Consider the following 55,442-nt stretch of genomic DNA (forward strand, 5'->3'; position numbering starts at 1 on the left):
GAGAAAATCTGCCCAGTACGGTTTCTATGCAACGGCTCGAGGCATGGCTATCATGCGGGCCTCATTGTGAGGCGGGACTTCCATGCTGACGTTGTTAAAGCTTCTTAAGGATGGCCGATTTCATTCAGGTCAAGCGCTAGGCGCCGCTTTAGGTGTCAGTCGGAGTGCTGTGTGGAAGCAGCTTCAGCTTCTCGAAGCTGAGCTTGGCTTGTCCATCCACAAGGTGCGAGGGCGCGGCTATCAATTGGCCTCGCCGCTGACACTGCTCGATTCTGTCGCGATAGCAGAGCAGGCGCCTTCTTGTAATTGGCCCATTCTGATTTCCGATTCAATTGACTCCACTAACGCCGAAGCGTTGCGTGCAATAGAGCGCGGTCAGGTAGCGCCATTTCTTGTACTCGCCGAACGGCAGACGTCTGGCCGTGGGCGTCGTGGGCGTAAGTGGGCGAGTCCTTTTGCGGAAAATATTTATTACAGTCTGGTGCTACGTATTGATGGTGGCATGCGCCAGCTGGAAGGCTTGAGTCTTGTTGTTGGACTTGCAGTCATGCAAACCTTGCGAGCGCTGGGTGTATCAGATGCAGGCTTGAAATGGCCTAACGATATTCTGGTTGGTCAGAAAAAGCTCGCAGGGATACTGCTGGAGTTGGTGGGAGATCCTGCTGATGTGTGTCATGTAGTTCTGGGTATCGGGATCAATGTGAACATGCACATGACCGATGAGATTGATCAGCAGTGGACGTCCTTGCGGCTTGAATCAGGGCGGACATTCGATCGCAATCAATTGGTCGCGCAGTTGGGGCAGATGCTCCAGGTTTATTTGAGTCGACATCAGGTCGACGGATTTTCCGCTATCCAGGAAGAGTGGGAGCGGAATCATCTGTGGCAGGGGCGGGCAGTGTCGTTGATCGCCGGAGTTAACCATATAGATGGCGAGGTGCTGGGTGTTGATAGTCAGGGTGCTCTGCGCTTGAAGGTAGGTGGTGTGGAAAAAGTCTTTAGTGGTGGTGAGCTCAGCTTGAGGTTGCGTGATGATTCTTGAGCTCGACTGCGGAAACAGTTTCATCAAGTGGCGAGTACTTGAAGCTGATGCTCGCCGGGTGGTTGGTGAGGGCGTTGTCGACTCCAATCTTGCATTGCTGGAGAGTTTGAGCGCGCTCAAGGGGCTCGCCCTCAAGTTTTGCCGATTGGTCAGTGTCCGAACGGCGGAGGAGACCAGTGCATTGACTGTTCTGCTGGCCGATACTTTTGGGGTGTCAGTCGTTTGCGCAGCGCCCGCTCGCGAAATGTCGGGAGTTCGCAATGGCTATGAAGAGTTCGAGCGGCTGGGTCTCGATCGCTGGCTGGCGATGCTTGGGGGGTTCAAGTTAGCGTCGGGTGCATGCCTGGTGCTTGATTTTGGTACTGCCGTTACTGCGGATTTCGTCGCCAGCGATGGAGAGCATCTCGGGGGCTTTATTTGTCCGGGAATGCCATTGATGCGAAATCAATTGCGCACCCATACCCGCAAAATTCGCTATGGGGATCTGGCTGCTGAGCGCGCCATGGAAAGTCTCGTTCCGGGTCGCACAACCGTAGAAGCGGTTGAGCGGGGCTGCTCGCTGATGCTTAGAGGCTTTGTTCTGACCCAGTTGGAGCTTGCGCGTAGCTACTGGGGGGCAGATTTTTCCGTATTTCTGACCGGTGGGGATGCAGGATTGGTTTCTGAGCTTGTGCCAGACGCTAGAGTGGTCCCGGACCTGGTATTTGTGGGGTTGGCTATGGCATGTCCTTTGTCCTGAGGTTCTTATGCGTTGGTTGTTTCTGCTGCTGCTTGTTCTGAATGTGTTCTATTACATCTGGCACCAACAAGAGGCTCCTCTGCGCGCGAAGGATGTCACTCCTTTGAGTTTGTATAGGGGAGGGCAGCAGGATATTCGCTTGTTGAGCGAAACGACTGATCAGACCCTTGATAAGGCAAAGGCTTCTCTGTCGGACGGTAGCTGTTTGTACTTGGGTGGTTTTGTTCGTCAAGAAGCAGTTCAGGCCGTTGAGCGGCGCTTGAATGGCATGGAAATCAAGTATCAGCTCCTGCCAAAGGATCTTCCTGAGTTCGCGGGTTATTGGGTTCGGATCGCCCCTGAAAGCCGGCGTTGGCTGGGTGAGGTTCAGCTGCAAAACCTTTCTAGAGAATTCAATGAGTTAAAACATAAAATAATGCTGTGCGAGGGGGTTGCACCCGCTGAATAGTTTGAATAGAATGGCGCCCGCTTCGCAGTGAACGCCTTTAACAGTAAGCGCTACGAAGTGATGTCAACGCAGCTAACCTCAGGTTTTTAATGAGAAAATGCTTGACAGAAGGCTGGCATGATATAGAATGCCGGCTCGCTTAGGAGGGGTTCCCGAGCGGCCAAAGGGATCAGACTGTAAATCTGACGTCTACGACTTCGAAGGTTCGAATCCTTCCCCCTCCACCATTTTTAGCGAGAGCTGCAAGCTCGCGGGTATAGTTTAGTGGTAGAACCTCAGCCTTCCAAGCTGATGATGCGGGTTCGATTCCCGCTACCCGCTCCAAGTTTGCAGATCCTGCAAAGTGTTACGCTCTTGTAGCTCAGTTGGTAGAGCACACCCTTGGTAAGGGTGAGGTCAGCGGTTCAAATCCGCTCAAGAGCTCCATATAACAAGGCAGATATGAAAATATCTGCCTTTGTTTTAATGGTCGCGGTCACTGCTTGTTTTTTTTTGCTGGGTGGTCGTGCCGGTGGCTCTGGTTTGAAGTCGGGGTTGTCGAGTAAATTGTTGTAATGTCTTTTTTGGGTCGGCATAATGGTCGGCCTGATTTTGTTTTAGGTCAGTAGCTCAATTGGCAGAGCGACGGTCTCCAAAACCGTAGGTTGGGGGTTCGATTCCCTCCTGACCTGCCAGATTCACTTGGTGTGTCTGGCTTTCTTTTCACAGGATCTTCATAGATGACTCCTAAAGCTGAAGCTCAAGGCTCTCGCTTCGATCTGCTCAAGTGGCTAGTAGTAGTCGCTTTGGTGGTTGTTGGCGTTGTTGGTAATCAGTATTATTCTGCTTCGCCGATCCTGTACCGCGTGCTTGCATTGCTTGTAATTGCTGCTGTAGCTGCCTTTGTAGGTCTACAGACAGTCAAGGGCAAGTCTTTCTTTGTACTGGTTAAGGAAGCTCGCACCGAGATTCGTAAAGTCGTATGGCCAACTCGCCAAGAAACCACGCAGACCACGCTGATTGTTGTGGCTGTCGTTCTGGTTATGGCGTTGCTGTTGTGGGGGCTTGATTCCCTGCTCGGCTGGCTTGTTTCCTTGATTGTCGGCTAAGGGTGTCCCGTGGCTAAGCGTTGGTACGTTGTGCATGCTTACTCCGGTTACGAGAAGCATGTGATGCGCTCGTTGGTAGAGCGCGTAAAGCTGGCTGGCATGGAAGATGGCTTCGGCGAAATTCTGGTTCCCACTGAAGAAGTGGTTGAAATGCGTAATGGCCAGAAACGCAAAAGCGAGCGCAAGTTCTTCCCAGGTTACGTGCTGGTTCAGATGGACATGAATGAGGGTACTTGGCACTTGGTCAAGGACACTCCTCGGGTGATGGGTTTCATTGGCGGTACCGCTGATAAGCCTGCGCCGATCACAGATAAAGAAGCAGAAGCAATTCTGCGTCGCGTTGCTGATGGTAGTGACAAGCCAAAGCCGAAGACATTGTTCGAGCCGGGCGAGTCTGTACGTGTCAATGACGGACCGTTTGCCGATTTTACCGGGACGGTTGAAGAAGTTAACTACGAAAAGAGCCGGATCCAAGTGGCAGTGCTCATTTTCGGTCGCTCTACTCCGGTAGAGCTCGAGTTCAGCCAGGTCGAAAAGGTCTAGCTGGGCAAGCATCCCAACCCCGCAGCCCTAGGCTGTGGGGTTTTGTCGTCACTGGGATAAACGCGCAAGTAACCGGGGAGCCTTTCGAGGCGTTCGAACCCGTAATTGGAGTGCCTCATGGCCAAGAAGATTACCGCTTACATCAAGCTGCAAGTGAAGGCCGCTCAGGCTAACCCAAGCCCACCTGTTGGTCCTGCTCTGGGTCAGCACGGCGTGAACATCATGGAATTCTGCAAGGCCTTCAACGCCCGTACTCAGGGTATTGAGCCAGGTCTGCCGACTCCAGTGATCATCACTGTCTACAGCGACCGTAGCTTCACTTTCGAAACCAAATCCACCCCTGCTTCGGTTCTGCTGAAGAAGGCGGCCGGTCTGACTAGCGGTTCCGCTCGTCCGAACACCGTTAAGGTTGGCACCGTGACTCGTGCTCAGCTGGAAGATATCGCGAAAGTTAAAAACGCGGATCTGACTGCAGCTGATATGGAAGCAGCCGTGCGTACCATCGCCGGTTCTGCTCGTAGCATGGGCCTTAACGTGGAGGGTGTGTAATGGCTAAGTTGACCAAGCGTCAAAAGGCTATCGCCGGCAAAATCGAAGCAGGCAAGTCCTACAACTTTGTAGACGCTGCCGCTCTGCTGGCCGAACTGTCGACTGTCAAGTTCAGCGAGTCGTTCGACGTTGCTGTGAACCTGGGTGTTGACCCGCGTAAATCTGACCAGGTCGTTCGTAGCGCTACTGTGCTGCCTCACGGTACTGGCAAGACTGTTCGCGTTGCTGTGTTCACTCAGGGTCCAGCTGCTGAGGCCGCTTTGGCTGCCGGCGCTGACCGTGTAGGTATGGACGACCTGGCTGCCGAAATGAAAGGCGGCGACCTGAACTATGACGTAGTTATCGCATCCCCGGATGCAATGCGCGTTGTAGGTCAGTTGGGTCAGATCCTCGGTCCACGTGGCCTGATGCCTAACCCTAAAGTCGGCACCGTAACCCCAGACGTAGCCACCGCGGTTAAGAACGCCAAGGCTGGTCAGGTTCGTTATCGCACCGACAAAAACGGCATCATCCACACCTCCGTTGGCAAAGTCGGTTTCGACGCCGTCAAGCTGAAGGAAAACGTTGAAGCCCTGATCGCTGATCTGAAGCGTATCAAGCCAGCTTCCTCGAAAGGTATTTACGTCAAGCGCGTTACCCTGAGCACCACCATGGGTCCAGGTCTGGTCATCGACCAAGGCTCGCTCGACGCGTAAGACACAGGTTGGTGCAAGCGATTGCGCCAATTGAAAGATTGGGGTCCCTGCCTGGCGGGGGCTATCCAAGACCGTAGGCGACGCAAGTCTTAAACCTCAAGCCTACGCAGATGGTGCTCCCGGTTCCTTACCGAATCAGACACCAAAACGACATCCGGCCTCGGTTGGATGAAACGGTAACAAGCAGGAGTTAAACCCGTGGCAATTAAACTCGAAGACAAGAAGGCCATCGTCGCTGAAGTCAACGAGGCTGCCCAAGTTGCCCTGTCTGCTGTTGTGGCTGATGCCCGCGGCGTGACAGTTGGCGCTATGACCGGACTCCGTAAAGAGGCTCGTGAAGCTGGCGTTTACGTACGTGTTGTACGTAACACCCTGCTCAAGCGCGCCGTTGCTGGCACTCAATATGACGTGCTCAACGACGTGTTCACTGGCCCGACCTTGATTGCATTCTCCAAAGATCATCCGGGCGCTGCTGCTCGTATCTTCAAGGAATTCGCAAAAGGTCAGGATAAGTTCGAGATCAAGGCAGCTGCGTTCGAGGGCAAGTTCCTCGCAGCTAATCAGATCGACGTACTGGCAAGCCTGCCGACCCGTGACGAAGCAATTTCTCAGCTGATGAGCGTGATTCAAGGCGCAACCAGCAAATTGGCTCGTACTCTGGCGGCCCTTCGCGACCAGAAAGAAGCTGCCGCAGCCTAAGGCTGAGCGACTCCTTTCAGCGTTTATTGTTTATTTCGATGGCCGCGTAGGCTGTCACCCCAATACAGGAATTTATAGTCATGTCTCTGACTAACGACCAAATCATCGAAGCAATCGGCGAAAAATCCGTTCTGGAAATCGTTGAGCTGATCAAAGCCATGGAAGAGAAGTTCGGCGTTTCTGCTGCCGCTGCTTCCGCTGGTCCAGCTGCTGTTGCTGCCGTTGTTGAAGAACAAACTGAATTCAACGTCATGCTGCTGGAAGCTGGCGAGAAGAAAGTTAACGTGATCAAGGCAGTACGTGAACTGACCGGTCTGGGCCTGAAAGAAGCCAAGGCAGTAGTTGACGGCGCTCCTGGCGTTGTTCTGGAAGCCGTATCGAAAGACGCAGCTGACAAAGCAAAAGCCACTCTGGAAGAAGCAGGCGCTAAAGTCGAGCTGAAGTAAGCATCGACCTTGCGTCTCCAGCCCGAGCGTTAAGCGAAAGGCTGATGGCTGGTGGCTCTTGCCACCGGCCTTTTTCCGTTATTGGCAACCGACTGGGTCGGTGCTGGTAGCGAGCTGTAACCACCCGATGCGGTGGCGCAAACCATGGGGTTTGCACGATTTTCTGGCTGCTCCCGTCGGGAGGGGCCAAACAAGCAGGTGACCAAGCTGGGGAACGCTGATGGCTTACTCATATACTGAGAAAAAACGTATCCGCAAGGACTTTAGCAAGTTGCCGGACGTCATGGATGTGCCGTATCTCCTGGCAATCCAGCTGGATTCGTATCGTGAATTCTTGCAGGCGGGAGCGACTAAAGATCAGTTCCGCGACGTGGGCCTGCATGCGGCCTTCAAATCCGTTTTCCCGATCATCAGCTACTCCGGCAATGCTGCGCTGGAGTACGTCGGTTATCGCCTGGGCGAACCGGCATTTGATGTCAAAGAATGCGTATTGCGCGGTGTAACTTACGCCGTACCTTTGCGGGTAAAAGTGCGCCTGATCATTTTCGACAAAGAATCGTCGAACAAAGCGATCAAGGACATCAAAGAGCAAGAAGTCTACATGGGTGAAATCCCCCTGATGACTGAGAACGGTACCTTCGTAATCAACGGTACCGAGCGTGTAATCGTTTCCCAGCTGCACCGTTCCCCGGGCGTGTTCTTCGACCACGACCGCGGCAAGACGCATAGCTCCGGCAAACTGCTGTACTCCGCGCGTATCATTCCTTACCGCGGTTCGTGGCTGGACTTCGAGTTCGACCCGAAAGACTGCGTATTCGTGCGTATCGACCGTCGTCGCAAGCTGCCTGCATCGGTACTGCTGCGCGCGCTCGGTTATACCACTGAAGAAGTGCTCGACGCGTTCTACACCACCAACGTTTTCCACCTGAGCGGCGAAACCCTCAGTCTGGAACTGATTGCTTCGCGTCTGCGTGGTGAAATCGCTGTTCTTGATATTCAGGACGAGAAGGGCAAGGTCATCGTTGAGGCTGGTCGCCGTATTACTGCGCGCCACATCAACCAGATCGAAAAAGCCGGTCTCAAGACCCTGGAAGTGCCTCTGGACTACGTCCTGGGTCGCACTACCGCCAAGGCCATCGTGCATCCGGCAACCGGCGAAATCCTGGCAGAGTGCAACACCGAGCTGAACACCGAGATCCTGGCAAAAATTGCCAAGGCCCAGGTTGTTCGTATCGAAACTCTGTACACCAACGATATCGACTGCGGTCCGTTCGTCTCCGACACCTTGAAGATCGACTCCACCAGCAACCAATTGGAAGCGCTGGTCGAGATCTATCGCATGATGCGTCCTGGCGAGCCGCCAACCAAAGACGCTGCCGAGACCCTGTTCAACAACCTGTTCTTCAGCCCTGAGCGCTATGACCTTTCTGCGGTCGGCCGGATGAAGTTCAACCGTCGTATCGGTCGTACCGAGATCGAAGGTTCGGGCGTGTTGTGCAAAGAAGACATCGTCGCGGTTCTGAAGACTCTGGTCGACATCCGTAACGGCAAAGGCATCGTCGATGACATCGACCACCTGGGTAACCGTCGTGTTCGCTGCGTAGGCGAAATGGCCGAGAACCAGTTCCGCGTTGGCCTGGTACGTGTTGAGCGTGCGGTCAAAGAGCGTCTGTCGATGGCCGAAAGCGAAGGCCTGATGCCGCAAGACCTGATCAACGCCAAGCCAGTGGCTGCGGCGGTGAAAGAGTTCTTCGGTTCCAGCCAGCTGTCCCAGTTCATGGACCAGAACAACCCGCTGTCCGAGATCACCCACAAGCGTCGTGTGTCTGCACTCGGCCCTGGCGGTTTGACTCGTGAGCGTGCTGGCTTTGAAGTGCGTGACGTACACCCGACTCACTACGGTCGTGTATGCCCGATTGAAACGCCGGAAGGTCCGAACATCGGTCTGATCAACTCCCTGGCTGCCTATGCGCGCACCAACCAGTATGGCTTCCTTGAGAGCCCGTACCGTGTGGTGAAAGACGCACTGGTCACCGACGAGATCGTGTTCCTGTCCGCCATCGAAGAAGCTGATCACGTGATCGCTCAGGCTTCGGCCACGATGAACGACAAGAAAATGCTGATCGACGAACTGGTAGCTGTTCGTCACTTGAACGAGTTCACCGTCAAGGCGCCAGAAGACGTCACCTTGATGGACGTATCGCCGAAGCAGGTAGTTTCGGTTGCAGCGTCGCTGATCCCGTTCCTCGAGCACGATGACGCCAACCGTGCGTTGATGGGTTCGAACATGCAGCGTCAAGCTGTACCAACCCTGCGCGCTGATAAGCCGCTGGTCGGTACCGGCATGGAGCGTAACGTAGCTCGTGACTCCGGCGTTTGCGTCGTGGCTCGTCGTGGCGGCGTGATCGATTCCGTTGATGCCAGCCGTATCGTGGTTCGTGTTGCCGATGACGAAGTTGAAACTGGCGAAGCCGGTGTCGACATCTACAACCTGACCAAATACACCCGTTCGAACCAGAACACCTGCATCAACCAGCGTCCGCTGGTGCGTAAAGGTGATCGTGTTCAGCGCAGCGACATCATGGCTGACGGCCCGTCCACCGATATGGGTGAGCTGGCACTGGGTCAGAACATGCGCATCGCGTTCATGGCCTGGAACGGTTACAACTTCGAAGACTCCATCTGCCTGTCGGAACGAGTTGTACAAGAAGATCGCTTCACCACGATCCACATTCAGGAACTGACCTGTGTGGCGCGTGACACCAAGCTTGGGCCAGAGGAAATCACTGCAGACATCCCGAACGTGGGTGAAGCTGCACTGAACAAGCTGGACGAAGCCGGTATCGTTTACGTAGGTGCCGAAGTTGGCGCAGGAGACATCCTGGTTGGTAAGGTCACTCCGAAAGGCGAGACCCAACTGACTCCGGAAGAAAAGCTGTTGCGTGCCATCTTCGGTGAAAAAGCCAGCGACGTTAAAGACACCTCCCTGCGCGTGCCGACCGGCACCAAGGGTACCGTCATCGACGTACAAGTCTTCACCCGCGACGGCGTTGAGCGTGATGCTCGTGCACTGTCGATCGAGAAGACTCAACTCGACGAGATCCGTAAGGATCTGAACGAAGAGTTCCGTATCGTTGAAGGCGCGACTTTCGAACGTCTGCGTTCCGCTCTCGTCGGCCACAAAGCCGAAGGCGGCGCTGGCCTGAAGAAAGGTCAGGACATCACCGACGAAGTTCTCGACGGTCTTGAGCATGGTCAGTGGTTCAAACTGCGCATGGCGGAAGATGCTCTGAACGAGCAGCTCGAGAAGGCTCAGGCCTACATCGTTGATCGCCGCCGTCTGTTGGACGACAAGTTCGAAGACAAGAAGCGCAAACTGCAGCAGGGCGATGACCTGGCTCCAGGCGTGCTGAAAATCGTCAAGGTTTACCTGGCAATCCGTCGCCGCATCCAGCCGGGCGACAAGATGGCCGGTCGTCACGGTAACAAAGGTGTGGTCTCCGTGATCATGCCGGTTGAAGACATGCCGCACGATGCCAATGGCACCCCGGTCGACGTTGTCCTCAACCCGCTGGGCGTACCTTCGCGTATGAACGTTGGTCAGATCCTTGAAACCCACCTTGGCCTCGCGGCTAAAGGTCTGGGCGAGAAGATCAACCGGATGATCGAAGAACAGCGCAAAGTTGCTGAGCTTCGTAAATTCCTCGACGAGATCTACAACCAGATCGGCGGTCGTAACGAAGATCTGGATAGCTTCTCCGACCAGGAAATCCTGGATCTGGCGAAGAACCTGCGTGGCGGCGTTCCAATGGCCACTCCAGTGTTCGACGGCGCGAAGGAAAGCGAAATCAAGGCCATGCTGAAACTGGCAGACCTGCCAGAAAGCGGCCAGATGCAGCTGACCGACGGCCGTACCGGCAACAAGTTCGAGCGCCCGGTTACTGTTGGCTACATGTACATGCTGAAGCTGAACCACTTGGTAGACGACAAGATGCACGCTCGTTCTACCGGTTCGTACAGCCTGGTTACCCAGCAGCCGCTGGGTGGTAAGGCACAGTTCGGTGGTCAGCGTTTCGGGGAGATGGAGGTCTGGGCACTGGAAGCATACGGTGCTGCTTACACTCTGCAAGAAATGCTCACAGTGAAGTCGGACGATGTGAACGGCCGTACCAAGATGTACAAAAACATCGTGGATGGCGATCACCGTATGGAGCCGGGTATGCCCGAGTCCTTCAACGTGTTGATCAAGGAAATTCGTTCCCTCGGCATCGATATCGATCTGGAAACCGAATAACACGTGACGCGAATCGAGAGCGGGGCAGGATTGCCCGCTCTCTGCTCCGCCAGGAGGAAAGGCCTTGAAAGACCTACTGAATTTGCTGAAAAACCAGGGTCAAGTCGAAGAGTTCGACGCCATCCGTATTGGATTGGCATCGCCTGAGATGATCCGTTCGTGGTCGTTCGGTGAAGTTAAAAAGCCGGAAACCATCAACTACCGTACGTTCAAACCTGAGCGTGACGGCCTGTTCTGCGCCAAGATCTTTGGCCCGGTAAAGGATTACGAGTGCCTGTGCGGTAAGTACAAGCGCTTGAAGCACCGTGGTGTGATCTGCGAGAAGTGCGGCGTTGAAGTCGCGCTGGCTAAAGTTCGTCGTGAGCGCATGGCGCACATCGAACTGGCCTCGCCAGTTGCCCACATCTGGTTCCTGAAATCGCTGCCGTCGCGTATCGGTTTGCTGATGGACATGACCCTGCGTGATATCGAACGCGTTCTCTACTTCGAGAGCTATGTCGTTATCGATCCAGGCATGACCACCCTTGAAAAGGGTCAGCTGCTGAACGACGAGCAGTACTTCGAAGCGCTGGAAGAGTTCGGCGACGATTTCGATGCCCGCATGGGTGCTGAAGCTGTCCGTGAACTTCTGCATGCTATCGATCTGGAGCACGAGATTGGCCGCCTGCGTGAAGAAATTCCGCAAACCAACTCCGAAACCAAAATCAAGAAGCTGTCCAAGCGTCTGAAGTTGATGGAAGCCTTCCAGGGTTCCGGCAATCTTCCAGAGTGGATGGTGCTGACCGTTCTGCCGGTTCTGCCGCCAGATCTGCGTCCACTGGTCCCGCTGGATGGCGGTCGCTTCGCGACTTCCGACCTCAACGATCTGTATCGTCGAGTGATCAACCGTAACAACCGCTTGAAGCGCCTGCTTGATCTGTCCGCTCCGGACATCATCGTGCGCAACGAAAAGCGTATGTTGCAGGAAGCTGTCGATGCACTGCTCGACAACGGTCGTCGTGGCCGCGCTATCACCGGTTCCAACAAGCGTCCTCTGAAATCCCTGGCTGACATGATCAAGGGTAAGCAAGGTCGTTTCCGTCAGAACTTGCTCGGTAAGCGTGTTGACTACTCCGGTCGTTCGGTAATTACCGTAGGTCCGACCCTGCGTCTGCACCAGTGCGGTCTGCCGAAGAAAATGGCTCTCGAGCTGTTCAAGCCGTTCATTTTCGGCAAGCTGGAAATGCGTGGTCTCGCCACCACCATTAAAGCTGCCAAGAAAATGGTCGAGCGCGAACTGCCAGAGGTTTGGGATGTTCTCGCTGAAGTGATCCGTGAACACCCGGTTCTCCTCAACCGCGCACCGACCCTTCACCGTCTGGGTATCCAAGCGTTTGAACCGGTACTGATCGAAGGTAAGGCTATCCAGCTGCACCCTCTGGTCTGTGCTGCGTACAACGCCGACTTCGACGGCGACCAAATGGCCGTGCACGTACCGCTGACACTGGAAGCCCAGTTGGAAGCGCGTGCGTTGATGATGTCGACCAACAACATTCTGTCGCCAGCCAACGGTGAGCCAATCATCGTTCCGTCGCAGGACGTTGTATTGGGTCTGTACTACATGACTCGTGAAGCGATCAACGCCAAGGGCGAAGGTCGTGTGTTCGCGGATCTGCAGGAAGTTGATCGTGTGTTCCGTGCCGGCGAAGCCGCACTGCACGCTAAAGTCAAAGTGCGGATCCACGAAACCGTTAACGACCGTGATGGCGGCAGCGTCAAGAACACTCGTATCGTCGACACCACTGTCGGCCGTGCGCTGTTGTTCCAGGTTGTTCCACCTGGCCTGTCGTACGACGTCGTCAACCAGCCGATGAAGAAGAAGGCGATCTCCAAGCTGATCAACCAGTGCTACCGCGTGGTTGGTTTGAAAGAGACCGTGATCTTCGCTGACCAGTTGATGTACACCGGTTTTGCCTATTCGACCATTTCCGGCGTTTCCATCGGTGTTAACGACTTCGTTATCCCGGATGAAAAAGCCCGCATCATCAATGCTGCAACTGATGAAGTGAAAGAGATCGAAAGTCAGTACGCCTCCGGCCTGGTTACCCAGGGCGAGAAGTACAACAAAGTAATCGACCTTTGGTCCAAGGCGAACGACGAAGTTTCCAAGGCGATGATGGCCAACCTCTCGAAAGAGAAAGTCATCGACCGTCATGGCGTCGAAGTCGACCAGGAATCCTTCAACTCGATGTACATGATGGCCGACTCGGGCGCGCGGGGTTCTGCTGCGCAGATCCGTCAGCTCGCCGGTATGCGTGGCCTGATGGCCAAGCCGGACGGTTCCATCATCGAAACGCCGATTACTGCGAACTTCCGTGAAGGTTTGAGCGTACTTCAGTACTTCATCTCTACTCACGGTGCTCGTAAAGGTTTGGCGGATACCGCGTTGAAAACTGCGAACTCCGGTTACCTGACTCGTCGTCTGGTAGACGTGGCGCAGGATCTGGTTGTGACTGAGATCGATTGCGGCACCGAACATGGCCTGGTAATGACTCCGCACATTGAAGGCGGTGACGTTGTTGAGCCGTTGGGTGAGCGCGTATTGGGTCGTGTCATCGCTCGTGATGTGTTCAAGCCGGGTACCGAGGAAGTTATCGTTCCTGCTGGCACTCTGGTAGACGAGAAGTGGGTCGAGTTCATCGAGCTGAACAGCATCGACGAAGTGATCGTGCGTTCGCCGATCAGCTGCGAAACCCGCTACGGCATTTGCGCCAAGTGCTACGGCCGTGACTTGGCTCGTGGTCACCAGGTGAACATCGGTGAAGCTGTCGGCGTTATCGCTGCCCAGTCCATCGGTGAGCCGGGTACCCAGCTGACCATGCGTACGTTCCACATCGGTGGTGCGGCAAGCCGAACCTCCGCAGCTGACAGCGTTCAGGTGAAGAATGGCGGTACTGTCCGTCTGCACAACCTGAAACACGTTGAGCGAGTGGATGGCTGCCTGGTTGCTGTCTCCCGTTCCGGTGAGCTGGCGATCGCTGATGACTTCGGTCGTGAGCGCGAGCGTTACAAGCTGCCGTACGGTGCTGTGATTTCGGTTAAAGAAGGTGACAAGGTCGACGCTGGCGCAATCGTGGCCAAGTGGGATCCGCACACTCACCCAATCGTTACCGAAATGAAAGGTACCGTGACCTACGTGGGCATGGAAGAAGGCATCACGATCAAGCGTCAGACTGACGAATTGACCGGTATGACCAACATTGAAGTACTCGACGCCAAAGACCGTCCAGCTGCCGGCAAAGATATTCGTCCTGCAGTGAAGATGGTCGATGACAACGGTAAGGATCTCTTGCTGCCGGGTACCGACGTAATTGCTCAGTACTTCCTGCCTGCGAACGCCCTGGTCGGTGTAGCGGACGGTGCGAAAATCGCGATCGGTGATGTTATCGCTCGTATTCCGCAAGAGACTTCGAAGACCCGTGACATCACCGGTGGTCTGCCGCGTGTTGCCGACCTGTTCGAAGCACGTCGTCCGAAAGAAGCCTCGATCCTGGCTGAAGTCAGCGGCACCATCGCGTTCGGTAAAGAGACCAAAGGCAAGCGCCGTCTGGTCATTACCCCGAACGACGGTAGCGATCCGTACGAAGAGCTGATTCCGAAGTGGCGTCACCTGAACGTCTTCGAAGGCGAACAGGTAAACCGCGGCGAAGTTATCTCCGACGGCCCGAGCGACCCACACGACATCCTGCGTCTGCTGGGTGTGAGTGCGCTGGCCAAGTACATCGTGAACGAGATCCAGGACGTTTATCGTCTGCAAGGCGTGAAGATCAACGACAAGCACATCGAGACCATCCTGCGTCAGATGCTGCGTAAAGTTGAAATCGCTGAATCCGGCGATTCCACTTTCATCAAGGGCGACCAGATGGAATTGACTCACGTTCTGGTAGAGAACGAGCGTCTGGCTGGCGACGAGAAGTTCGTTTCCAAGTTCACTCGTGTGCTGTTGGGTATCACCAAGGCATCGTTGTCCACCGAATCGTTCATCTCGGCGGCTTCCTTCCAGGAAACCACTCGTGTACTGACCGAAGCGGCGGTAACCGGCAAACGCGATTACCTGCGCGGCCTGAAAGAAAACGTGGTCGTGGGTCGTCTGATCCCGGCCGGTACCGGTCTGGCTTATCACAGCGAGCGTAAACGCCGTCGTGATGCTGACAAACCGTTGCGCGTAAGCGCCAGTGAAGTGGAAGCTGCACTGACCGAAGCGCTGAACTCTAGCGGTAACTGAGTTCTGCGATAAATGAGTGTAAGGCCCTGGTCGTTCCGTTCATCGAATCAAGACATTTTGTCGAGGTTGGATGAGCGGGAAGGTCGGGGCCTTGCCTTGACTGGGGGCAAGATCCTCTTTAGACTCTTGTACCCCTAAATTTGGCGGGAATTCGTTCCTGCCATTTTGCTTTTCTTGCAAGACAATAGCGTCGCAAGACAACAGTGGAGCTAGTAGATGGCAACTATCAACCAGCTGGTACGTCAGCCGCGTAAGCGTATCGTCGAGAAATCCGACGTGCCTGCGCTGCAGAACTGCCCGCAACGTCGTGGCGTATGCACTCGTGTGTATACCACTACGCCGAAAAAACCTAACTCGGCACTGCGTAAAGTATGCCGTGTGCGTCTGACCAACGGTTTCGAGGTTTCCTCGTACATCGGCGGTGAAGGCCACAACCTGCAAGAGCACAGCGTCGTACTGATCCGTGGCGGCCGTGTAAAAGACTTGCCAGGTGTTCGTTACCACACCGTTCGCGGCTCTTTGGATACTTCCGGCGTTAAAGGTCGTAACCAAGGTCGTTCGAAGTACGGTACCAAGAAGCCTAAGTAGTAGTGGCTTTTTGTAAAAACTGAATCATCTATTTTTCTGAGTCGATAAGAGTAAGGTCGGAGGCGTCCCGAAAGGGCACCGATTCCGAGCGAACCTGAAGACCGTTTGAGGGCTTATCCATGCCAAGAAGACGCGTAGCAGCCAAGCGCGAAGTGCTTGACGATCCAAAATACGGCAGCCAGATCCTGGCCAAGTTCATGAACCACGTGATGGAAAGCGGCAAGAAAGCCGTTGCCGAGCGTATCGTTTATGGCGCGCTGGAAAAGGTTAAAGAACGCAAGAACAGCGATCCCCTGGAAATCTTCGAGAAAGCTCTCGACGCCATCGCTCCGCTGGTCGAAGTAAAGTCGCGCCGTGTAGGCGGTGCTACTTACCAGGTTCCGGTCGAAGTTCGTCCGTCCCGTCGTAACGCTCTGGCAATGCGCTGGTTGGTAGACTTCGCCCGTAAGCGCGGCGAGAAGTCTATGGCTCTGCGTTTGGCTGGCGAACTGTTGGACGCTGCTGAAGGCAAAGGTGCTGCAGTTAAGAAGCGTGAAGACGTGCACCGTATGGCTGAAGCCAACAAGGCTTTCTCGCACTACCGCTTCTAATTTTAGCGTCACTAATTTTGCGAGGGCTTTATGGCTCGTACAACACCGATTAACCGCTACCGTAACATTGGTATCGTTGCTCACGTGGATGCTGGTAAAACCACCACCACCGAGCGCGTCCTTTTTTACACTGGCAAAAGTCACAAAATGGGCGAGGTGCATGACGGCGCCGCGACCACAGACTGGATGGTTCAGGAGCAGGAGCGTGGTATTACCATTACTTCTGCTGCCATTACCGCCTTCTGGCAGGGTTCCGAGAAGCAGCACAAGGACCAATACCGTTTCAACGTCATCGACACCCCGGGCCACGTTGACTTCACTATTGAAGTTGAGCGTTCCCTGCGTGTTCTCGATGGCGCGGTCGTTGTGTTCTGCGGTACCTCGGGTGTTGAGCCTCAGTCGGAAACCGTATGGCGTCAAGCCAACAAGTACGGCGTTCCACGTCTTGTTTACGTAAACAAGATGGACCGTGCTGGTGCAAACTTCCTGCGCGTGATCGGCCAGATCAAGCAGCGTCTGGGTCACACTCCGGTGCCAATCCAATTGGCTATCGGTTCCGAAGACAACTTCCAGGGTCAGATCGATCTGTTGGCTATGGAAGCTGTTTACTGGAATGACTCCGACAAAGGCATGGTTCCAGTTCGCAAGCCTATCCCTGCTGAGCTGCAGGAGCTGGCTGACGAGTGGCGCGGCAACATGGTTGAGGCTGCGGCCGAAGCCAGCGAAGAACTGATGAACAAGTACCTCGAAGGTGAAGAACTCACCAACGCGGAAATCAAGGCCGCTCTGCGTCAGCGTACTATCGCTGGCGAAATCGTCCTGGCTGTTTGCGGTTCTTCCTTCAAGAACAAGGGCGTTCCCCTGGTTCTCGACGCCGTTATCGATTACCTGCCTGCTCCAACTGACATTCCTGCCATCAAGGGTACTGACCCTGATGACGAGGAAAAGCAGATGGAGCGTCATGCAGATGACAGCGAACCGTTCTCGGCTCTGGCTTTCAAAATCGCTACCGACCCATTCGTGGGTACCTTGACCTTTGTTCGAGTTTACTCGGGCGTGTTGGCCTCCGGCGACGGCGTGATCAACTCGGTTAAAGGCAAGAAAGAGCGCGTGGGTCGTATGGTGCAAATGCACGCAAACGCCCGTGAAGAAATCAAGGAAGTGCGCGCTGGTGACATCGCGGCCTTGATCGGCATGAAGGACGTCACCACTGGTGAGACTTTGTGCAGCGCTGACAAGCCAATCATCCTGGTTCGCATGGACTTCCCGGAGCCGGTTATTTCGGTTGCCGTGGAGCCTAAGACCAAGGATGACCAGGAAAAAATGGGTATCGCTCTGGGCAAGCTTGCTCAGGAAGATCCATCTTTCCGCGTCAAGACTGATGAGGAGACTGGTCAAACGATCATCTCCGGCATGGGCGAGTTGCACCTGGACATCCTGGTTGACCGGATGCGCCGCGAGTTCAACGTTGAAGCCAACATCGGTAAGCCTCAGGTTTCCTATCGTGAGCGCATCACGAAGAACTGTGAAATCGAAGGCAAGTTCGTTCGTCAGTCCGGCGGTCGTGGTCAGTTCGGCCACTGCTGGATCCGTTTTGCTCCTGCTGACGAAGGTCAGGAAGGTCTGCAATTCGTGAACGAAGTGGTGGGTGGTGTGGTTCCTAAGGAATACATCCCGGCTATCCAGAAGGGTATCGAAGAGCAGATGAAGAACGGCGTTGTTGCCGGTTATCCGCTGATCGGCCTGAAGGCTACCGTGTTTGATGGTTCCTACCACGACGTCGACTCGAACGAGATGGCGTTTAAGGTGGCTGCTTCCATGGCGACCAAGCAACTGGCCCAGAAGGGCGGTGGTGAGTTGCTCGAGCCGATCATGGCGGTAGAGGTTGTTACACCTGAAGACTATATGGGTGACGTGATGGGCGACCTTAACCGTCGTCGCGGCATGATCCTGGGTATGGAAGATACGGTTTCCGGTAAAGTAATTCGTGCCGAGGTTCCGTTGGGCGAGATGTTCGGTTATGCGACCGATGTTCGTTCCATGTCCCAAGGTCGCGCAAGCTACTCTATGGAATTCAAAAAATACAATACGGCTCCGTCGCACATCGTCGAAACCGTTACCAAAAAACAAGGCTGATTCAGCCCCTTTAGGCTAGGAGTTAATTGTCGTGGCTAAAGAAAAATTTGATCGTTCCCTTCCGCACGTCAACGTTGGCACCATCGGTCACGTTGACCACGGTAAAACCACTCTGACTGCTGCTCTGACTCGCGTCTGCTCCGAAATCTTCGGTTCGGCTCGTGTTGACTTCGACAAGATCGATAGCGCACCGGAAGAGAAAGCTCGTGGTATCACCATCAACACCGCGCACGTTGAATACAACTCGCACATTCGTCACTACGCTCACGTTGACTGCCCAGGTCACGCTGACTATGTGAAGAACATGATCACCGGTGCTGCTCAGATGGACGGCGCTATCCTGGTTTGCTCGGCCGCTGATGGTCCGATGCCGCAAACCCGTGAGCACATCCTGCTGTCCCGTCAGGTAGGCGTTCCGTACATCGTGGTTTTCCTGAACAAGGCTGACCTGGTAGACGACGCTGAGCTGCTGGAACTGGTTGAGATGGAAGTGCGTGATCTGCTGAGCACTTACGACTTCCCGGGCGACGACACTCCAATCATCATCGGCTCCGCTCGTATGGCGCTGGATGGTCTGGATGACAACGAAATGGGCACCACTGCCGTTCGTAAGCTGGTTGAAACTCTGGATACTTACATTCCGGATCCAGTTCGCGTTATCGACAAGCCGTTCCTGATGCCAATCGAAGACGTGTTCTCGATCTCCGGTCGCGGTACTGTTGTAACCGGTCGTATCGAGCGCGGTATCGTCAAGGTTCAAGACTCGCTGGAAATCGTTGGTCTGCGTGACACTACCGTCACCACCTGCACCGGTGTTGAAATGTTCCGTAAGCTGCTCGACGAAGGTCGTGCTGGCGAGAACTGCGGCGTGCTGCTGCGCGGCACCAAGCGTGACGACGTTGAGCGTGGCCAGGTTCTGGTCAAGCCAGGTTCGGTTAAGCCGCACACCACCTTCGAAGCTGAAGTGTACGTGTTGAGCAAAGAAGAAGGCGGTCGCCACACTCCGTTCTTCAAAGGCTACCGTCCACAGTTCTACTTCCGGACCACTGACGTGACCGGTAACTGCGAACTGCCGGAAGGCGTTGAAATGGTAATGCCAGGCGACAACGTGAAAATGGTTGTCACCCTGATCAAAACCATCGCAATGGAAGATGGTCTGCGTTTCGCTATTCGTGAAGGCGGTCGTACCGTCGGCGCTGGCGTCGTAGCCAAAATCATCGCTTAACTTAATAAGTGATGACTTGAAAAAGCCCCCGCCTAGCGGGGGCTTTTTTATTGGGTTGACACCCATCTGGGGCGTCTATAGAATTGCGCCTCCTTTTAACGGGCGTATTGCGCTCGGTGGGAATAGCAGCCGGAGTCTGAAATCCAATGCAAAATCAGCAAATCCGTATCAGGTTGAAGGCTTTTGACCATCGCCTGATCGACCAATCCACCCAGGAAATCGTGGAAACCGCGAAACGTACTGGTGCTCAAGTGCGTGGTCCAATTCCACTGCCTACCCGTAAAGAGCGGTTCACCGTTCTGGTCTCCCCGCACGTCAACAAAGACGCGCGTGACCAGTACGAGATCCGTACTCATAAGCGCGTTCTGGATATCGTCCAGCCGACGGATAAAACCGTTGATGCTCTTATGAAGCTTGATCTTGCGGCCGGTGTGGAAGTGCAGATCAGCCTCGGCTAAGACTCGGTCTTAGTCGTGTAACGCTCTGAAATGGGCGGCCATAGCGGGTGAAAGCCCCGTACACTCATGAGGTTTACAACATGACTATTGGTGTAGTCGGTCGTAAATGCGGTATGACCCGTATTTTCACCGAAGAAGGTGTCTCCATTCCGGTCACGGTCATTGAGATCGAGCCGAATCGCGTCACCCAGTTCAAAACTGAAGAAACCGATGGCTATCGTGCAGTGCAAGTCACTGTAGGTGAGCGTCGTGCTTCGCGTGTTACAGCTGCTCAGGCTGGCCACTTCGCTAAAGCGAACGTAGCCGCTGGTCGTACCGTAATGGAATTCCGCCTTGAAGAAGGCGAGTACCAGGCCGGCGACCTGATCAACGCTGAAATCTTCGCTGCTGGTCAACTGGTTGATGTAACCGGTCAGTCCAAAGGTAAAGGCTTCCAGGGTACGATCAAGCGTTGGAACTTCCGCGGGCAAGATAATACCCACGGTAACTCCGTGTCCCACCGCGTTCCAGGCTCTATCGGCCAGTGCCAGACTCCTGGTCGTGTATTCAAGGGCAAAAAAATGTCCGGTCATATGGGCGCTGAGCGCGTGACCGTGCAGTCCCTCGAAGTAGTGCGCGTGGACGCTGAACGCAATCTGTTGTTGGTCAAGGGCGCTGTTCCTGGCGCTACTGGCGGCAACTTGGTTGTACGTCCAGCAGCCAAGGCTCGCGGTTAAGGGGAAGCTGACATGCAATTAAATGTAAATGACGCTCAAGCGATCGAAGTTTCCGAACTGACATTTGGCGGCGAATTCAACGAGACGCTGGTTCACCAAGCAGTCGTGGCCTACATGGCCGGCGGCCGTCAAGGTTCCAAGCAGCAAAAGACCCGTTCCGACGTTCGTGGTGGCGGTAAGCGCCCATGGCGTCAGAAAGGTACTGGCCGTGCTCGTGCCGGTACTATCCGTAGCCCAATCTGGCGTGGCGGCGGTACCACTTTCGCAGCTCGTCCTCAGGATCACACCCAGAAGCTGAACAAGAAGATGTATCGCGCAGCAATGCGTTCCATCCTTGCTGAGCTGGTGCGTACTGATCGTCTGGTTGTGGTTCAGGACTTCGCTGTTGATGCACCGAAGACCAAAGATCTGCTGAACAAACTGACCGGCATGGGCCTGACTGACGTCTTGATCGTGTCTGAAGTAGTTGATCAGAACCTGTACCTGGCTGCTCGCAACCTGCCACACGTTGATGTACGTGACGTGCAAGGTTCCGATCCAGTTAGTCTGATCGCATACGACAAGGTGTTGATCACCGTGTCGGCCGTGAAGAAATTCGAGGAGCTGCTGGGATGAACCAGGAACGCGTATTTAAAGTTCTGCTTGGCCCGCACGTTTCCGAGAAGGCTACGGTTCTGGCTGACAAGAAAGGCCAGTTCGTTTTCAAGGTTGCAACTGACGCAACCAAGCTGGAAATCAAGAAGGCCGTCGAAAGCCTGTTCAGCGTGAAAGTTGAGCGTGTTACTACCCTGAACGTTCTGGGTAAGAGCAAGCGCACCGCTCGCGGTCTGGGCAAGCGTAATGACTGGAAGAAGGCAGTTATCTCCCTTCAGCCAGGCCAAGATCTCGATTTCAGCAGCAGTGCTGAGTAAGGAAGGGGTGCATCATGGCAATCGTTAAATGCAAACCGACTTCCCCTGGCCGCCGTTTTGTGGTCAAGGTGGTCAACCAGGAGCTGCACAAAGGCGCTCCTCACGCACCGCTGCTCGAGAAAAAATCGAAGACTGGTGGTCGTAACAACAATGGTCGTATTACCACTCGTCACATCGGTGGTGGCCATAAGCAGCATTATCGTCTGGTCGATTTCCGTCGCAACGACAAAGATGGCATCGCTGCCACTGTCGAGCGTATCGAATACGATCCAAACCGTACTGCTCACATCGCTCTGCTGCTGTACGCAGATGGCGAGCGTCGCTACATCATCGCCCCTAAAGGCGTGAGCGCTGGCGACCAGCTGATCGCAGGTGCTTTGGCACCGATCAAGCCGGGCAACGCTCTGCAACTGCGTAACATTCCAGTTGGTAGCACCGTACACGGCATCGAATTGAAGCCAGGTAAAGGCGCGCAAATCGCTCGTTCCGCTGGTGCTTCGGCTCAGCTGATCGCTCGTGAAGGTGTCTACGTGACCCTGCGTCTGCGTTCTGGTGAGATGCGTAAAGTGCTGGCTGAATGCCGCGCGACCCTGGGTGAAGTCTCGAACTCCGAGCACAGCCTGCGTTCGCTGGGTAAAGCTGGTGCCAAACGCTGGCGTGGCGTTCGCCCAACCGTTCGTGGTGTTGCCATGAACCCGGTTGACCACCCACATGGTGGTGGTGAAGGTCGTACCTCTGGTGGTCGTCATCCGGTATCGCCATGGGGCTTCCCGACTAAGGGCGCGAAGACTCGTGGTAATAAGCGTACCGACAAAATGATCGTCCGTCGTCGCAAGTAAATAGAGGGATACGACAGTGCCACGTTCTCTGAAAAAAGGTCCTTTTATCGATCTTCACCTACTGAAGAAGATCGAAGTGGCGGCGGAAAAGAACGATCGCAAACCAGTTAAAACCTGGTCGCGCCGTTCGATGATCCTGCCACAAATGGTCGGTCTGACCATCGCAGTACACAACGGTCGTCAACATGTACCAGTTCTCGTGAACGAAGACATGGTCGGCCACAAACTGGGCGAGTTCGCCGGTACCCGCACATATCGTGGGCACGTGGCTGACAAGAAAGCCAAGCGTTAAGGGGTTAGGAAATGGAAGTAGCCGCTAAGTTGTCGGGCGCTCGAATCTCCGCCCAGAAAGCCCGCTTGGTCGCCGACCAGATCCGCGGGAAGAAGGTGGGCGAAGCGCTCAACTTGTTGGCTTTCAGCAGTAAGAAAGCCGCCGAGATCATGAAGAAAGTGCTGGAGTCGGCCGTAGCCAACGCCGAGCATAACGAAGGCGCAGACGTTGATGACCTTAAAGTCAGCACCGTTTTCGTCAACGAAGGGCGTTCGCTGAAGCGAATCATGCCACGTGCCAAAGGCCGTGCTGATCGCATCGTCAAGCGGTCTTGCCATATCACTGTCAAGGTTGCTGACAAGTAACGGAGTCGAAGAGATGGGTCAGAAAGTACATCCCATTGGCATTCGCCTGGGAATCGTCAAGGAGCACACCTCCGTCTGGTACGCAGACGGTCGGACTTATGCGGACTATTTGTTCGCTGATCTGAAGGTGCGCGAGTATCTCCAAGACAAACTAAAAAGCGCGTCCGTAAGCCGTATCGATATCCATCGTCCGGCCCAAACTGCACGTATCACCATCCACACCGCTCGTCCAGGTATCGTTATCGGGAAGAAAGGGGAAGATGTTGAGAAACTGCGTCAGGACCTGACCAAACAAATGGGTGTGCCTGTGCACATCAATATCGAAGAAATCCGCAAGCCGGAACTCGACGGTATGTTGGTTGCGCAGAGCGTAGCTCAGCAGCTGGAGCGTCGCGTAATGTTCCGTCGCGCTATGAAGCGCGCTGTACAGAACGCCATGCGCATTGGTGCCAAAGGCATCAAAATCCAAGTGAGCGGTCGTCTCGGCGGTGCTGAAATCGCACGTACTGAATGGTATCGCGAAGGTCGTGTGCCACTGCACACCCTGCGTGCCGACATCGACTATGCCAACTACGAAGCTCACACCACTTACGGTGTGATCGGTGTAAAGGTTTGGATCTTCAAAGGCGAAGTAATTGGTGGTCGCCAAGAAGAACTGAAACCACAAGCACCAGCGCCTCGTAAAAAAGCTGCTAAGTAAGGGGTACGCCAAATGTTGCAACCAAAGCGTACGAAGTTCCGCAAGCAGATGACAGGCCACAACCGTGGTCTGGCTCAGCGCGGTAGCAAAGTCAGCTTCGGCGAATATGCGCTGAAGTCTGTAGCTCGTGGTCGTCTCACCGCTCGTCAGATCGAGTCAGCGCGTCGTGCTCTGACCCGTCACGTTAAACGTGGCGGCAAGATCTGGATCCGTGTATTCCCGGACAAGCCGATCTCCAAAAAGCCCCTCGAAGTTCGTATGGGTAAAGGTAAGGGTTCTGTGGAGTACTGGGTTGCCCAGATTCAGCCAGGCAAAGTCCTGTATGAAATCGAGGGCGTTACTGAAGAGCTGGCGCGTGAGGCTTTTGCCCTGGCTGCTGCAAAGCTGCCGCTCGCCACCGCCTTTGTTAAACGGACGGTGATGTGATGAAAGCGAACGAACTTCGTGAAAAAGACGCGCCGCAGCTTAACGAGCAACTGCTCGGCCTGCTGCGCGACCAGTTCAATCTGCGTATGCAGAAAGCAACTGGCCAGTTGGGGCAGTCTCACCTGCTCCGGCAAGTTAAGCGTGACATCGCTCGCGTGAAGACTGTGCTCAAACAGCAGGCAGGTAAGTAATCATGGCTGAAGCCGAAAAAACCGTCCGTACGCTGACTGGCCGTGTTGTCAGCGACAAAATGGACAAGACCATCACCGTTCTGATCGAGCGTCGCGTAAAGCACCCGATCTACGGTAAATACGTTAAGCGTTCGACTAAGCTGCACGCGCACGACGAAACCAATCAGTGCCACATCGGCGACAAAGTCACTATTCGTGAAACTCGTCCGCTGGCCAAGACCAAGTCTTGGGCATTGGTTGATGTTCTCGAACGCGCTGTGGAAGTCTAAGGACTAGGGGTCGGAGAAATTATATGATTCAGACTCAATCCATGCTCGATGTGGCCGATAACAGCGGCGCTCGCCGCGTTATGTGCATCAAGGTGCTGGGTGGCTCCCATCGTCGTTACGCTGGTATCGGTGACATCATCAAAGTTACCGTGAAGGAAGCAATTCCTCGCGGTAAGGTGAAAAAAGGCCAAGTGATGACTGCTGTTGTAGTCCGCACTCGTCACGGTGTACGTCGTGCTGATGGCTCCATTATCCGCTTTGATGGCAACGCTGCTGTTCTTCTGAACAACAAGCAAGAGCCGATCGGCACCCGTATCTTTGGGCCAGTGACCCGTGAACTTCGTACTGAGAAGTTCATGAAGATCGTCTCGCTCGCCCCAGAAGTGCTGTAAGGAGATCCGACATGCAAAAGATTCGTCGTGACGACGAGATCATCGTGATCGCCGGCAAAGACAAAGGTAAGCGCGGTAAGGTGCTTAAGGTTCTCGCTAATAACCGTCTGGTTATTGGTGGTCTGAACCTAGTTAAGCGTCATACCAAGCCTAACCCTATGTCGGGCGTGCAAGGCGGTATCGTCGAAAAAGAAGCTCCACTGGACGCTTCTAACGTCGCCATTTTCAACGGCGAAACCAACAAGGCTGATCGCGTTGGTTTCAAAGTAGAAGACGGCAAGAAAATTCGTGTCTTCAAGTCGACCCAAAAAGCGGTTGATGCTTGAACACTGCTAGGTAGATGAGACCATGGCACGACTAAAAGAGATTTACTGGAAAGAAATCGCACCGAAGCTTAAGGAAGAACTTAAGCTTTCGAACGTGATGGAAGTTCCACGCGTTACAAAAATCACCCTGAACATGGGTCTGGGCGAAGCAGTCGGTGACAAAAAAGTCATCGAGCACGCTGTTGCCGACCTGGAAAAGATCACCGGTCAGAAAGTTGTTGTGACTTACGCTCGGAAATCCATCGCTGGCTTTAAAGTCCGTGAAGGTTGGCCGATCGGCGTCAAAGTGACCCTGCGCCGTGAGCGTATGTATGAATTCCTGGATCGTCTGCTGTCGATCTCCCTGCCTCGGGTTCGCGACTTCCGCGGCCTGAATGCCAAGTCCTTCGATGGTCGTGGTAACTACAGCATGGGCGTTAAAGAGCAGATCATCTTCCCGGAAATCGACTACGACAAGATCGATGCTCTCCGCGGTCTGGACATTACCCTGACCACCACTGCCAAGAACGATGACGAAGGTCGCGCCCTGTTGCGTGCTTTCAAATTCCCGTTCCGCAACTGATTGGAGTAGGAAAATGGCCAAGATGAGCATGAAAAACCGCGAGCTGAAGCGTCAGCTCACGGTTGCCAAGTACGCCAAAAAGCGTGCAGCACTGAAAGCTATCATCGTTGATCTGAACGCAAGTCCAGAAGCGCGTTGGGAAGCTACGGTAGCTCTGCAGAAGCAGCCACGTGACGCAAGCGCTTCGCGCATGCGTAACCGCTGCCGCCTGACCGGTCGTCCACACGGCGTTTACCGCAAGTTCGGCCTCGGCCGTAACAAACTGCGTGAAGCTGCAATGCGTGGTGACGTACCTGGTCTGGTTAAAGCCAGCTGGTAAGCACTATCAAAGTCTCGGCGTCCAGTTTCGCAAGATCCTGACCGCCGGTGACCTTGAACTTGAATCAAGCCCCTTTTGGGGCTTGATTCATTTGTGGGGTGTGTCTAGAATACCCGGCTCGCCTGAGCCCGTGCTTTTTTTGCATGGATGAGCTCGGCGACAAGTAGTAGCCGCAAGGCTAATTTTTTTGTATTAGGAGCGTCTAGCCCATGAGTATGCAGGACCCGTTAGCGGACATGCTAACTCGAATCCGTAATGCCCAGATGGCTGAAAAGTCCGTCGTAAGCATGCCATCTTCTACTTTGAAGGTAGCTGTTGCCAAAGTCCTGAAGGACGAAGGTTACATTGCGGGTTATCAGATCAGCAGCGAAATCAAGCCACTGCTGTCCATCGAGCTGAAATACTTCGAAGGCCGTCCGGTCATCGAGGAAGTGAAGCGCGTTAGCCGTCCAGGCCTGCGTCAGTACAAGTCCGTCGATGATCTGCCAAAAGTTCGTGGCGGTCTCGGTGTGTCTATCGTCTCCACCAACAAAGGTGTGATGACGGATCGTGCTGCGCGCGCTGCCGGTGTCGGCGGCGAAGTTCTTTGCACTGTGTTCTAAGGGGGGATAAGCATGTCACGCGTCGCTAAGAACCCCGTTAAGCTGCCAGCCGGTGTCGAAGTCAAATTCGCAGGCCAACAGCTTTCGGTGAAGGGTGCCAAGGGCACTCTCGAACTGAACATCCATTCGTCCGTTGAGATCGTTGAAGAAGCTGGTGAGCTGCGTTTCGCTGCTCGCAATGGCGATCAACAAACTCGCGCAATGGCTGGTACCACTCGTGCGTTGGTAAACAACATGGTCCAAGGCGTAAGCCAAGGCTTCGAGCGTAAGCTCCAGCTGGTCGGTGTTGGTTACAAAGCGCAAGCAAAAGGCACAGTGCTGAACCTGGCTCTTGGCTTCTCGCACCCAGTGGATTATGAACTGCCGGAAGGCATCACCGCTGAGACTCCTAGCCAGACCGATATCCTGATCAAGGGCATCGATAAGCAGCTGGTAGGTCAAGTGGCCGCCGAGATCCGCGACTTCCGTCCACCAGAGCCGTACAAAGGCAAAGGTGTGCGCTACGCGGACGAAGTCGTCCGTCGTAAAGAAGCCAAGAAGAAGTAGGGCATAGCAAATGACCGACAAAAAAGTTACTCGACTGCGTCGCGCTCGCAAAGCACGCCTGAAAATGCACGAACTCGAAGTCGTGCGTCTCTGTGTGTTCCGCTCGTCGCAGCACATCTACGCCCAGGTCATTTCGGCCGACGGCAACAAAGTCCTGGCATCTGCCTCGACTTTGGATAAAGAACTGCGTGATGGCGCCACTGGCAACATCGACGCGGCCACTAAGGTTGGCCAGCTGGTCGCTACGCGTGCTAAAGCCGCTGGCGTCTCGCAGGTGGCTTTCGACCGCTCTGGCTTCAAGTACCACGGCCGCGTCAAGGCGCTGGCTGATGCTGCTCGTGAAGCTGGGCTGGAGTTCTAAGTTATGTCAAATAACGACCAAAAGCGCGACGAAGGCTACATTGAGAAGCTGGTTCAAGTTAACCGCGTAGCCAAAACCGTAAAAGGCGGCCGTATCTTCACTTTCACCGCGTTGACCGTGGTTGGTGATGGTAAAGGGCGTGTTGGCTTCGGCCGTGGCAAGTCACGTGAAGTGCCTGCTGCGATCCAGAAGGCAATGGAAGCTGCTCGTCGCAACATGATCCAAGTTGATCTGAACGGCACCACTCTGCAATACGCAATGAAGTCCGGTCACGGCGCTTCGAAGGTGTACATGCAGCCTGCTTCTGAAGGTACCGGTATCATCGCTGGCGGCGCTATGCGTGCTGTCCTCGAAGTTGCTGGCGTTCAGAACGTTCTGGCCAAGTGCTACGGCTCGACTAACCCGGTAAACGTGGTTCACGCCACTTTCAAAGGTTTGAAAGCTATGCAGTCTCCTGAATCCATTGCCGCCAAGCGTGGCAAAAGCGTCAAGGAGATCTTCTGATCATGGCTACCGTTAAAGTTACGCTGATCAAAAGCATGACCGGCCGCATCCCTAACCACAAACTGTGCGTTAAGGGTCTGGGTCTGCGTCGCATCGGTCACACTGTAGAAGTACTTGATACTCCCGAGAATCGCGGGATGATCAACAAGGCTTACTACATGCTGCGTGTCGAGGGTTAATCGATGAAACTCAATGATCTGAGTCCAGCGCCGGGTTCCCGTCGCGAAAAGCATCGTCCGGGCCGTGGTATCGGTAGTGGTTTGGGCAAGACCGGTGGCCGTGGCCACAAAGGTCAGTCCTCCCGCTCCGGTGGCACCATTGCTCCAGGCTTTGAAGGCGGTCAACAGCCGCTGCATCGTCGCCTGCCGAAGTTCGGTTTCGTTTCCCTGAAGGCCATGGACCGCGCAGAAGTGCGTCTGTCCGAGCTGGCTAAAGTGGAAGGCGACATCGTCACCGTGCAGTCCCTGAAAGATGCCAACGTGATCAACGTCAACGTACAGCGTGTGAAAATCATGCTGTCCGGCGAAGTGACTCGCGCTGTTACCATCGGAAAGGGAATCGGCGCCACCAAAGGTGCGCGTGCGGCTATCGAAGCAGCTGGCGGCAAGTTCGAGGAATAAATGGCTAAGCAAGGTGCTCTCTCTGCGCTCGGCAAAGGCGGTATGTCTGAACTCTGGGCTCGTCTGCGTTTTCTGTTCCTGGCGATTATCGTCTACCGAATAGGCGCACACATCCCGGTTCCAGGTATCAACCCGGACCGACTCGCGGACCTGTTTCGACAGAATGAGGGGACCATTCTTAGCTTGTTCAACATGTTTTCCGGCGGCGCGCTGGAGCGGATGAGCATCTTTGCATTGGGGATCATGCCGTACATTTCGGCATCGATCATCATGCAACTGATGACCGCCGTCAGCCCGCAGCTGGAGCAGTTGAAGAAGGAAGGTGAAGCTGGCCGTCGCAAGATCAGCCAGTACACCCGCTACGGCACTGTCGTCCTCGCTCTCGTTCAGGCCATTGGCATGTCCATTGGTCTGGCAGGGCAGGGCGTTGCGTTCACTGGTGACTTTGGCTTCCATTTCGTCGCGGTATCCACTTTTGTGGCTGGTGCGATGTTCATGATGTGGCTGGGTGAGCAGATTACTGAGCGTGGTGTTGGCAACGGTATCTCGATGTTGATTTTTTCGGGTATCGTCGCCGGTCTTCCGAGAGCGATCGGGCAGTCTTTCGAGTCTGCGCGTCAGGGTGATATCAACATCTTCGCCCTGGTCGCCATCGGTTTGCTGGCAGTAGCGATTATCGGTTTCGTGGTGTTCATTGAGCGTGGTCAGCGTCGTATTGCTGTTCATTACGCCAAGCGTCAGCAAGGCCGTAAGGTCTTCGCTGCGCAGACTAGCCACTTGCCGCTGAAGGTGAACATGGCCGGTGTTATTCCGGCCATTTTCGCGAGCAGCATTTTGCTGTTCCCGGCTTCGTTGGGTGCCTGGTTTGGCCAGTCTGAAGGTATGGGCTGGTTGCAGGACATCTCGCAGTCGATCGCTCCTGGTCAGCCGTTGAATATTCTGCTGTTTAGTGCAGGGATTATTTTCTTCTGCTTCTTCTATACGGCGTTGATGTTCAATCCGAAAGACGTAGCGGAAAACCTGAAGAAGTCCGGTGCCTTTATTCCGGGCATCCGTCCAGGTGAGCAGTCTGCGCGCTACATTGATGGCGTTCTGACTCGCTTGACCATGTTCGGTGCTCTTTACATGACGGCCGTGTGTCTGCTTCCCCAGTTCCTGGTGGTTGCGGCAAACGTACCGTTCTACCTTGGCGGGACCTCGTTGCTGATCGTCGTCGTGGTTGTGATGGACTTCATGTCCCAAGTACAATCGCACCTCGTTTCGCACCAGTACGAATCCCTGATGAAGAAAGCCAACCTGAAGGGTTACGGCAGCGGCATGTTGCGCTGAGTACCCATAAGGTTCGAGGAGTTGGTGATGAAAGTTCGTGCATCGGTGAAAAAGCTGTGCCGTAACTGCAAGATTATTCGCCGCGAAGGTGTTGTTCGAGTAATTTGCAGCGCGGAACCGCGTCACAAACAGCGCCAAGGCTGAGTGTGATTGTGCTTCAAGCCCGGTAGCTAGTGCGCTACCGGGTTGATTATTTGTTATTACAGCGATATTATCTCGCGCCCTATTTCTTGGCTTCCGGGGCGTAGGTAGCTGTCAATTGGAGTCCCACTGAATGGCCCGTATTGCAGGCGTTAACATTCCAGATAACAAGCATACTGTTATCTCGCTGACCTACATCTATGGTGTTGGTCGCACTACTGCACAGAAGATCTGTGCAGTGACTGGGGTAAACCCAGCCGCAAAGATCAAGGATCTGAGCGACGAGCAGATTGAACAGCTGCGTGGCGAAGTGGCGAAGTTCACCACTGAAGGTGACCTGCGTCGCGAAATCAACATGAAAATCAAGCGTTTGATGGACCTCGGTTGCTATCGCGGTCTGCGTCATCGTCGTGGTCTTCCAGTGCGCGGTCAGCGTACCAAGACTAACGCGCGTACCCGTAAAGGTCCGCGTAAGCCGATCCGCAAGTAATCGCCCCAGCGAATCGACAGGAAATTAATCATGGCTAAACCTGCTGCTCGTCCTCGTAAAAAAGTTAAAAAGACAGTGGTTGATGGCATCGCCCACATCCATGCATCTTTTAACAACACAATCGTGACCATCACCGACCGTCAAGGCAACGCTCTTTCCTGGGCTACCTCCGGTGGTTCGGGTTTCCGCGGTTCCCGCAAGTCCACCCCGTTTGCTGCTCAAGTAGCTGCTGAACGTGCTGGTCAAGCTGCGCTGGAATACGGCCTGAAAAACCTCGACGTTAACGTCAAAGGTCCAGGCCCAGGTCGTGAATCTGCAGTCCGCGCTTTGAACGGCTGTGGCTACAAGATCGCCAGCATCACCGACGTGACGCCAATCCCGCACAACGGGTGCCGTCCGCCGAAGAAGCGCCGCGTGTAATCCAGGAGATTGTAAAGAATGGCTCGTTACATTGGTCCAAAATGCAAACTCGCTCGTCGCGAAGGCACCGATCTCTTTCTGAAGAGCGGCGTGCGCGCGATCGAATCGAAGTGCAACATTGAAGCAGCACCTGGTATCCACGGCCAACGCCGCGGTCGCCAGTCCGATTACGGCACCCAACTGCGTGAAAAGCAGAAGGTCCGTCGTATCTACGGCGTTCTCGAGCGTCAATTCAGCGGCTACTACAAAGAAGCTGCTGGCAAGAAAGGTGCAACCGGTGAAAACCTGCTGCAACTGCTCGAATGCCGTCTGGACAACGTTGTATACCGTATGGGTTTTGGCTCTACTCGTGCCGAATCCCGTCAGCTGGTATCGCACAAATCCGTCAGCGTTAACGGTCAGACCGTAAACGTGCCGTCTTACCAGGTTCGTGCTGGTGACGTGGTCGCGATTCGCGAGAAAGCAAAGAACCAACTTCGCATTGTCCAAGCTCTCGATCTGTGTGCCCAACGTGGCCGCGTAGAATGGGTAGAAGTAGACACTGAGAAGAAGTCGGGCGTTTTCAAGAACGTTCCAGCTCGCAGTGATCTGTCCGCCGACATCAACGAAAGCCTGATTGTCGAGCTCTACTCCAAGTAAGGGCTAGAAAATAGGTGCATCCATGCAGATTTCGGTAAATGAGTTCCTGACACCCCGCCATATTGATGTGCAGGTTGTCAGTCCAACCCGCGCCAAGATCACTCTCGAGCCTCTCGAGCGTGGTTTCGGCCACACCCTGGGCAACGCGCTGCGCCGCATCCTGTTGTCCTCAATGCCCGGCTGTGCAGTAGTCGAGGCCGAGATTGACGGTGTACTCCATGAGTACAGCGCGATCGAAGGCGTACAGGAAGACGTAATTGAAATCCTGTTGAACCTTAAAGGTCTGGCTATCAAGCTGCACGGTCGTGACGAAGTTACGCTGACCTTGTCGAAGAAGGGTTCGGGGGTGGTTACCGCTGCCGATATTCAGCTGGATCATGATGTCGAGATCGTTAACCCCGATCACGTAATCGCTAACCTGGCGTCTAACGGCGCCCTGAACATGAAGCTCACCGTAGCTCGTGGTCGTGGTTATGAACCGGCAGACTCGCGTCAGAGCGATGAAGACGAAAGCCGCAGCATCGGTCGCTTGCAGCTTGACTCTTCGTTCAGCCCGGTTCGCCGTATCGCATACGTGGTGGAAAACGCCCGTGTCGAGCAGCGTACTAACCTGGACAAGCTGGTTATTGATCTGGAAACCAACGGTACCCTGGATCCTGAAGAGGCTATCCGCCGCGCTGCAACCATTCTGCAACAGCAGTTGGCTGCGTTCGTCGACCTCAAAGGTGACAGTGAGCCAGTGGTTGTCGAGCAGGAAGACGAGATTGATCCGATCCTGCTTCGCCCGGTTGACGATCTGGAACTGACTGTACGTTCGGCTAACTGCCTTAAGGCGGAAAACATCTACTACATCGGTGACCTGATCCAGCGCACCGAAGTAGAGCTGTTGAAGACTCCGAACCTTGGCAAGAAATCCTTGACTGAAATCAAGGACGTTCTGGCCTCCCGCGGTCTGTCCCTCGGCATGCGCCTCGACAACTGGCCGCCTGCAAGTCTTAAGAAGGACGACAAGGCGACTGCCTGATCGTCGTAATCACCGAACGTTGTGTTTGGTAAGGAATGAACCATGCGTCATCGTAAAAGTGGTCGTCACCTGAGCCGCACCAGCTCGCACCGCAAGGCCATGTTTCAAAACATGGCGGTGTCGCTGTTCGAGCACGAGCTGATCAAAACTACACTGCCAAAAGCTAAAGAACTGCGTCGCGTTGCTGAGCCGCTGATCACTTTGGCCAAGACAGACAGCCTGGCTAACCGCCGTCTGGCTTTCGACCGTACTCGTTCGAAAGCTATCGTTGGTAAGCTCTTCAACGACCTGGGCAAGCGTTACGCTACCCGTGAGGGTGGCTACCTGCGCATCCTCAAGTGCGGCTTCCGCACTGGCGACAACGCGCCTATGGCGTACGTCGAGTTGGTTGATCGTCCTGTCGGCGGTGAAGCTGTATCCGCTGAGTAAGACGTCAGTCTGAAACGAAAAACCGGGCCTAGCGCCCGGTTTTTTGTGGGCGCTCAAAAAACGCGTTTGTTGTTAGTAATTTTCTATCGACACTCACAAGTTAATGAATTTGTAGGTGTAACGTTGGTGATCAATACTCCCTCTCAGCCGATTTGCCGGCAGTTCAAGACTGACAGAGGAAGAGATCGCATGAGCCAAAATAAAACACTTACCACCGCCAGTGGCGCTCCTGTCGCCGACAACCAGAATTCTCGCTCCGCCGGCCCTCGTGGCCCATTGCTGCTCGACGACTTCCACCTGATCGAGAAGCTTGCCCACTTCAACCGTGAAAACATTCCTGAGCGCCGCGTACACGCCAAGGGCTCGGGTGCTTACGGTACGTTCACCGTGACGCGTGACATCACCGAGTACACCAGCGCCAAGCTTTTTGAGTCCGTCGGTAAGCAAACCCCAACCTTCCTGCGGTTTTCCACCGTGGGCGGTGAGCGCGGTTCGGCCGACACCGAGCGCGATCCGCGAGGCTTCGCCCTGAAGTTCTATACCGAAGAAGGTAACTGGGACATCGTTGGTAACAACACGCCTGTGTTCTTCATCCGTGACCCGCTCAAATTTCCGGACTTTATCCACACGCAAAAACGCCTGCCGCAAAGCAACCTGAAAAGCGCGCAGATGATGTGGGACTTCTGGTCGCATTCGCCTGAGGCGTTGCACCAGGTGACCATCCTGTTTTCGGATCGTGGCATCCCTGATGGCTATCGTCACATGCACGGGTTCGGCAGCCACACCTACAGCCTGATCAGTGCCAGAGGTGAGCGTCACTGGGTCAAGTGGCACTACAAGACCCAACAAGGGATCAAGAATCTGGCACCGGCAGAGGCTGCTCGTCTGGCAGGCACCGATCCGGATTACGCACAGCGCGACTTGTTCGAAGCCATCGAGCGTGGCGACTTCCCAAAATGGCGTGTATGCATTCAGATTATGAGCGAGGCCCAGGCTGCTGCGCACTACGAGAACCCTTTCGATGTGACCAAGACGTGGTCGCAGAAAGAGTTTCCACTGATCGAAGTAGGTGAGCTGGAGCTCAACCGCAATCCACTGAACTACTTCGCTGAAGTTGAGCAAGCAGCTTTTGGGCCGAGCAACATGGTGCCGGGTGTTGGGCTGTCGCCAGACCGCATGCTGCAGGGACGCGTGTTCGCTTACGCCGATGCGCACCGCTACCGTATCGGCACCAATCACCAGCAACTTCCGGTCAATGCACCTCGCAGTCCGGTAAACAGCTACCAGCGAGATGGCTCCATGGCGTTTGGCAGCAATGGCGGTGCAGCGCCGAATTACGAGCCGAACAGCTACGTAGACTCGCCGAAACAAGCGCCCCGTTATGCCGAGCCTGCTTTGACACTGAGCGGTGCGGCTGACCGGTACGATCATCGCGAAGACACGGACTACTACAGCCACGCAGGTGCATTGTTCCGTTTGATGAGTGATGAGCAGAAAAGCCAGCTGATCAACAATATTGCGGGTGCGATGGCCGGGGTCTCCGCTGATGTAGTTGATCGCCAATTGCAGCATTTCTTCAAGGCCGACCCGGCGTATGGAGAAGCAATCGCAAAAGCACTCAACGTACAGCTTAACGAAGTCTAAACGAGAAGCAGAACCGCCCTTATTTGGGCGGTTTTTGCGTTATTTAAACTGCTTTTCTCAGATTATCTTCGCTTTTATCGCGTCAAGAGGATGACCTGATAGTCATGTTGGTTCAAACTACAGACTTTCAAGCAGGGAGATGTAGGGCGATGCAAGGCCACCCAGACGTAATCGATTACCTCAACACGTTGCTGACCGGCGAACTGGCCGCGCGTGATCAATATTTCGTTCACTCGCGGATGTATGAGGACTGGGGATTCACCAAGCTCTACGAACGAATCAACCACGAGATGGAAGAGGAAGCAGGGCACGCGGATGCCCTGATGCGCCGAATCCTGATGCTGGAAGGCACGCCACGCATGCGTCCGGATGATCTCGATGTCGGTACCACGGTGCCCGACATGCTTGCTGCCGACCTGCGCCTGGAATACAAAGTTCGCGCCGCACTCTGCAAGGGCATCGAGCTTTGCGAGCAGCACAAAGACTATGTCAGCCGCGAGATGCTGCGTATTCAGTTGAACGACACCGAAGAAGATCACACCTACTGGCTCGAGAAGCAGTTAGGCCTGATCAAGTTGATCGGTCTTGAGAACTACCTGCAATCCCACACCTGATTGCGACCGAGACAAAAAAAGCCCCTGTCACCGAGAAAGTGACAGGGGCTTTTTCATGGGCCTGATTCAGTCCCTGTCGCGTGCCAACAGCGGTTTGAGGTAGAAACCGGTGTGAGACTGCTTCATCTCCGAGACTTCTTCCGGTGTACCGACCGCAATGATTTGTCCTCCTTTGGAGCCACCTTCCGGCCCCAGATCCACCAGCCAGTCAGCGGTTTTGATTACATCCAGGTTGTGCTCGATGACTACCACGGTGTTGCCGTGGTCGCGCAGTCGATGCAGCACGTCGAGCAGTTGCTGAATATCCGCGAAGTGCAAACCGGTGGTTGGCTCATCGAGGATGTACAGCGTCTTGCCGGTATCGCGTTTGGACAGCTCACGGGACAGTTTCACCCGCTGGGCTTCACCACCGGACAGCGTGGTCGCCGATTGCCCGAGCTTGATGTACGACAGGCCGACATCCATCAGTGTCTGAAGTTTGCGCGCCAGTGCCGGAACTGCGTCGAAAAACACCCGCGCCTCCTCGATGGTCATCTCGAGGGTTTCGTGGATGCTCTTGCCCTTGTACTTGATCTCCAGCGTTTCGCGGTTGTAACGCTTGCTCTTGCAGACGTCGCACGGGACATAGATGTCTGGCAGGAAGTGCATTTCAACTTTGATCAGGCCATCGCCCTGACAGGCCTCACAGCGTCCGCCCTTCACGTTGAAGGAGAAACGCCCCGGTCCGTAACCGCGCGAACGGGACTCCGGCACGCCGGCGAACAGTTCGCGAATCGGCGTGAACAGTCCGGTGTACGTCGCGGGGTTGGAGCGGGGCGTGCGGCCGATCGGGCTTTGGTCAATGTCGACGACCTTGTCCAGATGCTCCAGCCCTTTGATGCTGTCGTGAGCCGCAGCCTCAAGCGTCGTCGCACCGTTGAGTGCTGTCGCGCTCAAAGGAAACAGCGTGTTGTTGATCAGCGTCGACTTGCCCGAACCGGATACGCCGGTGACGCACGTCAGCAGGCCAATCGGAATGTCCAGATCGACGTTGCGCAAGTTGTTGCCGCGAGCGCCCTTGAGGGACAGCGACAACTTCTTGTTCCGCGGTGTGCGCTTGGCCGGGACAGCAATCTTCACCCGGCCCGACAAATACTTGCCGGTCAGGGAATCAGGGTGAGCCATCACCTCGGCGGGTGTGCCTTCGGCGACGATATGCCCGCCGTGCACACCGGCACCCGGGCCGATATCGACGACATAGTCAGCGAGGCGAATGGCATCTTCGTCGTGTTCGACCACGATCACCGTGTTGCCGATATCCCGTAGATGCTTGAGCGTGCCAAGCAACCGGTCGTTATCGCGCTGGTGCAGGCCAATCGATGGTTCATCGAGGATGTATAGAACCCCCACCAGGCCGGCACCGATCTGGCTGGCCAGGCGAATCCGCTGAGCTTCACCGCCAGACAACGTGTCGGCACTGCGATCCAGCGACAGATAGTCGAGACCGACGTTAACCAGGAACTGCAGTCGCTCACGGATTTCCTTGAGGATTTTGTCGGCAATTTCACCGCGACGCCCGGTCAGCTTCAGCACACCGAAATATTCGCAGGCATCGCCAATCGGCAGATTGGTCACTGCAGGCAGCGTCTTCTCGCCCACCCAGACATGCCGCGCCTCGCGACGCAGGCGGGTGCCACGGCAGTCAGGGCAAGGCTGGGTGCTGAGGAACTTGGCCAGTTCTTCACGCACAGAAGCCGACTCGGTTTCGCGGTAGCGACGTTCCAGGTTCGGCACGATGCCTTCGAACGGGTGCGAACGTTTGACGATATCGCCACGGTCGTTCAGGTATTTGAAATCGACGTTCTGCGTACCGCTGCCGTGCAGGATGAATTTCTGCTGATCGGCCGACAGTTCGTTGAACGGTACTTCGAGGCTGAACTTGTAGTGCGACGCCAGCGACCCGAGCATCTGGAAGTAATAGACGTTACGCCTGTCCCAGCCGCGAATCGCGCCCTCAGCCAGGGTCAGTTCGCCATTGACCAGTCGCTTGATGTCGAAGAACTGCTTCACCCCCAAACCATCGCACGTCGGGCAGGCGCCGGCGGGGTTGTTGAAGGAGAACAGCTTGGGTTCCAGCTCGCTGATCGCATGGCCACAAATCGGGCAGGCGAAGCGTGCGGAGAAGATGATCTCTTCGCCCGGCTCATCGTCCATCGGTGCGACGAGGGCGATGCCGTCCGCCAGTTTCAGCGCGGTCTCGAACGACTCGGCCAGGCGCTGTTGCAGATCGGCGCGAACCTTGAAACGGTCGACTATGACGTCAATCGAATGCTTCTTTTGCTTGTCCAGCTTCGGCAGTTCATCCAGTTCGCAGATCCTGCCGTTTACCCGGGCCCGTACGAAGCCTTGCGCACGCAGCTCTTCGAAGACCGAAAGGTGTTCACCTTTACGCTCGCGGATCACCGGCGCCAGCAGCATCAGCTTGCTGCCCTCCGGTTGCGCGAGGACCAGGTCGACCATCTGGCTGACAGTCTGCGCTTCCAGCGGAATGTCGTGGTCCGGGCAACGCGGAATACCCACGCGAGCGTAAAGCAGGCGCAGGTAGTCGTAGATTTCGGTGATGGTGCCGACCGTCGAACGCGGGTTGTGCGAGGTCGACTTCTGTTCGATGGAAATGGCTGGCGACAAACCTTCAATGGTGTCGACGTCAGGCTTTTCCATCATCGACAAAAACTGCCGGGCATAGGCCGACAGCGATTCGACATAGCGGCGCTGGCCTTCGGCGTACAGCGTGTCGAAGGCCAGGGACGATTTGCCGGATCCGGACAGGCCGGTGATGACGATCAGTTTGTCCCGTGGCAGGGTCAGGTCGATGTTCTTGAGGTTGTGGGTTCGGGCCCCACGAATCAGGATCTTGTCCAAAGTGGCCTCGCTTGGCGGGCGTCGAAAACGTAGGAGTATACGGCCAAATACTGGATGGATGCACACTATCAAACGAGTGGATGACTGTCGTACATGAAGAGTCTGTCAGCGGAGCGCGTCAAAGCGTCGCGATATACCCTGTCAATCGATGGGACTGGTAGAATCGCCGCCGGTTCACATGAGGTTTTTCCATGCACGATCCCCACAGCGAACGCATGAGTGGCAGTGAGACCCGCGCAGCAAGCGGTCTGGCCCTTGTGTTCGCCTTCCGTATGCTTGGCATGTTCATGGTGTTGCCGGTATTGGCGACCTATGGGATGGATCTGGCAGGAGCGACCCCGGCCCTCATCGGGCTGGCGATTGGCGCTTATGGCCTGACTCAGGCGCTTTTTCAGATTCCTTTCGGTTTCATTTCCGACCGCATCGGGCGTCGCCCGGTGATTTATCTGGGGCTGATCGTGTTCGCCCTCGGCAGTGTGCTGGCGGCCAATGCCGACTCGATCTGGGGCGTTATCGCCGGACGCATCCTGCAAGGCGCCGGGGCGATTTCTGCGGCGGTCATGGCTTTGTTGTCAGACCTGACCCGCGAACAGCATCGGACCAAAGCCATGGCCATGATCGGCATGACGATTGGTCTGTCATTCGCGGTCGCCATGGTCGTAGGACCGTTGCTGACGCGCGCCTTCGGCCTGTCCGGGTTGTTCCTCGCCACCGGTGGCATGGCGCTGGTGGGTATCGTGATCGTGATGTTCATGGTGCCGCGTGCCACGGGGCCGTTGCAGCACCGTGAGTCCGGCGTTGCGCGTCAGGCGTTGATGCCGACGCTCAAGCACCCTGACCTGTTGCGCCTGGACCTGGGCATTTTTGTGTTGCACGCGATGTTGATGTCGAGCTTCGTTGCATTGCCGCTGGCCCTGGTCGAAAAAGCCGGGCTGCCCAAAGAGCAGCACTGGTGGGTCTACCTGACCGCGCTGCTGATTTCCTTCTTCGCCATGATCCCGTTCATTATCTACGGCGAGAAGAAACGCAAAATGAAACGAGTTTTATTGGGCGCGGTGCTGACGCTGATGCTCACTGAGCTATTCTTCTGGCAGTTCGGCGATAGCTTGCGGGCTCTGGTGATCGGGACGGTGGTGTTTTTCACCGCGTTCAATTTGCTGGAAGCTTCGTTGCCATCGCTGATCAGCAAGGTTTCACCGGCGGGCGGCAAGGGCACGGCGATGGGGGTTTATTCCACCAGTCAGTTCCTCGGATCGGCACTGGGCGGGATACTCGGCGGCTGGATGTTCCAGCATGGCGGTCTGTCGGTTGTGTTCCTCGGATGCGCCGGCCTGGCTGCCCTCTGGTTGGCCTTTGCTGTTACCATGCGCGAACCTCCCTACGTGACGAGCCTGCGCTTGCCGTTGTCGCCCGAGGCGATCCGCGAAGCGGGTCTGGTCGAGCGCCTGATGGCCGTTGTAGGGGTAACAGATGCAGTGATCGTCGCGGATGAAGCGGCGATTTACATCAAATTGGACACCGAACTATTGGATCGCACCACCCTCGAGCGTCTGGTGAACAACCCGACCGCGACAGCGTGCGAAGCCTAGGAGAACGTTATGGCCCGTGGGGTTAACAAAGTCATATTGGTCGGCACTTGCGGCCAGGATCCCGAAGTTCGCTACTTGCCTAACGGTAACGCCGTGACCAACCTGAGTCTGGCGACCAGCGAACAGTGGACCGACAAGCAAACTGGTCAGAAGGTCGAGAAAACCGAATGGCACCGTGTGTCGATGTTCGGCAAAGTGGCGGAAATCGCCGGCGAATACCTGCGTAAAGGTTCGCAGGTTTACATCGAAGGCAAGCTGCAGACCCGCGAGTGGGAAAAAGACGGTATCAAGCGTTACACCACTGAAATCGTGGTCGACATGCAAGGCACCATGCAGCTGCTGGGCGGCCGTCCACAACAGGGCGACCAACAAGGCGGGGGCAATAACTATCAGCAGTCCGCTCCGGCTCCACGCCAGCAGGCTCCGCGCCCGCAGCAGTCGGCACCGCAGCAGTCGCGCCAGGCTCCGCCTCCACAGCAGGCAGCACCGCAACCGGCTCCGGATTTCGACAGCTTTGATGACGATATCCCGTTCTGATCCATAGCTTTTCAGAACCGCAGACAAAAAAAAGCGAAGCCCTTGGGCTTCGCTTTTTTGTGGGCGCTGTTAATGGGTCAACGTGCTTGCCTTCGCCCGTGCCGAGTGCAGCTTCTTGTAGCTGTCGATCAACCGCAGGTGCCGGTCTAGCCCTTCAAGTTTCATGCTGGTTGGCGCCAAGCCATGGAAGCGTACGCTGCCGTCCACCGACCCGATGGCTGCATCCGTGCGCTCGGTGCCGAACATCCGGCGGAAATTGGCCTCGTAGTCTTCCAGCTCCAGGTCTTCGTCCAGCTTCATCTCCAGCACCACATTGACGGCCTGGTAGAACAAGCCGCGTTCAACCGTGTTGTCGTTGTACTGCAGGAACATTTCCACCGCTTCTTTCGCCTCTTCATATTGCTGCAAGGCGAGATAGATCAGCAGCTTCAACTCCAGAATCGTCAGCTGCCCCCACGCGGTGTTGTCGTCAAATTCGATGCCGATCAGGCTGGTGATGTCGGTGTAGTCGTCCAGCTCACTTTCCACCAGCCGCTCAACCAGTGCTTGCAGTTCGCTATCGTCCAGGCGATGCAGGTTCAGGATATCGGCGCGGAAGAACAGCGCTTTGTTGGTGTTATCCCAGATCAGATCGTCTACCGGATAAATTTCCGAATAATCCGGCACCAGGATGCGGCAGGCCTTCGCGCCAATATGCTCGTAGACCGCCATGTACACTTCTTTGCCCATGCCTTCGAGAATACCGAACAAGGTCGCGGCTTCCTCGGCGTTCGAGTTTTCACCCTGGCCGGAGAAGTCCCACTCGACGAACTCGTAATCCGACTTGGCACTGAAGAAGCGCCACGACACCACGCCGCTGGAGTCGATAAAGTGCTCGACGAAGTTATTCGGCTCGGTCACCGCATGACCTTCAAACGTCGGCTGGGGCAAGTCGTTGAGGCCTTCGAAGCTGCGGCCCTGGAGCAATTCGGTGAGGCTGCGTTCCAGCGCCACTTCCAGGCTTGGGTGCGCGCCAAACGAGGCGAACACACCGCCGGTACGCGGGTTCATCAAGGTGACGCACATCACCGGGAATTCACCCCCCAGTGACGCATCCTTGACCAACACCGGGAAGCCCTGTTCTTCCAACGCCTGAATACCGGCCAGTATCCCGGGGAACTTAGCCAGCACGTGGGCCGGCACATCCGGCAAGGCAAATTCACCCTCGATGATTTCGCGTTTGACCGCGCGCTCGAAGATCTCCGACAGGCACTGCACCTGGGCCTCGGCCAGTGTGTTACCGGCACTCATGCCGTTGCTCAGGAACAGGTTTTCAATCAGGTTGGACGGGAAATACACCACCTCGCCGTCCGACTGGCGTACGTATGGCAGCGAGCAGATGCCGCGTTCTTCATTGCCCGAGTTGGTGTCGATCAGATGGGAGCCAAGCAGCTCGCCGTCGCGGTTGTAGATCTTCAGGCAGTACTCGTCGAGAATCTCCGCCGGCAGTTCATCTTTACGGCCAGGCTTGAACCAGCGTTCGTCCGGGTAATGCACAAACGCAGCGTTGGCGATGTCTTCGCCCCAGAACTGGTCATTGTAGAAGAAGTTGCAGTTGAGCCGCTCGATAAACTCGCCCAGCGCCGACGCCAGCGCGCCTTCTTTGGTCGCGCCTTTGCCGTTGGTGAAGCACATTGGCGAGTGCGCGTCGCGGATGTGCAGCGACCAGACATTGGGCACGATATTGCGCCACGAGGCGATTTCAATCTTCATGCCCAGGTCAGCCAGAATCGCCGACATGTTGGCGATGGTCTGTTCCAGCGGCAGGTCCTTGCCGGCAATAAACGTATTCGCCGCTGAGCTGGACGCAGGCATCAACAGCGCCTGGGCATCGGCGTCGAGGTTTTCCACCTCTTCGATCACAAACTCAGGCCCGGCTTGCACCACTTTTTTCACGGTGCAACGGTCGATGGAGCGCAGGATGCCCTGGCGGTCCTTGTCGGAGATGTCCGCCGGCAATTCGACCTGGATCTTGAAGATCTGGTTGTAGCGGTTTTCCGGGTCAACAATATTGTTCTGCGACAGGCGGATGTTATCGGTGGGAATACTGCGAGTGTCGCAGTACAACTTCACGAAATACGCCGCACACAACGCCGACGAAGCCAGAAAGTAATCGAACGGGCCCGGTGCCGAGCCATCGCCCTTGTAGCGGATTGGTTGATCGGCCACCACCGTGAAGTCATCGAACTTGGCTTCAAGTCGAAGGTTGTCGAGAAAGTTGACCTTGATTTCCATGGGGGATTACCAGAATAACGGGCTAGACGATTTGGTCGCCATTATCCGGCTTTTCAGCGGTAAGTCTTGTGGTTGTCTGGTCCTTGATCAGGTTTACAGCTGTTTCCCCCCGACGCCCGATGCACGGCACCGGGCTTTTTCTAAACGATGAATTGTTCAGTCGAGTATCAGGTGCGGCAGGAACCGGCTCGAATCCTTGGTGATCAAACTGTTGTCCTCACGCACACCGATGCCTGCCGCTTGATCGCCGATCACCCAGGAGCCGATTAGCGTGTAGCTATCACCAAACTGCGGTAGCGGCGCGAATTCCTGAAGGATAAACGGCGCGTCCGTGTAGGGCCCGTCCTCTTTCACGATCAGACCGTCCGCTGTTTGCAGTTCGATGTTGGCGCCTTCCCGTGAGAAAAATGGCTTGCGCACCCAACCCTTGGGCACCGCTTTGTTCGGGTCGGTATCCAGATGGGCGGCGAGCAGGTTCGGATGACCTTTGTTGAATTCCCACAGCAGCGGCAGGATGCCTTTGTTGGAGATGATGGATTTCCAGGCCGGTTCGAAAAACTGCGTATCACTCTGGGCAATCGCTGCACCAAAGGGCTCGTGGAAGATGAACTCCCAGGCGTGCAGTTTGAACAGGTGAGGAATCCAGCGATCTTCAAGGTCGACGAAGCGTCCGTCACTGGTCAGGCCAATGTCTTCGATGTCGATGTGGCGGGATTCGATGCCGACCTTTTCCGCCACCAGCCGCAGGTAATCGGTGGTGCCTTTGTCCTCGACCGAGTCTTTCATCGAGGCGAAATAGAAGGGCTGTGTGAGCTGCAGTTGAGCAAAAGCCTGATGCAGCTTGGTGTCGATGCTGTTGAACTGGTCAGCGTGCTTGGGCAGCAAACCGCGCTCGATGCATTGCTCCAGCCAGCCCCACTGGAACGCCGCCGCTTCGTACAGGCTGGTCGGCGTGTCGTAGTTGAGCTCCAGCAGTTTGGCCGGGCCGCTGCCGCTGTAGGAAAAGTCCATGCGCCCGTACAGATGCGGATGACCTTCTAGCCATGAGGTGCGAACCATGTCGAAGAACGGTGCCGGGATGCTCAAACGCTCCAGCAACTCCTCGCTCTGCACCACGCGGGCCACCAGGTCCATGCACATCTCATGAATCTCGGTGGTCGGGTCTTCCAGATCGTTTTCGATCTGCTTGAGCGTGAATTGGTAGTACGCGCTCTCGTCCCAATAGGGTTCGTCGTCGATGGTGTGGAACAGAAAGCCGAGATTCTCGGCAGTCTGCTTCCAGTCAGGACGCTCTGCGCAATGGATTTTTTTCATGGCCCGGTTTCCTTAACTGCTCGACCCGCCGCCGCCCCAGCCGCTGCGTGCACTGGCTTTGCTGCCGAAGCCGCCACGGGAAGTGGACGAGGCAACGGACACCGGCTTGCTTGCAGAAGAACGGATCGAGTCGGCGTAGTTGCTGCTGCCGTATCGCGCCTGATTGGATTTGGTAAAGGTCGAACCTTTCGAAATCCGCTGGCCGAGCGTCGACGACGAATAGCTGCCCCGGTCGTCGCGGTAGCGGTAAACCGGCTGGGAGTAATAGCTGTTGCGGTTGTTGCTCAGCATGTTGCCGATCAGCAGGCCCGTCAGCAGGCTGGTGCCAGAGAATCCGGAGCCGCCGCTGTTTGCTTCCGAGGCGGGCAATTGCGCTTTGGCGGCGTCCACCTGGGATTGCGTCACCTCGCCATCGGCGGTCAGTTCGAAGCCGCCGAGTTTGGGGATGAATTTGCCGGCGGAGTCCTGCTGGCAGCAGTCGGCGACGAAGTCAGCTTCGCAATCGGCCTGGTTGTCGTACACCGGTGCAATGCGCCGATGCTCAGCCATGGCGGTCATGAAGGCGTCGGAGCAGACGTCCACCGGAAGCTTTTCATCGGCGCATTGCTGCACGGACTGGAAGTTGTACTTTTTCTGTACCGAGTAGGTTTTTTCCGTCGGCCCGCAACCTGAAATCGCCATCGCGACCGAGGCTGCCAGCGACAGCTGAACGTACTTGCTTCGTTTCATCGGGAGCTCCGTGCGCGATCAGTTCGGGGTAGGGGTCATGCAGGCGGCGTTCAACATGCCGACGCTGATGGCCACGGCTGCCACGTAGATACCGGCGGCGATTTCGCCTTTCTTGATGCGCTCGGAGGTGCCTTTGAGCACCAGGCTGGTCATCAGGAACGCCAGCAGTTGCACGAACGCCGCAATGACTGCCCAGACCACGAAGTCGAGAATGCTGATCGAGTAGGCAATCACGTTGCTCGCCGGAATGGCGAAACCGATGATGGCGCCGCCCAAGGCGATTGCGGCCGCGACGTTGCCCGAACGGATCAGTTCGAATTCTTTGTGCGGGGTGAGGCGGGTGTAGATGAACTGGAACAGCGCGAACAGCACGGCGGCGCCGACGATGTACGCAACAAACCCGAACACGGCGGCTTTGTTCAGGGAGACGGAGAGCGCTTCTAGCATGGGTTTCTTCCTTTTTAAAAAGTGTTCAGGTCGGTGGTGTACAGCGAAATGCCCAACGAAGTGCTCAAACTGATCGTGCCTTCGGCGTCTTCTTCGACGGAAAACAGCAGGAACTCACGACGGTCGGTCAGGCCGGTTTCGCGGGCGTACAGCATCGAACGGTGCTCGACACTGTAGGAATCCTCTGGGTTTTTCAGCTGCTCGCTCAACGCTACCAGTTCAGTCTGGCCATTTTCGGTGCCCCATTCGCGGGTGTACTCGACGCCGTTGTGGGTGTAGGTCGGCAACCCGATCAAGCTTTGCGGGCCGGCCAGCCGACGCAGCTCCGCTTCGCTGCTGATGGTGATGTAGCTGAGGTAGTTGAACAGGATCACCGACTCGATCTGGCCAGCGATATCGCCAGTGGTGTGCACTTGCAGCCAGTAGTCTTCGTCGTTCATGTAATAGCGCGACAGCCAGGTCGACTGCCCGAGATCAACGGTGCCGTTGCTCCAGATCTGCTGGGAGCCGGGGATGGTCACGGCGGTTTTTTCGTCGAGCAACAATTGAAGCGTGGTGTCGAACATCACACTCTTGCCCAGTGCCAGACCCAGCGGGCCGGCAGCCGGTTGGGTTTCGTTGGCAGTCCATTTGGACTCGGTATTCGCGTTCGGGGCCTCAAGCCCCATCAACTGTTTAAACCATCCCATTGGAGATTTCCTTGAGGCGAGTGGAGGCGATGTAGAAGAGCTCACCGCCGTCAATGCGCGTCGCGCCGGGCGGGTTGATCGAAGGTTGTCGGGCGCCCTTGGCGCGATAGCCGATGAGGGTGGCGTTGTGACGTTCTTTCAGCTGCGTGTACAGATCGCCGAACGTCGCGTTAAACGTCTCGGGCAGTTTCATCAGGTATTGGGTCGCGCCCTGGCCCACGCATAGCAATTCGTTGATGACCACGGATGAGCCCGGGTCCTGAGACGCGCGCACGAGCATCTCGATGGCCATGCTCGACGTGCACTCCAGACTGGGGGCGTAGGCGCTGGCGAGTGCGGCGATTTCACTGTCATTGAAATGAGCGACCACATGCCCGACAGGCTTCAGTTGGTTGACTGCCAGCACGGTGGCCAGGGTCAGGTCGTCCGAATGGGTTCGCACCAGGACGCGTTCGGCACCGGGAACACCCGCGCGCAGTAGCAGTGCCACCGAGGACAGGCTTTCGCCCTTGATGAAGGCTGCCTGGCCGGGCATGGGGTTTTCTTCAAGGGTGCAATCGCAAATGACGATCAGGTTGTCGTTGGAGGTTTCATCCTGAAGTAGCAATTCAACAACCCGTTCGCTGGACGCACCTTCCCAGCCGATGAGCACCGTATGTCCGACCTTGCCGGTGTAATCACCTTTGCCCTTCATGCCTTTTCTCCATACATCGATAACGCTGCTGGTGGTTTTGCCGATGGCGGCCGTCAGCAGCGCAATGCCGCCGAGCATGACCCAGGTGGCCACGAAAATACGCCCCGCCGATGTCTGTGGCGCGAGATCGCCATAGCCTACGGTCAGCGTGGTGGTGAGATAAAAGTAGGTAAACGTGGCGGGAGCGGTGAGGTGCTGTTCGCCCAGCAACACCAGGCCCAGATACGCCGTGGTCAGGTGCACGCCCAAGGCAATCACCAGTCCTGCCCAACCGAATCGGTGGAAGAGGGACGAGGCATACATGCGCAGTAAAAGGAAAATCGACATTGCGTCCCTGGCTCCGTGGGTACTCATTCCTGGCGACGTTATCGCCTCGGCGTCTGAATGCTCAAGTGCGGTTAACCGGCGGCATTAAACCTGCTGCGCGGCGCAGAGAAAAGTACCTTGGCTGCAATAAATCCGGCGAGCGCACCAAAGAGATGCCCTTCGAAGGACACACCTTGACGCGGAAGAAAACCAAAGACCAGGCCGCCATACAGCAATGCCACGACGCTGGCCGTGATCAGGTTGCCCCAGCTGCGGTGAAACCAGGCGCGGGACAGCAGATAAGCCCACAGCCCGAATACCCAGCCGCTGGCACCGATGTGCACGCCGGAAAATCCGAACAGCCAGACCAGCGAACCGCCCAGCAGAATGATGATCGCACTGACGGTCAGGAATCGGTTGAGCCCCTCGACAATGACCAGGGTGCCCAGAATCAGGAAGGGAATCAGGTTGGCGCTGAGGTGCGCAAAGGACGCGTGCAAAAAGGGTGACGTGATGATGCCGACCAATCCGTGGACGGTTCTCGGCACCAGGCCGAATGCCACAAGGCTGTAGCCGGTCGCGACATTGAGCAGTTGCAGCGCAACCATGAAAATGGCGAGGCTGGCGATTGTCTTGAAACCCTTCAGGGCATCCATCCTTGACCTCTTATCAATCAGAATTGCAACGCAAACCCATGTGGGAGCGAGCAGGCTCGCTCCCACAGGCTATGAGTTCGCGCTTGGGCCGTTTACTCAGCCGATTTCTGCTTCAGGCGTTCCAGGATCGCGTTGGCGCTGCCCGCGTCCGGCGTGATGCCGGCTTCGCGCAGTTTGCGCTCCAGGTCGGTGCCGGTCGAGGCATCGGCCAGTTGGTCCTGGGCTTCCAGTTCCGCGGCGCGTTGCTGCTGCTTGGCCTGCAAACGGTTCAACGTACCGACGGCGGTTTCCAGTTTGCCATTGGCGCCGCCGCTGGCGATGGACGCGCTGACCTGGGCTTTCTGTACGCTTTCGCGGGCCTTGGCCATGTCCACTTGCTGGCGAAGACTTTTGATGCGGTTTTCAGCCTTGGTGATGTCTTTGCGCATGTTCTGCGCATAACCGCCGAACTCGGTGGCCTGCTTCTGCTCGACATCCAGTTCATTGGTCAGGGTCGAAATGGCTTCGGCCACTTCCAGTGCCAGGTCCTCGCGGTTGGCCTGGATCGCGGCCAGGGCTTTGGATTCCAGGTCCTTGATCTTGGCGTTGTACTCGCTGACGCGATCGGCCGACAGTTTGTGCTTGGCCATGATGGTCACCAACTCACGCTTGGCGTTGGCCAGCGCGCTGTCAGCATCGCGAATTTCCTGGTCGAGGATGCGCAGGGCCTGTTGGTCGACGATCGATTCGCCGACTTCGTTGGCGCCGCCACGCAGTGCGGTGAACAATTTGCTCCAGATGGACTGAGTCATTGGATATTCCCTGATTCCCGAATAATTAATTGAAGAAACGTTCGAAGGCTTCGCTGGCGCGCTGCACGTTGTCGACGAGGGTTTTGACCTCGGTCACGACGTTGGTCAGGCTCGAGTCGGAGCTGAGTGCGCCAAACATGTTGTAAACGACCTGCCCGTTGGGCATGGACTCGATACCGATCGACGACAGCGGGAACATTTCCCGGCTGCGCAACACGGCATCATTGAAGGCCGGCACGTCCTTGATCGACTCGACGTCGACCAGCACGGTATCGACGATGATCTGGTCGCCCACCACCGCGATGTAAATCGGCAAGCCACCGAAGTCGTTCATTTCCAGCTTGATGCTGGACTCGGAGCCTTGAACGAGGGAGAGGGTGATGTCGTTCGAGACCACTTCGTCCAGGGCTTGAAGGGCGCTGTAGAGGCGATCGATGTTCCAGTTGTTACCTGCGCTCATGTAATTCTCCGACATGAATGAGCCAGCCAGAATCGGTTGGCGTAGCTGTTTCTCCATCTGCTTGAGCAGGCTTCGGTTTTCGGGAAGCACCCAAGTCTCGTGTTTCACATAACCGGCGGCACCCAGGCCCGCGCGCATCTGCTTCATGTAAAAGCTCGACGGTTTTTTCGCGGACGGTTTCGAGCGCTCTCCCTTGCTGCTTGCTGAATCGGTCACAGACCCGCCAGGCGGATCTGATGGAGAGCTGCTGTTCATGGTGCTGACCCCGTAATGAAAAACTCACGCGTGAGAAACACTACAGGCAATTTTTGTAGTCCTCAATAGCTCACGCGTGAGTTTTTTTTGGCTGCGGGAGGGAGTCAAGCGCTGGGGTGTTTATCGGTTTTGAGTGATGGCGGATATGGTTCGGCCCTTACAGCGGTTCACTTTGGGGCTTTTCCAAAGTGACTCTCTGTAAGGGCGAAACCGCCAGCCGCCGTTATCGCAGCAACGGATATGAACGCCAACCAAAAATAGTGCGACGCCCAGCAGTCAGGCTGAAAGTCCCGAGATGAGCTTCTCAGCTCAGCTCAACCCGCCAGGAATTCGTCAGTGGACACCACGCTGGCGTAAGCAAAACCCAGGGCCGACATGAAGGCAGCGTGAACGTGGGCGGCCGGAACGGTGAGACCATTGAACTCCAGGTCACGGGAGGCGCAGGCGTCGTGGATCACCGTGACGCTGTAGCCGAGGTCGTTGGCGGCGCGGGTGATGCCGTCGACACACATGTGGCTCATGCTGCCGACTACCACCAGTTCCTTGATGCCTTGCTCGTCGAGAATGGTCTGCAGTTGCGTTTCACGGAACGAGTTGACGAAGTGTTTGAGCACCACCGGTTCGTCGGCGCGGTTCAGGACTTTGGGGTGCAGCTTGGCGCCTTCGGAGCCGGGGGTGAAGAACGGCGCTTCGTCGGAAGTGAACTCGTGGCGAATGTGCACCACCGAGTCCCCAGCATCGCGAAACGCTTTGAGCAGGCGCGCGGCGTTGTCCGCAGCAGCGTCGGCGCCGACTAGCGGCCACTTGCCTTGGGGGAAGTAGTCGTTTTGGATATCAACTACGATGAGTGCTTGCTTGGCCATGACTGTTTCCTCGAAGTATGTGTTGGCTGTGGAATCAAGTATTGGCTGCGGCAGGCCGTCCGAGGATTGGCCGCACCGACAATTGAAGGGGGAAAACTGACAATGGACGCACAAAGGGCAATCGCCGAGCTGGGCGTGCTGATTTATCCAGGCGCGCAGATGGCGGCGGTGCACGGGCTGACGGACTTGTTCGGGTTGGCGAACCGGATCGCCGCCGAGCATCAGTCGGCGCAGTTGCCGCTGCTGCGGGTCAGCCATTGGCAGGTCGATGGCGATCAGGCGCCCGAGCGCGTCTATGACAGTCATCCCGCGCCGGACGGTGCGCTGGTGGCGGTGTTGATCCCGCCGTCGATTGGCGGTTTTTCCGAAGGCCAGGCGTCGCAAGGCTTGCTGCGCTGGATTTGTCAGCAACATGCACAGGGCGCGACCCTCGGCGGCGTCTGTGTGGGCTCGATTCTATTGGCTGAAAGCGGCCTGCTCGACGGCCGCAGCGCCACCACCCACTGGACCTCGGCCAAGGCGTTCGCCGAGCGTTATCCGGCGATCAAGCTCAAGGCCGATACGCCGATCGTCGATGACGGCGACTTGATCACCACGGCCGGGTTGATGGCGTGGTCCGAGCTGGGTTTGCGTCTGGTGGACCGACTGCTGGGGCCGAGCATTGCCACCGCCACCGCGCGGTTTCTGGTGGTGGAACACAGCGACAGTGCGAGTGAATGTGGCAGCAACTTCTCACCGATTCTCAGCCACGGCGACGCCTCGATTCTCAAGGTTCAGCATTGGCTGCAAAGCACCGGTGCGACCGATGTGTCGCTGACGACCATGGCTGAGCGGGCCGGGCTGGAAGAGCGTACCTTCCTGCGCCGATTCCGCGCCGCGACCGGCCTGAAGCCCACCGAGTACTGTCAGCACCTGCGGGTCGGCAAGGCCCGGGAAATGCTTGAGTTCACCAACGGCACCATTGACCACATTGCCTGGACCGTGGGCTATCAAGACCCGAGCGCCTTTCGCGCGACATTCAAGAAAATTACCGGGTTGGCACCGAGTGATTATCGGGCGCGGTTTGGGGTGACGCCCATTGCAGCAACTCGGTAGGCGCAATACCTGAAATCCCTGTGGGAGCGTATCGCGTGGGTCGTGCAAAATGCCGGGAGTGAAATAGCCGTCGTGCAGAATGAGACAGGCTCAGTGCTATCACCGATTCGGCAACTGATTGAATTGCCTAAGGTTTCAGATCAGCAGCTGTTGGCCTGATCTCTGCACCCCTCCCACTACATTCATCGAGCGCCGATTGAAGGGGGACGCATGACCCCAACAAACCGCAAAAAACTCGTGGTCGCGCATTCTGTGCGGCCCGACGCGCCACAGCACGAAGTCGAAACCAATCGCGCATTGGCCCGTTGGCTGGCGCAGATTCTCGGGTTCAAATTCGGCGGCAGCTACGACCCCGAACACCACGCCGGTCGCGATCTCTATCTGTTGCCGACCCAAACCCTGGTCGGCGCTGCCGCCGCAAAGCAATTGGGCGTCAAAGGCCCGGAGGATTTGTGGGGCGGCTACGTCGAGCATGATTTCATCTGCACCAAAGCCATCAGCCACGGCCTGCGCAATAAAAACGCTGTTGCTCCGCACGGCTGGTCGCCATTGTTTTCTGAACGGGTGCGCAGCGTGGTGCTCGATGGTCTGAGCGTGTTCTCCCTCGACGATGCGCGTCCGGCGGCGGAGCATTTGCTCGATAGCGGCCCGATTCGCCTGAAACCGATCCATGCCTGCGCCGGACGCGGTCAGGTGGTGATCGAGAGCCTCGACCAATTCGATGCGATTCTCGGCAGGCCCGATGCCCAGGCGCTGTTCACCGAAGGCGTGGTGTTGGAGCAAGACCTGAGCGAGGTGGTGACTCACAGCGTTGGCCAAAGCTTCATCGGCGGCACCGTGCTGAGTTACTGCGGTGATCAGTACTTGACCGCAGACGGTCATGGCGAGCAGGTTTATGGAGGCTCTAACCTGCTCGTAGTGCAGGGCGGCTACGACGATCTGCTTGAACTGCAACTGCCCGACGATGTGCGCTTGGCCATCGAGCAAGCGCAAGTGTTCAACCGGGCGGCGGATGAGGCCTATCCCGGTTTCTACGCCTCGCGGCGCAACTACGACATCGCGCAAGGCCTGGACAGTAACGGCCAGCAGCGCAGCGGCGTGCTCGAACAATCCTGGCGCATGGGCGGTGCCAGCAGCGCCGAAGTCGCGGCGTTGCAGAGCTTCGTCAACGACCCGGGGATGCGTGCGATTCGCGTGTCCTCGGTGGAAACCTACATCGATCAAGCGCTGCCGGCGGACGCCATCGAGGTGTACCGCGGGCCGGCGCAAAACAGTGAATTTCTCCTCAAGTACGTAACGGTCAAATCCTATGACGGCTAGAAGCGAAACCATCCAGATCGACATCGACGATGAACAAATGGTCGGGACGTTTCTCAGTCCCAAATCGAAAGTCCCCGGCGTGCTCTTCGTACACGGTTGGGGCGGCAGTCAGGAGCGTGATCTTGAACGGGCCAAAGGCATCGCCGGTTTAGGCTGTGTGTGCCTGACGTTCGACTTGCGCGGTCACACCGGCGGCACCGGCATTGCGCTGACACGGGTCACCCGCGAAGACAACCTGCGAGACCTGCTGGCGGCATACGACCGTTTACTCGCGCACCCGGCGCTCGACACCTCGGCGATTGCCGTGGTCGGCACCAGTTATGGCGGTTATCTGGCTTCGATTTTGACGTCATTGCGCCCGGTGCGCTGGCTGGCACTGCGGGTGCCGGCGTTGTATCGCGATGAGCAATGGCATACGCCCAAACGCGAACTGGACAAGCTCGATTTGCGTGATTACCGCAGCACGCTGGTGCGCGCCGACAGCAATCGCGCGTTGCATGCCTGTTCGCAATTTACCGGGGATGTGCTGCTGGTGGAGTCCGAGACTGACGACTATGTGCCCCACTCGACCATCATGAGTTACCGGGCTGCGTGTCAGCAGACGCACTCGCTGACTCACCGGATCATCGACGGCGCCGACCACGCGTTGAGCGAGCCGGTCTCACAGCAGGCGTATACCTCGATCCTGGTGGACTGGATTACCGAGATGGTGGTGGGTGAGCGGTTGAGCATTATCCAGTCGAAGTGAGGGGGTGCTTCCTGACGCCATCGCGGGCAAGCCCGCTCCCACAAAGTTTGTGTCGTACACAACATTTTGGATAAACACTCCACTCCTGTGGGAGCGGGCTTGCCCGCGATGGCGTCCACGCAAACGCCCAATCACTTGGGCTTCTTCGCAATCCGCAGCGACTTGGCTTTGGCCTCGACGATCAAATACATCACCAACGTAATCAACAACGGCAGGATGAAATAAATCGCCCGATACGCCAGCAACCCCGCCACCAGACTCCCCCGCGAAGCCTCATGCTGCAGCAACGCGACAAACACCGCTTCCAACACCCCGAGCCCCGCCGGAATGTGCGTAATAACCCCGGCAATCGCGCTGATCAACAACACGCCAAGCACCAACGGATAATCCAGTTTGCTCGGCAGCAAGGTGAAAATAACCGCCGCCATCAGCGACCAGTTCAACGCCCCCAGCGCCAGTTGCAGCACCGCCATGCGCAGGGACGGCAAGTTGATTTCGACACCGCGAATGGCCCACTCGCGACGCTTGGAAAACCGACAGGCCGCCAGATAACCCGCGCTCACCAGCAGCAGTAAAATCCCCACGCCCTGCAAGGCGCCACTGCTGAGTTTCCAGCCCGGCGGCATGCTTACCAGTCCGCTGCTGAACACTGCGCCGGCAATCACCATGTAGCCGAACCAGTTGGTTGCCAGGCTCAGGCCGAGGATTTTCGCGATGTTGCCTTTGCTCACCCCGAGCCGCGAATACAGCCGATAACGCATGGCAATGCCGCCGACCCAGGCACTCAAATTGAGGTTGAAGGCGTAGCTGATGATGCCCACGGGCAGGATCTGCTTCCAGGTCAGGTCCTGACGAATATAGGTGCGGCCAATCAGGTCGAAACAGGCGTACACCAGAAAACTCACCAGCGTCAGCCCGGAGGCGATGATCAGCGTGCGTACTTTGAAATCGGCGAGGGTGTCGAACACCTCGTTCCATTCGATGCGCTGGGCCAGCATCGTGAACAGGACGATCAGCGCCAGGAAAAACAGCATCGTCAGTGGTTTTTTCCAGTGACTCCAACGTGCTGTTTTTGTCGGTGCAGGTGTCAGGCTCTCGGCGGGGGGGGCGGAGTGGGATTCAGCGCGGCTCATGATGGTCACCCCCGGCGAGGTGGGTGAAAGGCTTCAGGCGCGGCTTGTGAGCCGGCAGCCAACCGGCCCACGCGGGGAAGTGCCGCAGGAAGTGAAACACCAGAAAGCCAACGGTCATGTGCCAGACCCGTCCGCGCGGGGATTTGTCCGCACACATGGCTTTGCAGTGGTTGTTGCTCAGTATCTCGAGGCGTTCGAACAAATGACGGTTGAAGGCGCGATCGCGGATCAGCACATTGGCTTCCAGGTTCATCGACAGGCTCAACGGGTCGAGGTTGCTTGAGCCGACCGTGCTCCAGTCTTCGTCCACCAGCGCGACTTTGCCATGCAACGGGCGCTCGCAGTATTCGTGAATTTGCACCCCGGATTTGAGCAAGTAGTCATAGGTCATGCGCGCCGCCAGTTTGGCCACCATCATGTCCGGCTGGCCTTGCAGGATCAGCCGCACCTCGACGCCACGGCGCGCGGCGTTGCGTATCTCGCGCAGCAAGCGATAGCCGGGAAAGAAGTAGGCGTTGGCAATCACCACGCGACGTTGGGCCCTGCGCAGGACTTGTCGATAAACCTCTTCAATGTCGGTCTGATGATCTCCGTTGTCGCGGTACACCAAACGGACCTGGCCATCGTGATCGTTGAACGCCAGCTCCGCGCGCCGCTGCCGACGGCGTTGCCACCAGTATTTGGCGCGGGCCGGGCGACCGCTTTGAAGCAGCGCGAAGTGATGAATGTCGGCCACCGCCGGGCCTTGCACTTCAACCGAGTAATCCTGCTTGGCCTCAGGGCCGAAGTCGGCCAGATGGTCAGCGGAAAAGTTGATCCCGCCGATGAACGCAATCGTGCCGTCGACCACCACGATTTTGCGGTGCAGGCGTCGGAACCAGTTGGTGCGGATGCCCAGCCGTTTCGGTGCCGGATCAAATATTTGCAGGCGCACGCCGGCCTCGCTCAACGCCGTGAGATAGCCGGTGGTCAGTTCGCCACAACCAAACCCATCAAGACTGGCGGTGACCCGCACGCCGCGTTGTGCCGCGTCGATCAGCACTTGCTGCAACTCATTGCCGACCTTGTCCTCGAACACAATGAAGGTTTCCAGGAGGATTTCAGTCTTGGCCTGGCGCATGGCTTCGAACACCCGCGGGAAATATTCTTCGCCGTTTTCCAGCAGATCCACCCGGTTGTTGCCCTGC

Annotated in this window: 63 protein-coding genes and 4 tRNA genes (1 of these 67 running past the window's edge); 54 read left to right on the forward strand and 13 right to left on the reverse strand. The window is 56.4% G+C overall.

Features of this window, described 5'->3' with window-relative positions:
• Positions 1-82: 82 nt before the first annotated feature.
• The 49 genes from birA (at position 83) to bfr (ending at position 35,454) form a co-directional block, all read left to right on the forward strand.
• On the forward strand, positions 83-1,042 hold the full coding sequence (gene birA / locus ACI77H_RS23290) for a bifunctional biotin--[acetyl-CoA-carboxylase] ligase/biotin operon repressor BirA (protein WP_407014059.1): 960 nt from the start codon (positions 83-85) through the stop codon (positions 1,040-1,042).
• Entirely contained in the window at positions 1,032-1,781 is a 750-nt protein-coding gene (locus ACI77H_RS23295) for a pantothenate kinase (protein ID WP_407014060.1), read from the forward strand. Before birA ends, ACI77H_RS23295 begins: the two co-directional genes overlap by 11 nt.
• Positions 1,782-1,788: 7 nt before the next feature.
• Entirely contained in the window at positions 1,789-2,229 is a 441-nt protein-coding gene (locus ACI77H_RS23300) for a hypothetical protein (protein ID WP_407014061.1), read from the forward strand.
• Between the two features lie 142 nt (positions 2,230-2,371).
• Positions 2,372-2,456: transfer RNA gene (locus ACI77H_RS23305), tRNA-Tyr, on the forward strand.
• Between the two features lie 23 nt (positions 2,457-2,479).
• Positions 2,480-2,553, forward strand: a tRNA-Gly gene (locus ACI77H_RS23310).
• A 26-nt stretch (positions 2,554-2,579) separates the two neighbouring features.
• A tRNA-Thr gene (locus tag ACI77H_RS23315) sits at positions 2,580-2,655 on the forward strand.
• A gap of 172 nt (positions 2,656-2,827) precedes the next feature.
• Positions 2,828-2,903: transfer RNA gene (locus ACI77H_RS23320), tRNA-Trp, on the forward strand.
• Between the two features lie 45 nt (positions 2,904-2,948).
• On the forward strand, positions 2,949-3,317 hold the full coding sequence (gene secE / locus ACI77H_RS23325) for a preprotein translocase subunit SecE (RefSeq protein ID WP_007896620.1): 369 nt from the start codon (positions 2,949-2,951) through the stop codon (positions 3,315-3,317).
• A 9-nt stretch (positions 3,318-3,326) separates the two neighbouring features.
• Positions 3,327-3,860, forward strand: coding sequence for a transcription termination/antitermination protein NusG (gene nusG, locus ACI77H_RS23330; protein WP_007896622.1), 534 nt, complete (start codon positions 3,327-3,329; stop codon positions 3,858-3,860).
• A 117-nt stretch (positions 3,861-3,977) separates the two neighbouring features.
• Complete coding sequence (gene rplK, locus ACI77H_RS23335) at positions 3,978-4,409, forward strand: 50S ribosomal protein L11 (RefSeq protein ID WP_017341076.1); 432 nt, start codon at positions 3,978-3,980, stop codon at positions 4,407-4,409.
• Complete coding sequence (gene rplA / locus ACI77H_RS23340; RefSeq protein ID WP_007896626.1) at positions 4,409-5,104, forward strand: 50S ribosomal protein L1; 696 nt, start codon at positions 4,409-4,411, stop codon at positions 5,102-5,104. The genes rplK and rplA overlap by 1 nt, the downstream gene beginning before the upstream one ends.
• 198 nt (positions 5,105-5,302) lie before the next feature.
• On the forward strand, positions 5,303-5,803 hold the full coding sequence (gene rplJ, locus ACI77H_RS23345) for a 50S ribosomal protein L10 (protein WP_247293393.1): 501 nt from the start codon (positions 5,303-5,305) through the stop codon (positions 5,801-5,803).
• An 80-nt stretch (positions 5,804-5,883) separates the two neighbouring features.
• Positions 5,884-6,249, forward strand: a complete 366-nt coding sequence (rplL, locus tag ACI77H_RS23350; RefSeq protein WP_008145490.1) for a 50S ribosomal protein L7/L12 — start codon at positions 5,884-5,886, stop codon at positions 6,247-6,249.
• Positions 6,250-6,469: 220 nt separating this feature from the next.
• Entirely contained in the window at positions 6,470-10,543 is a 4,074-nt protein-coding gene (gene rpoB / locus ACI77H_RS23355; RefSeq protein ID WP_219097508.1) for a DNA-directed RNA polymerase subunit beta, read from the forward strand.
• Positions 10,544-10,607: 64 nt separating this feature from the next.
• A complete protein-coding gene (gene rpoC, locus ACI77H_RS23360; protein ID WP_407014062.1) occupies positions 10,608-14,807 on the forward strand; it encodes a DNA-directed RNA polymerase subunit beta' in 4,200 nt (1,399 codons plus the stop codon).
• Positions 14,808-15,023: 216 nt separating this feature from the next.
• Positions 15,024-15,395 (forward strand): 30S ribosomal protein S12, encoded by a 372-nt coding sequence (rpsL, locus tag ACI77H_RS23365; protein ID WP_002555494.1) that lies wholly within the window; start codon positions 15,024-15,026, stop codon positions 15,393-15,395.
• 119 nt (positions 15,396-15,514) lie between these two features.
• Positions 15,515-15,985, forward strand: coding sequence for a 30S ribosomal protein S7 (gene rpsG / locus ACI77H_RS23370; RefSeq protein ID WP_002555493.1), 471 nt, complete (start codon positions 15,515-15,517; stop codon positions 15,983-15,985).
• 30 nt (positions 15,986-16,015) lie between these two features.
• The gene (fusA, locus tag ACI77H_RS23375) at positions 16,016-18,121 is read left to right on the forward strand and encodes an elongation factor G (protein ID WP_150711091.1); all 2,106 of its coding nucleotides are present in this window, start codon (positions 16,016-16,018) and stop codon (positions 18,119-18,121) included.
• 31 nt (positions 18,122-18,152) lie between these two features.
• Complete coding sequence (tuf, locus tag ACI77H_RS23380; RefSeq protein WP_407014063.1) at positions 18,153-19,346, forward strand: elongation factor Tu; 1,194 nt, start codon at positions 18,153-18,155, stop codon at positions 19,344-19,346.
• Between the two features lie 146 nt (positions 19,347-19,492).
• A complete protein-coding gene (gene rpsJ, locus ACI77H_RS23385) occupies positions 19,493-19,804 on the forward strand; it encodes a 30S ribosomal protein S10 (RefSeq protein WP_003186070.1) in 312 nt (103 codons plus the stop codon).
• 80 nt (positions 19,805-19,884) lie between these two features.
• The gene (gene rplC / locus ACI77H_RS23390; protein ID WP_003186059.1) at positions 19,885-20,520 is read left to right on the forward strand and encodes a 50S ribosomal protein L3; all 636 of its coding nucleotides are present in this window, start codon (positions 19,885-19,887) and stop codon (positions 20,518-20,520) included.
• Between the two features lie 12 nt (positions 20,521-20,532).
• The gene (rplD, locus tag ACI77H_RS23395; RefSeq protein ID WP_007896707.1) at positions 20,533-21,135 is read left to right on the forward strand and encodes a 50S ribosomal protein L4; all 603 of its coding nucleotides are present in this window, start codon (positions 20,533-20,535) and stop codon (positions 21,133-21,135) included.
• Positions 21,132-21,431: a 50S ribosomal protein L23 gene (gene rplW / locus ACI77H_RS23400; RefSeq protein WP_002555488.1), complete on the forward strand. Its 300-nt coding sequence runs from the start codon at positions 21,132-21,134 to the stop codon at positions 21,429-21,431. Before rplD ends, rplW begins: the two co-directional genes overlap by 4 nt.
• 14 nt (positions 21,432-21,445) lie before the next feature.
• Complete coding sequence (gene rplB, locus ACI77H_RS23405; protein WP_003210080.1) at positions 21,446-22,270, forward strand: 50S ribosomal protein L2; 825 nt, start codon at positions 21,446-21,448, stop codon at positions 22,268-22,270.
• A 16-nt stretch (positions 22,271-22,286) separates the two neighbouring features.
• Positions 22,287-22,562 carry a 30S ribosomal protein S19 gene (gene rpsS, locus ACI77H_RS23410; RefSeq protein ID WP_002555486.1) on the forward strand — a complete coding sequence of 92 codons (276 nt, stop codon included), beginning with the start codon at positions 22,287-22,289 and terminating at the stop codon, positions 22,560-22,562.
• Positions 22,563-22,573: 11 nt separating this feature from the next.
• The gene (gene rplV / locus ACI77H_RS23415; RefSeq protein ID WP_003103908.1) at positions 22,574-22,906 is read left to right on the forward strand and encodes a 50S ribosomal protein L22; all 333 of its coding nucleotides are present in this window, start codon (positions 22,574-22,576) and stop codon (positions 22,904-22,906) included.
• A 13-nt stretch (positions 22,907-22,919) separates the two neighbouring features.
• Positions 22,920-23,606: a 30S ribosomal protein S3 gene (gene rpsC, locus ACI77H_RS23420; protein WP_003176422.1), complete on the forward strand. Its 687-nt coding sequence runs from the start codon at positions 22,920-22,922 to the stop codon at positions 23,604-23,606.
• 12 nt (positions 23,607-23,618) lie between these two features.
• Entirely contained in the window at positions 23,619-24,032 is a 414-nt protein-coding gene (rplP, locus tag ACI77H_RS23425; protein ID WP_045057467.1) for a 50S ribosomal protein L16, read from the forward strand.
• The gene (gene rpmC, locus ACI77H_RS23430) at positions 24,032-24,223 is read left to right on the forward strand and encodes a 50S ribosomal protein L29 (protein WP_008030901.1); all 192 of its coding nucleotides are present in this window, start codon (positions 24,032-24,034) and stop codon (positions 24,221-24,223) included. Before rplP ends, rpmC begins: the two co-directional genes overlap by 1 nt.
• A 2-nt stretch (positions 24,224-24,225) precedes the next feature.
• A complete protein-coding gene (rpsQ, locus tag ACI77H_RS23435) occupies positions 24,226-24,492 on the forward strand; it encodes a 30S ribosomal protein S17 (protein ID WP_003176419.1) in 267 nt (88 codons plus the stop codon).
• Positions 24,493-24,515: 23 nt separating this feature from the next.
• Positions 24,516-24,884 (forward strand): 50S ribosomal protein L14, encoded by a 369-nt coding sequence (gene rplN / locus ACI77H_RS23440; RefSeq protein WP_002555479.1) that lies wholly within the window; start codon positions 24,516-24,518, stop codon positions 24,882-24,884.
• 11 nt (positions 24,885-24,895) lie between these two features.
• On the forward strand, positions 24,896-25,210 hold the full coding sequence (gene rplX / locus ACI77H_RS23445) for a 50S ribosomal protein L24 (RefSeq protein ID WP_003176416.1): 315 nt from the start codon (positions 24,896-24,898) through the stop codon (positions 25,208-25,210).
• A gap of 22 nt (positions 25,211-25,232) precedes the next feature.
• Entirely contained in the window at positions 25,233-25,772 is a 540-nt protein-coding gene (gene rplE / locus ACI77H_RS23450; protein ID WP_003176415.1) for a 50S ribosomal protein L5, read from the forward strand.
• A gap of 13 nt (positions 25,773-25,785) precedes the next feature.
• The gene (gene rpsN / locus ACI77H_RS23455) at positions 25,786-26,091 is read left to right on the forward strand and encodes a 30S ribosomal protein S14 (protein WP_003176414.1); all 306 of its coding nucleotides are present in this window, start codon (positions 25,786-25,788) and stop codon (positions 26,089-26,091) included.
• 209 nt (positions 26,092-26,300) lie between these two features.
• A complete protein-coding gene (gene rpsH, locus ACI77H_RS23460; RefSeq protein WP_003186040.1) occupies positions 26,301-26,693 on the forward strand; it encodes a 30S ribosomal protein S8 in 393 nt (130 codons plus the stop codon).
• 12 nt (positions 26,694-26,705) lie between these two features.
• Positions 26,706-27,239: a 50S ribosomal protein L6 gene (rplF, locus tag ACI77H_RS23465; RefSeq protein WP_003176412.1), complete on the forward strand. Its 534-nt coding sequence runs from the start codon at positions 26,706-26,708 to the stop codon at positions 27,237-27,239.
• Positions 27,240-27,249: 10 nt separating this feature from the next.
• The gene (rplR, locus tag ACI77H_RS23470; RefSeq protein ID WP_003186037.1) at positions 27,250-27,600 is read left to right on the forward strand and encodes a 50S ribosomal protein L18; all 351 of its coding nucleotides are present in this window, start codon (positions 27,250-27,252) and stop codon (positions 27,598-27,600) included.
• A 3-nt stretch (positions 27,601-27,603) separates the two neighbouring features.
• A complete protein-coding gene (rpsE, locus tag ACI77H_RS23475; protein ID WP_007943782.1) occupies positions 27,604-28,104 on the forward strand; it encodes a 30S ribosomal protein S5 in 501 nt (166 codons plus the stop codon).
• 2 nt (positions 28,105-28,106) lie between these two features.
• Positions 28,107-28,283, forward strand: coding sequence for a 50S ribosomal protein L30 (gene rpmD / locus ACI77H_RS23480; protein ID WP_003186033.1), 177 nt, complete (start codon positions 28,107-28,109; stop codon positions 28,281-28,283).
• A 3-nt stretch (positions 28,284-28,286) separates the two neighbouring features.
• Positions 28,287-28,724, forward strand: a complete 438-nt coding sequence (rplO, locus tag ACI77H_RS23485; RefSeq protein WP_007896782.1) for a 50S ribosomal protein L15 — start codon at positions 28,287-28,289, stop codon at positions 28,722-28,724.
• Entirely contained in the window at positions 28,725-30,053 is a 1,329-nt protein-coding gene (secY, locus tag ACI77H_RS23490) for a preprotein translocase subunit SecY (RefSeq protein WP_003228718.1), read from the forward strand.
• Positions 30,054-30,080: 27 nt separating this feature from the next.
• Positions 30,081-30,197 carry a 50S ribosomal protein L36 gene (rpmJ, locus tag ACI77H_RS23495; RefSeq protein ID WP_002555468.1) on the forward strand — a complete coding sequence of 39 codons (117 nt, stop codon included), beginning with the start codon at positions 30,081-30,083 and terminating at the stop codon, positions 30,195-30,197.
• A 130-nt stretch (positions 30,198-30,327) separates the two neighbouring features.
• Positions 30,328-30,684 (forward strand): 30S ribosomal protein S13, encoded by a 357-nt coding sequence (gene rpsM / locus ACI77H_RS23500; RefSeq protein WP_003186020.1) that lies wholly within the window; start codon positions 30,328-30,330, stop codon positions 30,682-30,684.
• A gap of 30 nt (positions 30,685-30,714) precedes the next feature.
• Positions 30,715-31,104 (forward strand): 30S ribosomal protein S11, encoded by a 390-nt coding sequence (gene rpsK, locus ACI77H_RS23505; protein ID WP_002555466.1) that lies wholly within the window; start codon positions 30,715-30,717, stop codon positions 31,102-31,104.
• An 18-nt stretch (positions 31,105-31,122) separates the two neighbouring features.
• Positions 31,123-31,743 carry a 30S ribosomal protein S4 gene (rpsD, locus tag ACI77H_RS23510; protein ID WP_003210056.1) on the forward strand — a complete coding sequence of 207 codons (621 nt, stop codon included), beginning with the start codon at positions 31,123-31,125 and terminating at the stop codon, positions 31,741-31,743.
• A 22-nt stretch (positions 31,744-31,765) separates the two neighbouring features.
• A complete protein-coding gene (locus ACI77H_RS23515) occupies positions 31,766-32,767 on the forward strand; it encodes a DNA-directed RNA polymerase subunit alpha (RefSeq protein WP_003186012.1) in 1,002 nt (333 codons plus the stop codon).
• A gap of 42 nt (positions 32,768-32,809) precedes the next feature.
• Positions 32,810-33,196 (forward strand): 50S ribosomal protein L17, encoded by a 387-nt coding sequence (gene rplQ / locus ACI77H_RS23520; protein WP_007896790.1) that lies wholly within the window; start codon positions 32,810-32,812, stop codon positions 33,194-33,196.
• A 189-nt stretch (positions 33,197-33,385) separates the two neighbouring features.
• Positions 33,386-34,840 carry a catalase gene (locus ACI77H_RS23525; protein ID WP_407014064.1) on the forward strand — a complete coding sequence of 485 codons (1,455 nt, stop codon included), beginning with the start codon at positions 33,386-33,388 and terminating at the stop codon, positions 34,838-34,840.
• A gap of 149 nt (positions 34,841-34,989) precedes the next feature.
• Positions 34,990-35,454, forward strand: a complete 465-nt coding sequence (bfr, locus tag ACI77H_RS23530) for a bacterioferritin (protein WP_008030905.1) — start codon at positions 34,990-34,992, stop codon at positions 35,452-35,454.
• A gap of 66 nt (positions 35,455-35,520) precedes the next feature.
• On the opposite strand, the gene uvrA is transcribed toward bfr, so the two are convergent.
• Entirely contained in the window at positions 35,521-38,355 is a 2,835-nt protein-coding gene (uvrA, locus tag ACI77H_RS23535) for an excinuclease ABC subunit UvrA (protein ID WP_407014065.1), read from the reverse strand.
• A 191-nt stretch (positions 38,356-38,546) separates the two neighbouring features.
• Here uvrA and ACI77H_RS23540 point away from each other — a divergent pair, with 191 nt between their 5' ends.
• Together ACI77H_RS23540 and ACI77H_RS23545 are read left to right on the forward strand one after the other, a co-directional pair.
• Positions 38,547-39,944, forward strand: coding sequence for an MFS transporter (locus tag ACI77H_RS23540; protein WP_407014066.1), 1,398 nt, complete (start codon positions 38,547-38,549; stop codon positions 39,942-39,944).
• A 9-nt stretch (positions 39,945-39,953) separates the two neighbouring features.
• A complete protein-coding gene (locus ACI77H_RS23545) occupies positions 39,954-40,481 on the forward strand; it encodes a single-stranded DNA-binding protein (protein ID WP_010467282.1) in 528 nt (175 codons plus the stop codon).
• A 69-nt stretch (positions 40,482-40,550) separates the two neighbouring features.
• Here ACI77H_RS23545 and ACI77H_RS23550 read toward each other — a convergent pair whose 3' ends face one another.
• From ACI77H_RS23550 to ACI77H_RS23595, 10 genes are all read right to left on the reverse strand, one after another.
• Positions 40,551-42,755, reverse strand: coding sequence for an OsmC domain/YcaO domain-containing protein (locus ACI77H_RS23550; protein ID WP_407014067.1), 2,205 nt, complete (start codon positions 42,753-42,755; stop codon positions 40,551-40,553).
• A 156-nt stretch (positions 42,756-42,911) separates the two neighbouring features.
• Positions 42,912-44,069: a glutathionylspermidine synthase family protein gene (locus ACI77H_RS23555; protein WP_407014068.1), complete on the reverse strand. Its 1,158-nt coding sequence runs from the start codon at positions 44,067-44,069 to the stop codon at positions 42,912-42,914.
• A 12-nt stretch (positions 44,070-44,081) separates the two neighbouring features.
• A complete protein-coding gene (locus tag ACI77H_RS23560; protein WP_407014069.1) occupies positions 44,082-44,798 on the reverse strand; it encodes a DUF1190 domain-containing protein in 717 nt (238 codons plus the stop codon).
• Between the two features lie 18 nt (positions 44,799-44,816).
• Positions 44,817-45,245, reverse strand: coding sequence for a DUF350 domain-containing protein (locus ACI77H_RS23565; RefSeq protein WP_407014070.1), 429 nt, complete (start codon positions 45,243-45,245; stop codon positions 44,817-44,819).
• 14 nt (positions 45,246-45,259) lie between these two features.
• Positions 45,260-45,934 carry a DUF2491 family protein gene (locus ACI77H_RS23570; RefSeq protein ID WP_407014071.1) on the reverse strand — a complete coding sequence of 225 codons (675 nt, stop codon included), beginning with the start codon at positions 45,932-45,934 and terminating at the stop codon, positions 45,260-45,262.
• Positions 45,921-46,955: an ion channel gene (locus tag ACI77H_RS23575; RefSeq protein WP_407014072.1), complete on the reverse strand. Its 1,035-nt coding sequence runs from the start codon at positions 46,953-46,955 to the stop codon at positions 45,921-45,923. Before ACI77H_RS23575 ends, ACI77H_RS23570 begins: the two co-directional genes overlap by 14 nt.
• Positions 46,956-47,026: 71 nt before the next feature.
• The gene (locus ACI77H_RS23580; protein WP_150654510.1) at positions 47,027-47,590 is read right to left on the reverse strand and encodes a rhomboid family intramembrane serine protease; all 564 of its coding nucleotides are present in this window, start codon (positions 47,588-47,590) and stop codon (positions 47,027-47,029) included.
• Between the two features lie 92 nt (positions 47,591-47,682).
• Positions 47,683-48,381 (reverse strand): PspA/IM30 family protein, encoded by a 699-nt coding sequence (locus ACI77H_RS23585; protein WP_407014073.1) that lies wholly within the window; start codon positions 48,379-48,381, stop codon positions 47,683-47,685.
• A gap of 25 nt (positions 48,382-48,406) precedes the next feature.
• The gene (locus ACI77H_RS23590) at positions 48,407-48,988 is read right to left on the reverse strand and encodes a YjfI family protein (protein WP_085988408.1); all 582 of its coding nucleotides are present in this window, start codon (positions 48,986-48,988) and stop codon (positions 48,407-48,409) included.
• 422 nt (positions 48,989-49,410) lie between these two features.
• Positions 49,411-49,959, reverse strand: coding sequence for a cysteine hydrolase family protein (locus tag ACI77H_RS23595; RefSeq protein ID WP_407014074.1), 549 nt, complete (start codon positions 49,957-49,959; stop codon positions 49,411-49,413).
• Positions 49,960-50,061: 102 nt separating this feature from the next.
• Between ACI77H_RS23595 and ACI77H_RS23600 the strand changes: the two genes are divergently transcribed.
• The 3 genes from ACI77H_RS23600 to ACI77H_RS23610 all read left to right on the forward strand — a co-directional run bounded on the left by ACI77H_RS23600 (position 50,062) and on the right by ACI77H_RS23610 (position 53,122).
• Complete coding sequence (locus ACI77H_RS23600; protein WP_407014075.1) at positions 50,062-51,054, forward strand: GlxA family transcriptional regulator; 993 nt, start codon at positions 50,062-50,064, stop codon at positions 51,052-51,054.
• A gap of 210 nt (positions 51,055-51,264) precedes the next feature.
• Positions 51,265-52,374: a DUF3182 family protein gene (locus ACI77H_RS23605; RefSeq protein WP_407014076.1), complete on the forward strand. Its 1,110-nt coding sequence runs from the start codon at positions 51,265-51,267 to the stop codon at positions 52,372-52,374.
• Complete coding sequence (locus ACI77H_RS23610) at positions 52,364-53,122, forward strand: alpha/beta hydrolase family protein (RefSeq protein WP_407014077.1); 759 nt, start codon at positions 52,364-52,366, stop codon at positions 53,120-53,122. The genes ACI77H_RS23605 and ACI77H_RS23610 overlap by 11 nt, the downstream gene beginning before the upstream one ends.
• Before the next feature lie 131 nt (positions 53,123-53,253).
• Here ACI77H_RS23610 and ACI77H_RS23615 read toward each other — a convergent pair whose 3' ends face one another.
• Both ACI77H_RS23615 and clsB read right to left on the reverse strand, forming a co-directional pair.
• A complete protein-coding gene (locus tag ACI77H_RS23615) occupies positions 53,254-54,255 on the reverse strand; it encodes a lysylphosphatidylglycerol synthase domain-containing protein (RefSeq protein ID WP_407014078.1) in 1,002 nt (333 codons plus the stop codon).
• On the reverse strand, positions 54,242-55,442 hold the 3' portion of the coding sequence (clsB, locus tag ACI77H_RS23620; RefSeq protein ID WP_407014079.1) for a cardiolipin synthase ClsB. It continues 95 nt past the right edge of the window; 1,201 of the gene's 1,296 nt are visible here — the last part of the coding sequence; the start codon falls outside the window, past its right edge; the stop codon is at positions 54,242-54,244. The genes ACI77H_RS23615 and clsB overlap by 14 nt, the downstream gene beginning before the upstream one ends.

Origin of the sequence: Pseudomonas sp. O230 (assembly GCF_045447035.1) — a bacterium.
Lineage (GTDB): Bacteria > Pseudomonadota > Gammaproteobacteria > Pseudomonadales > Pseudomonadaceae > Aquipseudomonas.

Coding starts and splice junctions, on each gene's coding strand:
- birA (WP_407014059.1), top strand. CDS start 83: ATGCTGACGTTGTTAAAGCTTCTTAAGGATGGCCGATTTCATTCAGGT.
- ACI77H_RS23295 (WP_407014060.1), top strand. CDS start 1,032: ATGATTCTTGAGCTCGACTGCGGAAACAGTTTCATCAAGTGGCGAGTA.
- ACI77H_RS23300 (WP_407014061.1), top strand. CDS start 1,789: ATGCGTTGGTTGTTTCTGCTGCTGCTTGTTCTGAATGTGTTCTATTAC.
- secE (WP_007896620.1), top strand. CDS start 2,949: ATGACTCCTAAAGCTGAAGCTCAAGGCTCTCGCTTCGATCTGCTCAAG.
- rplK (WP_017341076.1), top strand. CDS start 3,978: ATGGCCAAGAAGATTACCGCTTACATCAAGCTGCAAGTGAAGGCCGCT.
- rplA (WP_007896626.1), top strand. CDS start 4,409: ATGGCTAAGTTGACCAAGCGTCAAAAGGCTATCGCCGGCAAAATCGAA.
- rplL (WP_008145490.1), top strand. CDS start 5,884: ATGTCTCTGACTAACGACCAAATCATCGAAGCAATCGGCGAAAAATCC.
- rpoB (WP_219097508.1), top strand. CDS start 6,470: ATGGCTTACTCATATACTGAGAAAAAACGTATCCGCAAGGACTTTAGC.
- rpsL (WP_002555494.1), top strand. CDS start 15,024: ATGGCAACTATCAACCAGCTGGTACGTCAGCCGCGTAAGCGTATCGTC.
- rpsG (WP_002555493.1), top strand. CDS start 15,515: ATGCCAAGAAGACGCGTAGCAGCCAAGCGCGAAGTGCTTGACGATCCA.
- fusA (WP_150711091.1), top strand. CDS start 16,016: ATGGCTCGTACAACACCGATTAACCGCTACCGTAACATTGGTATCGTT.
- rpsJ (WP_003186070.1), top strand. CDS start 19,493: ATGCAAAATCAGCAAATCCGTATCAGGTTGAAGGCTTTTGACCATCGC.
- rplC (WP_003186059.1), top strand. CDS start 19,885: ATGACTATTGGTGTAGTCGGTCGTAAATGCGGTATGACCCGTATTTTC.
- rplD (WP_007896707.1), top strand. CDS start 20,533: ATGCAATTAAATGTAAATGACGCTCAAGCGATCGAAGTTTCCGAACTG.
- rplW (WP_002555488.1), top strand. CDS start 21,132: ATGAACCAGGAACGCGTATTTAAAGTTCTGCTTGGCCCGCACGTTTCC.
- rplB (WP_003210080.1), top strand. CDS start 21,446: ATGGCAATCGTTAAATGCAAACCGACTTCCCCTGGCCGCCGTTTTGTG.
- rplV (WP_003103908.1), top strand. CDS start 22,574: ATGGAAGTAGCCGCTAAGTTGTCGGGCGCTCGAATCTCCGCCCAGAAA.
- rpsC (WP_003176422.1), top strand. CDS start 22,920: ATGGGTCAGAAAGTACATCCCATTGGCATTCGCCTGGGAATCGTCAAG.
- rplP (WP_045057467.1), top strand. CDS start 23,619: ATGTTGCAACCAAAGCGTACGAAGTTCCGCAAGCAGATGACAGGCCAC.
- rpmC (WP_008030901.1), top strand. CDS start 24,032: ATGAAAGCGAACGAACTTCGTGAAAAAGACGCGCCGCAGCTTAACGAG.
- rpsQ (WP_003176419.1), top strand. CDS start 24,226: ATGGCTGAAGCCGAAAAAACCGTCCGTACGCTGACTGGCCGTGTTGTC.
- rplN (WP_002555479.1), top strand. CDS start 24,516: ATGATTCAGACTCAATCCATGCTCGATGTGGCCGATAACAGCGGCGCT.
- rplX (WP_003176416.1), top strand. CDS start 24,896: ATGCAAAAGATTCGTCGTGACGACGAGATCATCGTGATCGCCGGCAAA.
- rplE (WP_003176415.1), top strand. CDS start 25,233: ATGGCACGACTAAAAGAGATTTACTGGAAAGAAATCGCACCGAAGCTT.
- rpsN (WP_003176414.1), top strand. CDS start 25,786: ATGGCCAAGATGAGCATGAAAAACCGCGAGCTGAAGCGTCAGCTCACG.
- rpsH (WP_003186040.1), top strand. CDS start 26,301: ATGAGTATGCAGGACCCGTTAGCGGACATGCTAACTCGAATCCGTAAT.
- rplF (WP_003176412.1), top strand. CDS start 26,706: ATGTCACGCGTCGCTAAGAACCCCGTTAAGCTGCCAGCCGGTGTCGAA.
- rplR (WP_003186037.1), top strand. CDS start 27,250: ATGACCGACAAAAAAGTTACTCGACTGCGTCGCGCTCGCAAAGCACGC.
- rpsE (WP_007943782.1), top strand. CDS start 27,604: ATGTCAAATAACGACCAAAAGCGCGACGAAGGCTACATTGAGAAGCTG.
- rpmD (WP_003186033.1), top strand. CDS start 28,107: ATGGCTACCGTTAAAGTTACGCTGATCAAAAGCATGACCGGCCGCATC.
- rplO (WP_007896782.1), top strand. CDS start 28,287: ATGAAACTCAATGATCTGAGTCCAGCGCCGGGTTCCCGTCGCGAAAAG.
- secY (WP_003228718.1), top strand. CDS start 28,725: ATGGCTAAGCAAGGTGCTCTCTCTGCGCTCGGCAAAGGCGGTATGTCT.
- rpmJ (WP_002555468.1), top strand. CDS start 30,081: ATGAAAGTTCGTGCATCGGTGAAAAAGCTGTGCCGTAACTGCAAGATT.
- rpsM (WP_003186020.1), top strand. CDS start 30,328: ATGGCCCGTATTGCAGGCGTTAACATTCCAGATAACAAGCATACTGTT.
- rpsK (WP_002555466.1), top strand. CDS start 30,715: ATGGCTAAACCTGCTGCTCGTCCTCGTAAAAAAGTTAAAAAGACAGTG.
- rpsD (WP_003210056.1), top strand. CDS start 31,123: ATGGCTCGTTACATTGGTCCAAAATGCAAACTCGCTCGTCGCGAAGGC.
- ACI77H_RS23515 (WP_003186012.1), top strand. CDS start 31,766: ATGCAGATTTCGGTAAATGAGTTCCTGACACCCCGCCATATTGATGTG.
- rplQ (WP_007896790.1), top strand. CDS start 32,810: ATGCGTCATCGTAAAAGTGGTCGTCACCTGAGCCGCACCAGCTCGCAC.
- ACI77H_RS23525 (WP_407014064.1), top strand. CDS start 33,386: ATGAGCCAAAATAAAACACTTACCACCGCCAGTGGCGCTCCTGTCGCC.
- bfr (WP_008030905.1), top strand. CDS start 34,990: ATGCAAGGCCACCCAGACGTAATCGATTACCTCAACACGTTGCTGACC.
- ACI77H_RS23540 (WP_407014066.1), top strand. CDS start 38,547: ATGCACGATCCCCACAGCGAACGCATGAGTGGCAGTGAGACCCGCGCA.
- ACI77H_RS23545 (WP_010467282.1), top strand. CDS start 39,954: ATGGCCCGTGGGGTTAACAAAGTCATATTGGTCGGCACTTGCGGCCAG.
- ACI77H_RS23550 (WP_407014067.1), bottom strand. CDS start 42,755: ATGGAAATCAAGGTCAACTTTCTCGACAACCTTCGACTTGAAGCCAAG.
- ACI77H_RS23555 (WP_407014068.1), bottom strand. CDS start 44,069: ATGAAAAAAATCCATTGCGCAGAGCGTCCTGACTGGAAGCAGACTGCC.
- ACI77H_RS23560 (WP_407014069.1), bottom strand. CDS start 44,798: ATGAAACGAAGCAAGTACGTTCAGCTGTCGCTGGCAGCCTCGGTCGCG.
- ACI77H_RS23565 (WP_407014070.1), bottom strand. CDS start 45,245: ATGCTAGAAGCGCTCTCCGTCTCCCTGAACAAAGCCGCCGTGTTCGGG.
- ACI77H_RS23570 (WP_407014071.1), bottom strand. CDS start 45,934: ATGGGATGGTTTAAACAGTTGATGGGGCTTGAGGCCCCGAACGCGAAT.
- ACI77H_RS23575 (WP_407014072.1), bottom strand. CDS start 46,955: ATGTCGATTTTCCTTTTACTGCGCATGTATGCCTCGTCCCTCTTCCAC.
- ACI77H_RS23580 (WP_150654510.1), bottom strand. CDS start 47,590: ATGGATGCCCTGAAGGGTTTCAAGACAATCGCCAGCCTCGCCATTTTC.
- ACI77H_RS23585 (WP_407014073.1), bottom strand. CDS start 48,381: ATGACTCAGTCCATCTGGAGCAAATTGTTCACCGCACTGCGTGGCGGC.
- ACI77H_RS23590 (WP_085988408.1), bottom strand. CDS start 48,988: ATGAAGCAGATGCGCGCGGGCCTGGGTGCCGCCGGTTATGTGAAACAC.
- ACI77H_RS23595 (WP_407014074.1), bottom strand. CDS start 49,959: ATGGCCAAGCAAGCACTCATCGTAGTTGATATCCAAAACGACTACTTC.
- ACI77H_RS23600 (WP_407014075.1), top strand. CDS start 50,062: ATGGACGCACAAAGGGCAATCGCCGAGCTGGGCGTGCTGATTTATCCA.
- ACI77H_RS23605 (WP_407014076.1), top strand. CDS start 51,265: ATGACCCCAACAAACCGCAAAAAACTCGTGGTCGCGCATTCTGTGCGG.
- ACI77H_RS23610 (WP_407014077.1), top strand. CDS start 52,364: ATGACGGCTAGAAGCGAAACCATCCAGATCGACATCGACGATGAACAA.
- ACI77H_RS23615 (WP_407014078.1), bottom strand. CDS start 54,255: ATGAGCCGCGCTGAATCCCACTCCGCCCCCCCCGCCGAGAGCCTGACA.